General features: G+C 67.4%; 55 protein-coding genes (2 of these 55 cut by a window edge). 21 read left to right on the forward strand and 34 right to left on the reverse strand.

All coding sequences use genetic code 11. The annotated features are described in order from the left end of the window. Positions 1–894 carry the 5' portion of a phosphoketolase gene (locus ACIQCM_RS11255; RefSeq protein ID WP_400607738.1) on the reverse strand. Its footprint begins 1479 nt before the window's first position, so 894 of the gene's 2373 nt are visible here — the first part of the coding sequence; the start codon lies at positions 892–894; the stop codon falls past the left edge of the window. Between the two features lie 118 nt (positions 895–1012). Here ACIQCM_RS11255 and ACIQCM_RS11260 point away from each other — a divergent pair, with 118 nt between their 5' ends. Next, complete coding sequence (locus tag ACIQCM_RS11260; protein ID WP_400607741.1) at positions 1013–1612, forward strand: hypothetical protein; 600 nt, start codon at positions 1013–1015, stop codon at positions 1610–1612. 10 nt (positions 1613–1622) lie between these two features. Here ACIQCM_RS11260 and ACIQCM_RS11265 read toward each other — a convergent pair whose 3' ends face one another. The 4 genes from ACIQCM_RS11265 to serS form a co-directional block, all read right to left on the reverse strand. Then, positions 1623–2207, reverse strand: a complete 585-nt coding sequence (locus ACIQCM_RS11265; protein WP_400607744.1) for a histidine phosphatase family protein — start codon at positions 2205–2207, stop codon at positions 1623–1625. 31 nt (positions 2208–2238) lie between these two features. Next, the gene (gene treS, locus ACIQCM_RS11270) at positions 2239–4488 is read right to left on the reverse strand and encodes a maltose alpha-D-glucosyltransferase (protein WP_400607895.1); all 2250 of its coding nucleotides are present in this window, start codon (positions 4486–4488) and stop codon (positions 2239–2241) included. Between the two features lie 209 nt (positions 4489–4697). Next, complete coding sequence (locus ACIQCM_RS11275; protein WP_400607746.1) at positions 4698–5558, reverse strand: HAD family hydrolase; 861 nt, start codon at positions 5556–5558, stop codon at positions 4698–4700. 179 nt (positions 5559–5737) lie between these two features. Continuing rightward, on the reverse strand, positions 5738–7018 hold the full coding sequence (gene serS, locus ACIQCM_RS11280) for a serine--tRNA ligase (RefSeq protein WP_400607749.1): 1281 nt from the start codon (positions 7016–7018) through the stop codon (positions 5738–5740). 91 nt (positions 7019–7109) lie between these two features. Between serS and ACIQCM_RS11285 the strand changes: the two genes are divergently transcribed. Beyond that, positions 7110–8165, forward strand: coding sequence for a diacylglycerol/lipid kinase family protein (locus tag ACIQCM_RS11285; RefSeq protein ID WP_400607752.1), 1056 nt, complete (start codon positions 7110–7112; stop codon positions 8163–8165). A 10-nt stretch (positions 8166–8175) separates the two neighbouring features. Here ACIQCM_RS11285 and ACIQCM_RS11290 read toward each other — a convergent pair whose 3' ends face one another. From ACIQCM_RS11290 to ACIQCM_RS11300, 3 genes are all read right to left on the reverse strand, one after another. Beyond that, positions 8176–8379, reverse strand: coding sequence for a hypothetical protein (locus tag ACIQCM_RS11290; RefSeq protein WP_400607754.1), 204 nt, complete (start codon positions 8377–8379; stop codon positions 8176–8178). Positions 8380–8473: 94 nt separating this feature from the next. Then, positions 8474–9451 (reverse strand): prephenate dehydratase, encoded by a 978-nt coding sequence (pheA, locus tag ACIQCM_RS11295; RefSeq protein WP_400607757.1) that lies wholly within the window; start codon positions 9449–9451, stop codon positions 8474–8476. Further along, positions 9451–9777: a rhodanese-like domain-containing protein gene (locus tag ACIQCM_RS11300; RefSeq protein ID WP_400607758.1), complete on the reverse strand. Its 327-nt coding sequence runs from the start codon at positions 9775–9777 to the stop codon at positions 9451–9453. Before ACIQCM_RS11300 ends, pheA begins: the two co-directional genes overlap by 1 nt. Before the next feature lie 111 nt (positions 9778–9888). Here ACIQCM_RS11300 and ACIQCM_RS11305 point away from each other — a divergent pair, with 111 nt between their 5' ends. Then, positions 9889–11292 carry an amidase gene (locus ACIQCM_RS11305; RefSeq protein WP_400607760.1) on the forward strand — a complete coding sequence of 468 codons (1404 nt, stop codon included), beginning with the start codon at positions 9889–9891 and terminating at the stop codon, positions 11290–11292. On the opposite strand, the gene ACIQCM_RS11310 is transcribed toward ACIQCM_RS11305, so the two are convergent. Together ACIQCM_RS11310 and ACIQCM_RS11315 are read right to left on the reverse strand one after the other, a co-directional pair. Next, positions 11289–11657: a DUF4190 domain-containing protein gene (locus ACIQCM_RS11310; protein WP_400607763.1), complete on the reverse strand. Its 369-nt coding sequence runs from the start codon at positions 11655–11657 to the stop codon at positions 11289–11291. The two genes, ACIQCM_RS11305 and ACIQCM_RS11310, sit on opposite strands and share 4 nt — an antisense overlap. 49 nt (positions 11658–11706) lie before the next feature. Further along, positions 11707–12483: a nuclease-related domain-containing protein gene (locus tag ACIQCM_RS11315; RefSeq protein ID WP_400607765.1), complete on the reverse strand. Its 777-nt coding sequence runs from the start codon at positions 12481–12483 to the stop codon at positions 11707–11709. 234 nt (positions 12484–12717) lie between these two features. On the opposite strand from ACIQCM_RS11315, the gene pgm reads away from it, so the two are divergent. Then, complete coding sequence (pgm, locus tag ACIQCM_RS11320) at positions 12718–14400, forward strand: phosphoglucomutase (alpha-D-glucose-1,6-bisphosphate-dependent) (protein ID WP_400607767.1); 1683 nt, start codon at positions 12718–12720, stop codon at positions 14398–14400. Here pgm and ACIQCM_RS11325 read toward each other — a convergent pair. Then, positions 14397–14915 (reverse strand): 2'-5' RNA ligase family protein, encoded by a 519-nt coding sequence (locus ACIQCM_RS11325; RefSeq protein ID WP_400607770.1) that lies wholly within the window; start codon positions 14913–14915, stop codon positions 14397–14399. The genes pgm and ACIQCM_RS11325 overlap by 4 nt on opposite strands. A 279-nt stretch (positions 14916–15194) precedes the next feature. Between ACIQCM_RS11325 and ACIQCM_RS11330 the strand changes: the two genes are divergently transcribed. After that, the gene (locus tag ACIQCM_RS11330) at positions 15195–16523 is read left to right on the forward strand and encodes a uracil-xanthine permease family protein (RefSeq protein WP_400607772.1); all 1329 of its coding nucleotides are present in this window, start codon (positions 15195–15197) and stop codon (positions 16521–16523) included. Here the strand turns inward: ACIQCM_RS11330 and ACIQCM_RS11335 are convergent. Continuing rightward, entirely contained in the window at positions 16486–17124 is a 639-nt protein-coding gene (locus ACIQCM_RS11335) for a GAF domain-containing protein (RefSeq protein WP_400607774.1), read from the reverse strand. The genes ACIQCM_RS11330 and ACIQCM_RS11335 overlap by 38 nt on opposite strands. 117 nt (positions 17125–17241) lie before the next feature. Further along, complete coding sequence (locus ACIQCM_RS11340) at positions 17242–17634, reverse strand: hypothetical protein (RefSeq protein ID WP_400607777.1); 393 nt, start codon at positions 17632–17634, stop codon at positions 17242–17244. A 179-nt stretch (positions 17635–17813) separates the two neighbouring features. Between ACIQCM_RS11340 and ACIQCM_RS11345 the strand changes: the two genes are divergently transcribed. The 3 genes from ACIQCM_RS11345 to ACIQCM_RS11355 are packed head-to-tail and all read left to right on the forward strand — an operon-like array spanning position 17814 to position 19353. After that, complete coding sequence (locus ACIQCM_RS11345; protein WP_400607779.1) at positions 17814–18335, forward strand: DUF6328 family protein; 522 nt, start codon at positions 17814–17816, stop codon at positions 18333–18335. Positions 18336–18337: 2 nt separating this feature from the next. Beyond that, entirely contained in the window at positions 18338–19000 is a 663-nt protein-coding gene (locus tag ACIQCM_RS11350; protein ID WP_400607781.1) for a DUF6766 family protein, read from the forward strand. 2 nt (positions 19001–19002) lie between these two features. Continuing rightward, positions 19003–19353, forward strand: coding sequence for a LuxR family transcriptional regulator (locus ACIQCM_RS11355; RefSeq protein ID WP_400607783.1), 351 nt, complete (start codon positions 19003–19005; stop codon positions 19351–19353). Positions 19354–19365: 12 nt separating this feature from the next. Here the strand turns inward: ACIQCM_RS11355 and ACIQCM_RS11360 are convergent, their stop codons facing one another. The 5 genes from ACIQCM_RS11360 to ACIQCM_RS11380 form a co-directional block, all read right to left on the reverse strand. Beyond that, positions 19366–20490, reverse strand: coding sequence for a glycerate kinase (locus ACIQCM_RS11360; RefSeq protein ID WP_400607785.1), 1125 nt, complete (start codon positions 20488–20490; stop codon positions 19366–19368). 27 nt (positions 20491–20517) lie between these two features. Further along, positions 20518–21327: an SDR family oxidoreductase gene (locus ACIQCM_RS11365; RefSeq protein WP_400607787.1), complete on the reverse strand. Its 810-nt coding sequence runs from the start codon at positions 21325–21327 to the stop codon at positions 20518–20520. Between the two features lie 44 nt (positions 21328–21371). Then, positions 21372–21800, reverse strand: coding sequence for a hypothetical protein (locus tag ACIQCM_RS11370; protein ID WP_400607790.1), 429 nt, complete (start codon positions 21798–21800; stop codon positions 21372–21374). 118 nt (positions 21801–21918) lie between these two features. Continuing rightward, entirely contained in the window at positions 21919–22713 is a 795-nt protein-coding gene (locus ACIQCM_RS11375) for a class I SAM-dependent methyltransferase (protein WP_400607793.1), read from the reverse strand. Between the two features lie 8 nt (positions 22714–22721). Then, positions 22722–23102, reverse strand: a complete 381-nt coding sequence (locus ACIQCM_RS11380) for an STAS/SEC14 domain-containing protein (protein ID WP_400607794.1) — start codon at positions 23100–23102, stop codon at positions 22722–22724. Between the two features lie 92 nt (positions 23103–23194). On the opposite strand from ACIQCM_RS11380, the gene ACIQCM_RS11385 reads away from it, so the two are divergent. From ACIQCM_RS11385 to ACIQCM_RS11400, 4 genes are all read left to right on the forward strand, one after another. Then, on the forward strand, positions 23195–24835 hold the full coding sequence (locus ACIQCM_RS11385; RefSeq protein ID WP_400607795.1) for an ATP-binding protein: 1641 nt from the start codon (positions 23195–23197) through the stop codon (positions 24833–24835). Positions 24836–24856: 21 nt separating this feature from the next. Continuing rightward, positions 24857–26392: a putative bifunctional diguanylate cyclase/phosphodiesterase gene (locus ACIQCM_RS11390; protein WP_400607796.1), complete on the forward strand. Its 1536-nt coding sequence runs from the start codon at positions 24857–24859 to the stop codon at positions 26390–26392. Between the two features lie 165 nt (positions 26393–26557). Continuing rightward, the gene (locus tag ACIQCM_RS11395; RefSeq protein ID WP_400607797.1) at positions 26558–27613 is read left to right on the forward strand and encodes an EAL domain-containing protein; all 1056 of its coding nucleotides are present in this window, start codon (positions 26558–26560) and stop codon (positions 27611–27613) included. A gap of 128 nt (positions 27614–27741) precedes the next feature. Then, complete coding sequence (locus ACIQCM_RS11400; protein WP_400607800.1) at positions 27742–28191, forward strand: hypothetical protein; 450 nt, start codon at positions 27742–27744, stop codon at positions 28189–28191. On the opposite strand, the gene ACIQCM_RS11405 is transcribed toward ACIQCM_RS11400, so the two are convergent. The 11 genes from ACIQCM_RS11405 to ACIQCM_RS11455 all read right to left on the reverse strand — a co-directional run bounded on the left by ACIQCM_RS11405 (position 28164) and on the right by ACIQCM_RS11455 (position 38920). After that, complete coding sequence (locus tag ACIQCM_RS11405; RefSeq protein ID WP_400607802.1) at positions 28164–28955, reverse strand: glycerophosphodiester phosphodiesterase family protein; 792 nt, start codon at positions 28953–28955, stop codon at positions 28164–28166. The two genes, ACIQCM_RS11400 and ACIQCM_RS11405, sit on opposite strands and share 28 nt — an antisense overlap. Positions 28956–28975: 20 nt before the next feature. Further along, positions 28976–29224 (reverse strand): hypothetical protein, encoded by a 249-nt coding sequence (locus ACIQCM_RS11410; protein ID WP_400607898.1) that lies wholly within the window; start codon positions 29222–29224, stop codon positions 28976–28978. Positions 29225–29314: 90 nt separating this feature from the next. After that, positions 29315–30130: an HAD family hydrolase gene (locus ACIQCM_RS11415; RefSeq protein ID WP_400607804.1), complete on the reverse strand. Its 816-nt coding sequence runs from the start codon at positions 30128–30130 to the stop codon at positions 29315–29317. A gap of 19 nt (positions 30131–30149) precedes the next feature. Beyond that, positions 30150–31712, reverse strand: coding sequence for a multicopper oxidase family protein (locus tag ACIQCM_RS11420; protein WP_400607807.1), 1563 nt, complete (start codon positions 31710–31712; stop codon positions 30150–30152). A gap of 157 nt (positions 31713–31869) precedes the next feature. Continuing rightward, positions 31870–33480, reverse strand: coding sequence for an APC family permease (locus ACIQCM_RS11425; protein WP_400607809.1), 1611 nt, complete (start codon positions 33478–33480; stop codon positions 31870–31872). Positions 33481–33590: 110 nt separating this feature from the next. Continuing rightward, positions 33591–35159 (reverse strand): aldehyde dehydrogenase family protein, encoded by a 1569-nt coding sequence (locus tag ACIQCM_RS11430; RefSeq protein WP_400607811.1) that lies wholly within the window; start codon positions 35157–35159, stop codon positions 33591–33593. Positions 35160–35190: 31 nt separating this feature from the next. After that, positions 35191–36903, reverse strand: a complete 1713-nt coding sequence (gene betA, locus ACIQCM_RS11435; protein WP_400607813.1) for a choline dehydrogenase — start codon at positions 36901–36903, stop codon at positions 35191–35193. Positions 36904–37055: 152 nt separating this feature from the next. After that, the gene (locus ACIQCM_RS11440; RefSeq protein ID WP_400607815.1) at positions 37056–37640 is read right to left on the reverse strand and encodes a TetR/AcrR family transcriptional regulator; all 585 of its coding nucleotides are present in this window, start codon (positions 37638–37640) and stop codon (positions 37056–37058) included. Positions 37641–37701: 61 nt separating this feature from the next. Continuing rightward, positions 37702–38031 carry a DMT family transporter gene (locus ACIQCM_RS11445; protein WP_400607818.1) on the reverse strand — a complete coding sequence of 110 codons (330 nt, stop codon included), beginning with the start codon at positions 38029–38031 and terminating at the stop codon, positions 37702–37704. Beyond that, a complete protein-coding gene (locus ACIQCM_RS11450) occupies positions 38028–38381 on the reverse strand; it encodes a DMT family transporter (RefSeq protein WP_400607820.1) in 354 nt (117 codons plus the stop codon). Before ACIQCM_RS11450 ends, ACIQCM_RS11445 begins: the two co-directional genes overlap by 4 nt. Continuing rightward, positions 38378–38920 (reverse strand): TetR/AcrR family transcriptional regulator, encoded by a 543-nt coding sequence (locus ACIQCM_RS11455; protein WP_400607822.1) that lies wholly within the window; start codon positions 38918–38920, stop codon positions 38378–38380. The genes ACIQCM_RS11450 and ACIQCM_RS11455 overlap by 4 nt, the downstream gene beginning before the upstream one ends. A gap of 76 nt (positions 38921–38996) precedes the next feature. Here ACIQCM_RS11455 and ACIQCM_RS11460 point away from each other — a divergent pair, with 76 nt between their 5' ends. Beyond that, positions 38997–39863 (forward strand): F510_1955 family glycosylhydrolase, encoded by an 867-nt coding sequence (locus ACIQCM_RS11460; protein WP_400607824.1) that lies wholly within the window; start codon positions 38997–38999, stop codon positions 39861–39863. A gap of 3 nt (positions 39864–39866) precedes the next feature. On the opposite strand, the gene ACIQCM_RS11465 is transcribed toward ACIQCM_RS11460, so the two are convergent. Further along, entirely contained in the window at positions 39867–40805 is a 939-nt protein-coding gene (locus ACIQCM_RS11465) for a carbohydrate kinase (RefSeq protein WP_400607826.1), read from the reverse strand. Between the two features lie 33 nt (positions 40806–40838). Continuing rightward, entirely contained in the window at positions 40839–41645 is an 807-nt protein-coding gene (locus ACIQCM_RS11470) for an alpha/beta hydrolase (RefSeq protein WP_400607901.1), read from the reverse strand. A gap of 227 nt (positions 41646–41872) precedes the next feature. Between ACIQCM_RS11470 and ACIQCM_RS11475 the strand changes: the two genes are divergently transcribed. Beyond that, positions 41873–43441, forward strand: a complete 1569-nt coding sequence (locus ACIQCM_RS11475; RefSeq protein WP_400607828.1) for an APC family permease — start codon at positions 41873–41875, stop codon at positions 43439–43441. Positions 43442–43507: 66 nt separating this feature from the next. Here the strand turns inward: ACIQCM_RS11475 and ACIQCM_RS11480 are convergent, their stop codons facing one another. Then, positions 43508–44911 carry a flavin monoamine oxidase family protein gene (locus ACIQCM_RS11480; RefSeq protein WP_400607830.1) on the reverse strand — a complete coding sequence of 468 codons (1404 nt, stop codon included), beginning with the start codon at positions 44909–44911 and terminating at the stop codon, positions 43508–43510. Between the two features lie 147 nt (positions 44912–45058). On the opposite strand from ACIQCM_RS11480, the gene ACIQCM_RS11485 reads away from it, so the two are divergent. From ACIQCM_RS11485 to ACIQCM_RS11500, 4 genes are all read left to right on the forward strand, one after another. Further along, the gene (locus tag ACIQCM_RS11485; protein ID WP_400607833.1) at positions 45059–45748 is read left to right on the forward strand and encodes a TetR/AcrR family transcriptional regulator; all 690 of its coding nucleotides are present in this window, start codon (positions 45059–45061) and stop codon (positions 45746–45748) included. Between the two features lie 138 nt (positions 45749–45886). Next, positions 45887–46939, forward strand: coding sequence for an agmatine/peptidylarginine deiminase (locus ACIQCM_RS11490; RefSeq protein WP_400607835.1), 1053 nt, complete (start codon positions 45887–45889; stop codon positions 46937–46939). Then, positions 46936–48681: an amidase gene (locus ACIQCM_RS11495; protein ID WP_400607838.1), complete on the forward strand. Its 1746-nt coding sequence runs from the start codon at positions 46936–46938 to the stop codon at positions 48679–48681. Before ACIQCM_RS11490 ends, ACIQCM_RS11495 begins: the two co-directional genes overlap by 4 nt. 18 nt (positions 48682–48699) lie before the next feature. Further along, complete coding sequence (locus ACIQCM_RS11500; RefSeq protein WP_400607841.1) at positions 48700–49362, forward strand: cyclodeaminase/cyclohydrolase family protein; 663 nt, start codon at positions 48700–48702, stop codon at positions 49360–49362. A 13-nt stretch (positions 49363–49375) separates the two neighbouring features. Here the strand turns inward: ACIQCM_RS11500 and ACIQCM_RS11505 are convergent, their stop codons facing one another. Further along, on the reverse strand, positions 49376–50233 hold the full coding sequence (locus ACIQCM_RS11505; RefSeq protein WP_400607904.1) for a PhzF family phenazine biosynthesis protein: 858 nt from the start codon (positions 50231–50233) through the stop codon (positions 49376–49378). Positions 50234–50320: 87 nt separating this feature from the next. Between ACIQCM_RS11505 and ACIQCM_RS11510 the strand changes: the two genes are divergently transcribed. The 3 genes from ACIQCM_RS11510 (at position 50321) to ppsA (ending at position 54862) form a co-directional block, all read left to right on the forward strand. Beyond that, positions 50321–51427, forward strand: coding sequence for a GTP pyrophosphokinase family protein (locus tag ACIQCM_RS11510; RefSeq protein WP_377216436.1), 1107 nt, complete (start codon positions 50321–50323; stop codon positions 51425–51427). A gap of 52 nt (positions 51428–51479) precedes the next feature. Next, a complete protein-coding gene (locus ACIQCM_RS11515; RefSeq protein WP_377216435.1) occupies positions 51480–52298 on the forward strand; it encodes a pyruvate, water dikinase regulatory protein in 819 nt (272 codons plus the stop codon). Between the two features lie 149 nt (positions 52299–52447). Continuing rightward, positions 52448–54862, forward strand: a complete 2415-nt coding sequence (gene ppsA / locus ACIQCM_RS11520) for a phosphoenolpyruvate synthase (protein WP_400607844.1) — start codon at positions 52448–52450, stop codon at positions 54860–54862. A 129-nt stretch (positions 54863–54991) separates the two neighbouring features. On the opposite strand, the gene ACIQCM_RS11525 is transcribed toward ppsA, so the two are convergent. Further along, on the reverse strand, positions 54992–55136 hold the 3' end of the coding sequence (locus ACIQCM_RS11525; protein ID WP_400607846.1) for an esterase/lipase family protein. The gene runs 704 nt beyond the window's last position; 145 of the gene's 849 nt are visible here — the last part of the coding sequence; its start codon lies off the right edge, out of view; the stop codon is at positions 54992–54994.

Raw genomic sequence — 55136 nt, forward strand, 5'->3', positions numbered from 1 at the left:
CACCATGCGCGGACCTGTCCAGCCCTTCGGCGAACGCAGCACGATCATGGGCCAGCGCCGCGCGCCCTCGCCGTCTGCGGAACCCTTCCGGTGGGCGTCCTGGATGGCACGGATGTCTGCCATGCAGTGATCCAGCACGCCGGCGAAGTCGCGGTGCGCCTTCTCCGTGGCGTCCGGGTCTTCCACGTCCACGAAGTACGGCTCGTGCCCGTACCCGCGCAGCAGCTGCTCCAGCTGGGTCCGGGGCATGCGCGCCAGGACGGTGGGGTTGGCGATTTTGTACCCGTTCAGGTGCAGGATGGGCAGCACGGCCCCGTCCGCCACCGGGTCCAGGAAGGTGTGCGAGTGCCAGCTGGCCGCCAGCGGGCCGGTCTCCGCCTCGCCGTCACCGATCACGACGGCGGCCACCAGGCCGGGATTGTCCAGCACCGCCCCGTACGCGTGGGCCAGCGAATAGCCCAGTTCGCCGCCCTCGCTGATGGATCCGGGCGTCTCCGGGGCGGCGTGGCTGGGAATTCCACCGGGATAGGAGAACTGCCGGAACAGCTCCGCCAGACCTTCCTCGTCCTGGCCGACGTGCCCGTAGATCTCCGAGTAGGTGCCCTCCAACCAGGCGTTGGCGACGACGGCGGGACCCCCATGGCCCGGACCTGCCACGAAGAGCATCGCGGCTGAGTCGCGGCGGATGATGCGGTTAAGGTGGGCGTAAACGAAGTTCAGGCCGGGGGTGGTGCCCCAGTGGCCCAGCAGGCGGGACTTGGTGTGCTCCGGCTGGAGCGGTTCACGAAGCAGGGGGTTGGCGCGGAGGTAGATCTGCCCCACCGAAAGGTAGTTGGCCGCTCGCCACCAGCGGTCCACGAGTTCCAGTTCGTCCTGCCCCATGCTGCCGGCCATAACCATCCTCACGTTGCGTCCGCCGCTGTCGGCGGCACTCCCCCATCGCACCAGATGCCAAGGTCAGGGGCAACCCTGCTTGCCTTCCTTTGCCTGCCTGCAGGTAGTCTTTGGTGCAATGTTCACCTTGACCATCAACCAGACGGACAGCAGGCGCGACGGCGACCTCGTCCCCCAGCTGTTGAAGGACCTGCGGCACATTCCGGCGCGCCTGGACTTCGACCGCTCCGTCGAGGATGAGGTCCAGGGAATTGTGGACTGCCCGCACCAGGCGGTGGACGCAGCACTGATCGCCCTGCGCTGTGGGTCCTGGTACGTGGGAATCGGCGTCGGCCCGGTAAATGAGCCGCTGCCCAACCTGATCCGGGACGCCACGGGACACGGCCTGGTGTATGCCCGCCGTGCCGTGGACCGGCTGCGCAGCACCCGGGAACGGATTCCGGTGGCCGTTGAAGGCCCGCTGGCGGACATCTCCCACGAGGCCGAGGCCGTGCTTCGCCTGCTGGGCCACATCGTCCACGACCGGTCCACGGCCGAATGGCGGGTCCTGGACCTGCTGACTCCGGGGGTCCGCGGGCAGCAAAAGGCCGTGGCGCAGGAGTTGGGCATCACCACACAGGCCGTCAGCAAGGCCCTGGCCCGGGCGCAGTGGCATGAGGAGCACGCGGCACGGCCCGCGGCGGCACGGTTGCTGGGACTGATCCTGGAAGTCCGCTAAAGCAGCCTGGCTAGCTTCCGGTGGTTGCCAGCACCGGTTCGCCGTTGAAGTATTCCAGCCGCCAGCCCTCGATTTTGTGGTGGTGCGCCAGGTTGAGCACCGCGTTGTCCACGCTGGCCAGCGTTCGGCCGGTAGCCCGGCTGAGGCTCACGCGGAGCAGCGTTCCGTGCGTAACCACCAGGAGGCGCCTGCCGCGGAACTCCTCCGCCAGCTCCTCCAGCGCACCCAGGCCGCGCGCCGCGGCGTCGTCCTCGCTTTCGGCGCCCCGGAACCCGCCGGGCACTCGGAGCGCCTCCAGCTCGGGACCTGCCTGCATGCCCTCGGCCGGACCGAAGCTGCGCTCCGTCAGCTCCGGAACGCGCCGCGCCACGGTGAGCCCCAGGCCTTCCGCGATCAGGTCCGCCGTCTCTGCCGCGCGGCTCAGCGGCGACGAGACGACGGCGTCCCAGCGGTACGGCGCAAGGGTGGCGACGGCGTCGCGCGCCTGCCCGCGCCCGACGTCGTTCAGGGGAATGTCCGTCGATCCCTGCAGCCGCCGTTCGGCGTTCCAGTCGGTCTGGCCGTGGCGGATGAGGGCGAAGGTGGTGTGGGTCATGGCTAACATTCTGCCCTGCGCGGGCCGTGGACTACGAAGCGGAGTCCGCCTCCGTTTCCTCTTCGGGCGCGGCGTCCTTCAGTACCAGGGCCGTGCCGCCGTAGGCGGGAAGTTCCAGGAAGAAGCTGTGCAGGTCATCCACCTGGCCCACCTGTTCCCCGGTGAAGAGGTCATGGACCGTGGATCCCGGCACCAGGTGCGCGGACTGGATGCTGCCGGAGATGTCCTGTCCGGAGAAGTTCAGCACCGTGGCCTGGAGCGTGCCGTCCTGGAGCTGGTTGACCAGAACCAGGAGGGCGCGGTTGGACACGTCCGGCACGTCCAGCAGCGTGCTCGTGGCCACTCCGGACTGCTCCCGCACGGCCAGGATCTTCTGCAGGCGCCGGGCAAAGGAGTCCGGGTTGCCGAGCTGTTCGGGCACCGGACCGTACAGGCTGCGCGCGCGGGGCATGCCGGCGGAGGACGCCTCGGCCTCGGGGCTGGTGCCCATGAGGTCGTGGGCACCACGGTTGATCCACCGGGTGTCGCCCTGGGCGGTGAGCTCGCGGACCTTTTCCCGGTCCAGCGCCGTGATGCCGGTGAGGTCCCAGCCGGACAGCGCGAAAACACCGGGCTGGAGCGCGTTATACATGGACAGCAGGATGTGGATGTCCATAACCTGGGTTTCCTGCTCCGGGCTCAGGGCGTCCGGGTCTTCGATGCCCAGGGCTGCCATGATGAAGCTGACAGTGGTGCAGGCAATCCCGTTGGTGGTGAACAGCGCGTTGTATGGCGTGGCTTCCCCGGTGAGGCGCTCCCGCAGGGTCTGCTGGACGTGCTCGGCCACCTCGGCGCCGGTGAGTTCCTCGCCGTGTAGTTCGAACACGTCATCCTTGTGCCCGGCGGCGAAGTGCACCAGTTCGTAGGTGAGCTCGTCGTGGTTCTGCAGGGCATGCACCAGCGAGGCCTGGTCCACGCCGATTTCCATGGACAGTTTCAGTGTGAGGCGGAGGAACTCAGTGTCCGCGGTGACCAGGGCGAAGTGGTACGCGGGCCGGGTGATGAAGTCGTACGAGAGGTCCGGGCCGCTCTCGGAGGTGGCCTTGATGTCGTCAATGGTCAGGTTCAGTTCCTGGAAGGAGAACCCGCCCACCTTGCGGATCATGGACCCGATCAGCTGGTTTGCCGCCTCGGACAGCGGGTGGCCCTCGGACCAGCCCGGCTCCTCCTCGGCGCTCTTCTCCACGCCCAGGAACCCGTTGGCGTCCAGTCGCAGCGCACCGGTTCCCAGGTCCAGCAGGGAATGCAGTGCGTCACCGACCACCAGGCGCATGCCGGCGAACGTGGGGTCCAGCCAGTTTATGGAGGGCTGCCCTGCCTTGAAGTAGTGCAGGTAGACCCAGCGCCGGGTCTTTCCGTCCGTGCCCACGATGGGCCGGGTGGCGCTCCAGTTGGTTTCCTTGACCCCGGGCTCGTAGAAGATCACCCGCTGCAGCCGGCCGATGATGTAGCCCGCCTTCTGCAGGGCTTTCTCCGCCTCGGGGCTGATGTTCACCGAGTCCTGGCCCTCGGGCACGTCCGGCAGCAGGTTCCAGTCCTCCTGCGGGATGTCGATCATGTGGTAGATCCCCGGGTAGTCCCGGAAGTTCATCTCGGCAAGCCGGAAGTCTGCGCCCTTGCCCGTGTGGCCGGGCACAATATCGTCAATCACTGTGCCCTCGTGGTCCGCCGCCACCTCGCACATGCGCCGGAACTCGTCCTCGGTGCCGAACACGGGATCGATTGCCATGCTGATCCGGTCGAAGTGCCCGTCCACGCTGGGGGTCTGCGCCCAGCCCTGGATGCCGCCGGCCAGCTTGACCGGTCCGGTGTGCAGGCCGCGGATGCCGATCTCGCGGAACGCCTCCCACAGCTCCGGGTCCCCCAGCGCCGCCAGGAAGGACTGCCCGGGGCGGGTGATGAAGGACAGCGGGTAGGCGGTGAACCAGACGGGCGCGCGCTCGACGGCGGCCCTCGGATTGGGGTGCGCGTAGGAGTTCTGCCACATGCTGGCCTGGCCGGAGAGCTGCCGGGCCATCACGTTCGCGTCGCCCAGCATGGCCTGGTTCCGCAGCCATTCCACGTAGGCGGCGTTGCGGCCGTCGAATTCCAGCGAAGGCCGGTCGGCAAAGAATTGGCGGCGGCGCGCCACCGGCCGCAGTGCCTTGGGGCGGGCCGGATAGAACTGCTCGTCGTACGTGATATCCCCGGCCTCGGCCGCTGCCGGCTCCAGTCCGCCGGGCTCAACGGCAATGCTTTCGATCGAAAGGTCTTCTTCGGAACTTGATTGCCGCACAGACGTCTCCTTCGCAGGGTGTTCCGCCTTCCGGCGCAACCTCCCGGGTGTGTTGTTCAAGTGGTCCCGTACCCCGGCATCGCCGAAGTACTCGCACCGATCTTTCCCAACGTATGGGGATTGCCTGCATCTATCAAGCGTCCGCGCCCCGGGGCGCCGGCTGCCGTACCCCGACGCTAGACGAGGCTGCGCAGCACGTGGGCGGCGCCGTCGTCGTACACGGAGTGGGTGACCTCGTCAGCGGCGGCGAGCACTTCCTCCGGCGCCTGGCCCATGGCCACGCCCCGGCCTGCCCAGCCGAGCATCTCGATGTCGTTGCGGCCGTCGCCGACGGCCACCGTCAGGTGCTGCTCCACACCGAGGCGCACACGGAGCTCCTCGAGGGCGCTGGCCTTGGTGACCCCGGCGGCGGCGATGTCCAGCCACGCGGTCCAGCCCACGGAGTAGGTGACGCCGGCCAGGCCGATCTGCCGGATGGCCTCGTTGAACTCCTCCGGCGTGTTTTCGGTGCTGAAGACCACCACGCGCACGGCGGTGGCCTCAAGCATCGTGTGGAAGTCCACGCCGACGGCCTCCACGCCGAAGCTCGCGTCCTGGAATCGCTCGGTGGAGAGGAAGTTGCCGTCCTCATCCTCCAGCGCGTATTTGGCCGAGGGCAGCCGCTCGCGGAGGGCGCGCAGGGCGGGTGCGGGATCGAAAGTGGCTTTGTGAATGACCTCGTAGCCGCCGTCCAGCTCAGGGTGCAGCCGGAGGGTCACACCGCCGTTGCAGCAGACGGCATAGCCGCGGTCGATCCCGATTTTCTCGATGATGGGCAGGGTGGCGTTCAGGGACCGGCCCGTGGCCACCAGCACCTCATGCCCGGCAGCCACTACCGCCTGCGCTGCTTCCCGGACGCCCTGGGACATGTGGCCGTCGTGGTCCACCAGGGTACCGTCCACGTCCAGGGCCACCATAAGCCTGCTGCCGTTAAGGTTGTTCGTGTTCGAGCGCCGGTCTTCGTTGCCGGCGACTGAAGCTTCAGTCACTGTTGTCATTCAACCAGTAGAGCAGACGCCCCTGACAGCCGCTAGGACGCGGAACACACCGGGGCTGAACAGCCGGTAAATACGCAGGGGTTATCCCCGGTGTGAGTGTTAACCTTTCCCGCCGTCTTCATCGAAGCGTGTTCGCGGATCCGGGCCTTTGAGGCTTGGATCCGCGAACACGGCCGGGACTAGAGGACGGGCAGGACTTCGAGGCCGCCCAGGTACTTCTGCAGCGCCTTCGGCACGTTGACGGAGCCGTCGGCGTTCTGGTGGTGCTCCAGCAGCGCCACAATCCAGCGGGTGGTGGCAAGGGTGCCGTTCAGCGTGGCCACGGCGCGGGTGCCCTTGGCTACGCCCTCGGAATTCACCGCACGCTCACGGATGTTCAGGCGGCGGGCCTGGAACGTGGTGCAGTTCGAGGTGGAGGTCAGCTCGCGGTAGGCGTTCTGGGTGGGGACCCAAGCCTCGCAGTCGTACTTTCGGGCCGCGGACATGCCGAGGTCTCCCGCAGCGGTGTCGATGACCCGGTAGGGCAACTCGCACTTGGCCAGCATCTCCTCTTCCCAGGCCAGCAACCGCAGGTGCTCGGCGGCGGCTTCCTCGACCGTGGTGTAGATGAACATCTCCACCTTGTTGAACTGGTGCACGCGGATGATGCCGCGGGTGTCCTTGCCGTGGGAGCCGGCCTCGCGGCGGTAGCAGGAGCTTTGTCCGGCGTACCGGATGGGACCGGCGGACAGGTCCAGGATCTCGTCCGCATGGTATCCGGCAAGCGCCACTTCGGAGGTACCCACCAGGTAAAGGTCGTCCTCGGCGAGACGGTAGATCTCGGCGTCGTGCTTGACGTCGAAGCCGGTGCCCTGCATGGTCTCCGGACGCACCAGGGTGGGGGTGATCATGGGGACGAACCCGTTCTCGATGGCCTGGTCCATGGCCATCTGCAGCAGCGCCATCTCCAGCCGCGCACCCACGCCGCGGAGGAAGTAGAAGCGGGCACCGGATACCTTGGCGCCGCGTTCCATGTCGATCGCGCCGATCAGCTCGCCGATTTCCAGGTGGTCCCTCGGCTCGAAGTCGGAGAATTCGCGCGGCGTGCCAACGGTCTTGGTGACCACGTAGTCGTCCTCGCCACCGGCCGGAACGCCGTCCTCCACCAGGTTGGGTACGGTCCGCAGGAGCTCCTCCTGCTTGGCCTGCGCGGCGTCGGCCTCTGCGGAGGCGGCCTTGACCGAGTTAGCCAGTTCCTTGACCTCGGCCAACAGCGCCTGCTTTTCCTCGCCCTTGGCCTGGGCCACCTTCTTGCCGAAGGCGTTCTGCCCGGCACGCAGGTTTTCGAACCGGATCAGCGCTGCCCTGCGGGCGGAATCGGCGGCGATGATCGCGTCCACCACTGATTCGTCGGCGCCGCGGGCGCGCTGGCTTGCACGGAATTTGTCCGGGTTTTCGCTGAGGTCTTTTACGTCGATCACCCCCTAAGGGTATCCAATTGAACGCACGACGGCTGGAGGGGCCTTTGCGCCCGGAACGCGGCGCCTTCCGCCGGGCTACTGTTGAAGCACCATGAGTGACTGGATCCTTTACCTGCTGATCGGGATGGCGCTTGCCTTCGCCATCTCAAGCTGGTGGGGCGTGCGGCGGCTTCGGGCTCTGCATATCCGGAGCACGGTGGGCGGGGATGCCATAGAACCCGGGCTCAGCAAGCAGCGGGTTGCCGTGATCCTTAATCCCGCGAAGCCGCGCGCCGCCGAGGCCCGGGCAACCATCCAGCGCGCCTGCCTCGCGGCGGGCTGGGAAGACCCGCAGTTTTTCGAAACCACCGTCGAAGACCCGGGCTTCAGCCAGGTGCAGGCGGCGCTGGCAGGAAAGCCCGACGTCGTCCTGGTGGGTGGCGGAGACGGCACGGTCCGCGTGGTGGCTGAGTCCGTGGTCCGTACCGGAGTGGCCATGGGACTGATTCCGCTGGGCACGGGCAACCTGCTGGCCCGGAACCTGGAGCTGGACGTGGGCGACCTGCACTCCAGCGTGAACACGGCACTCTTCGGGAGGCAGCGGTACATCGACACCGCCCGCATGGGGATCGAGAATTCCCGGACCGGCCACCAGTCCGAACACGTGTTCCTGGTCATGTCCGGCATCGGCATGGACGCTGAGGTTCTGGCGGATACAAGTGATGGCCTGAAAAGGGCTGTGGGGTGGCTGGCCTACACGGAGGCCGGCGTCCGGCATCTTCCCGGCCGCCGGAAGAAGGTCAGCATCTCCCTGGACGGCAGTCCTGCGCAGGTCAGGAATATCCGCAGTGTCCTGTTCGCAAACTGCGGCCTTGTACCGGGCGGCATCGATTTCATCCCGCAGGCCATGATCGACGATGGAATGCTGGACGTGGTGGTCATGAGTCCGCGAAGCGCCTTCGGCTGGCTGTTGATGTACGTCAAGGTCATGTCCAAGCACCGCGGAAAACTGCCGATCATGACCGTTTACCGGTCCCGGAAGATCATCATCGAGTGCCCTGAGCCAATGCCCACCCAGCTGGATGGGGACACGGCCGGGGAGGCAACCCGCGTCACGGTACAGGTGGAGCCCAGGTCACTGCTGGTCAGGGTCAAGGGACGGGACTAAGACTCCCCGGTCAGGCGCTGGCTGCCTTATGGTCATGCCCCGCGGCCTTGGCCGCTGCGCGGGCTTCGGACTGCTCGCGGATCATGGCTTGTTCCTCTTCGAAACGCAGGCGGTCCGCCCGGTCAGCTTCGTCGCCGTCCCAGTCCTGGTTGTCCCCGGCCGGCTTGGGGTTGACGATCATTCCCTGACCGTCATTTGTGTTGCTGGTTGTCATGACCCGCTCCCTTCGTTAGGGGCCATCCCCCGTATGGATCAAGTAAGCATACGCATTGTCCACAGCCCGGGGAAGTACTTCGAAGGGCATTTATCTACGCTGTGGGCGAAGTGCGCACAGCGCTCCCACCTGCGGCGTTGTCCGGATCGAGGATGGCTGCCACCCAGGAACGGGCAGCATTGAACGCCCCGTCCGACATATGCGGCTCAACGGCAGTTTTCTCCATATCCGCGCGGGCATATGAGCCGAGGAAGCGCGTGGCCGGGCTGATCCGGTGAAGCCCGGCGAGCGCATCTGCCACCCGGGCGTCGCGGACGTGGCCGTCGGCGTCGATGCTGAAGAAGTAATGCCCCAGGAACTGTCCCGTGGGCCGGGATTCGATCCTGCTCAGGTTCACGCCACGGCTGGCGAACTGATCCAGGATTTCCATGAGGGCACCCGGGCGGTCTTCCGGAAGGGGGACCACGACGGTGGTCTTGTCCGCGCCGGTCCGTTCCGGCAGCAGTCCAGGGCGGCTCACCAGGATGAACCGGGTAACGGCGCCGGAGTTATCGCCAATGTTCTCGGCCAGGGCCGAGAGTCCCGGCTGATTCTGCGCCACCAGCGGCGAGCAGATGGCAGCGTCGTAGTGGCAGTCGTCCTCGAGGAGGCCCATTGCCGCGGCGGCTGTGGAGGAGCCGGGCACATATTCGGCTGCAGGAATGTTCGCGTCCACCCACAACCGGCACTGCGCCCAGGCGTGCCCGTGGGTGGAGACCCGGCGCACGTTGCCCAGGCTGACGCCCTCCCTCGCCACGAGGACAAAGCTGACAGGCACCAGCACTTCGCGGACGATACGCAGTTCCGTGCCGCTGGCGATGGCATCCAGCGTCGCCGTGACGCCGCCCTCCACCGAGTTCTCGATGGGTACCATCGCAGCGTCCGCAAGGCCTTCGCGGACCTGGTCCAGGGCGGCATTAACGTTCGACGCCGGCACCCGGTTCGCCTGCAGCGCCGCCGGAACCTGCAGGAGTGCCGCCTCGGTGAACGTACCCTCGGGTCCCAGGAAAGCGTAGGTGGCTGGGCCGGGCATCAGAGGATGATCGGTTTCAGGCCGTTGTCCGAGACCAGCGGCCGGCCGGCTTCAAGCCACTGGTCCATGCCGCCGGCCACGTTGATGGCGGTGTACCCCTGGCCGGTGAGCCACTGCGCTGCGCGGAAGGACCGTCCGCCCGTGCGGCAGATGACATAGAGGTCCTGGTCCGGATCCAGCTCCCCGAGCCGGGCGGGAAGCTGGTCCATGGGGATGTGCAGGGCACCCTCTGCGTGGCCTGCCACCCATTCGTAGTCCTCGCGCACGTCCAGCAGGACGGCACCATCAGGGAGGTCGTTGACGGGGACGGTATCGAAGTCGCTCATGGGAATCCTGTCTCGCAGCCGATGGGAGCTGCTTTAAGCGTAGTCCCAACCGGGCCGTGGGGACCGGCCGGCGTCAGGCTAGGCTTTCGGGAGACCCGAAGGAGGACCCCCTTGGCCGAGCTTCACGACCTTTCCGCGGTGCGCCTCCGGGACGCGCTGCGGCACGGTGAGGTGTCGGCATTGGAGGCGGTGGACCACTTCCTGTCCCGGATTGAACAGCGCAACCCCCTGCTGGGCGCCTTCATAACGGTGACGGCGGAACAGGCACGCAAGGACGCGCGGGCCGCCGATACCCTTCGCCGCACAGGGTCCGGCAGCCTTCCTGCGCTGCTCGGCATGCCCCTGGCGTTCAAGGACCTGACGGATGTGGCCGGCGTGGTTACCACGCACGGGAGCGCGGCCCTGGACCAGAAACCGGCGGCCGCGGACGGCGCCCTTGTGGCCCTCCTCAAGGGTGCCGGAGCCATTTCGCTGGGCAAGACGCAGGTGCCTGAGTTCGGGCTGACAGCCTACAGCGAAAACCGCATCGCGCCGCCGTCGCGCAACCCGCACGCGCCCAGCCGCAGTTCCGGCGGGTCCTCGGGGGGAAGCGCTGCCGCGGTGGCCTCTGGCCTTGTGCCGTTTGCGCCGGGGTCCGACGGCGGCGGTTCGGTCCGCATTCCCGCGGCAGCGTGCGGCCTGGTGGGGTTAAAGCCTGGACGCGGGCTGGTTCCCGCAGGCGAAAACCAGGGTGACCCCGCGCGGCTGGTGACCTCCGGCCCACTGGCCCGGACCGCGGCCGACGCAGCCCTCATGATGGACGCGCTGGTCCCGGGGGCAACTTATCTGGACAGCCTGGGCCGCGGCCCGGTGCGCCTGCGGATCGGGTCCACGCTGGACAGCCCCTGGGCCGGTTCATTTCCTTTCACGCCGGACCAGGAAGCCCTGGATGCGCTGCAGGCGGGCCGGGAGCTGCTGGAACATGCCGGGCACGTGGTGGACGAGTCGGTGGTCCGCTATGACAACCGCTACCCGGAGGCGTTTACGAACGCCTGGACGGCCGGGGTGGGCAGTGCCCGGATCAGCCCCCACCGCGAACCCCTGCTGGCACCCCTGACCCGCACTTTCCGGCGGCGGGCACAGCAGCGCAGCCCTGCGAAACTGCAGGAGTCGCTGGCGCTCCTGCGGCAGTTCCAGCACGACACGGTGACCCAGTACGCCCAGTGGGACCTGATGCTCACCCCTGCACTGGCCCAGACCCCCCGTCCGGTGGGCTGGTTTACCGGCACCGCACACGGCGGCGAGCGCTGGCCCTCCGCACAGTGGCCGGGAGATGCCGACGAGGACTATCGGAAGCAGTGTGAATACGCGCCCTGGTCCTCGATGGTGAACGTGGCAGGCCTGCCGGCCATCACAATTCCCGTCCACTGGACCGGGGGCGCGGCCGGACAGGGACTCCCCATGGGCATCCAGCTGGTGGGCCCCACGGGGTCCGAAGGGCTCCTGCTTCAGGTAGCGCACCAGTTGGGCTTCTAGGCCGAGTAGTAGGTTTCTGCCCGGAAGACGGCCAGTCCGATGAGGAGCAGCAGCCACAGGGCACCATATCCCAGGAGGAAGAGGTAGCCCATGATCAGGCCCGCGATGGACAGTCCACGCCCGCCAGGCTCGCGCCTCAGGCCAAGGTGTCCGGTAATGATGGCGGCCACCTGGGGCACCAGGAGCCAGCCCATGATGACCGAGGCAATGCCGCAGACCAGGCTTGCAATGCTCAGGGGCTTCGGTTGATCCGCCATGGCGTAGTAATGCTGCTCGCCATAAGCCCCGGGATAACGCTGGTACGCGGGCGGCTGCTGGTACGCGGGCGGCTGCTGGCCGGGCCATGGCGGCGGCTGGTTGGACAAGGTCTTTCCCCCTCAAATGGTGGCTACAGCCTACCGGCGGCGTGACCGGCTAAAGGCCCCAAGGCGGCAGGAAGAATACCGCGAAAACCACAAGGGCGGCCAGCAGGGCGGCTTTGGCTGCAGCCGCTGCCCCGAAGCGCGGTCCGGCGGTGCGGCCGGGGTGGGCCACAGCGGGCCGTCCCAACCGGGAGGGATCCCATTCCGTTTGGGGAATATAACCGCCGCCGGTGCCAGGCGCACGTGGCGCCTTACTCCTCCCGGAGGCCCCCGGCAGCCGGGGGAATCCCGTGATTCCCGGCTGCTGGTCACCGTTCAGCACCCGGCCAAGCGACTTACATATGCCCGCAACAGCGTCCTGGTCCAGAACCCGGGGCAACAATCCGACGGCACGCACCACCTGAGCCGGTCCCGCCACTGCCACATCCGTCGCCGTAATTCCGAAGAGGTCGTGCTGTGCGGTCATGCAGATCAGCGGCCGCACCAGCCTGCGGTACTGCGGCGCCACCACCGAGGTGAGGGCAGCGCACTGGGCGAGGGCCCCTTCCACCGCCTGCGGCCGCGCGTAACGGTCCTGCCAGAGGGCCCCGGCCACCACGCGCACCTCGCCGGCCCAGTCCTTGGTGTCCACCACCACGATCCCGCCCGGCCCCACCAGGACGTGGTCCAGGCTCGCCTGCGGCCGTCCGGGCCAATTGGTCCCGTGAAACTGTTGCCAACCACGGGGAACGAGCTCGGCCAACGCTTCATCGAGGGTGCCCGCGGCGCCGGGGCCGCGGGCGGCCGCGCCACCGGTCCCGCCGGCTGCTCCCGCGCCTGTTGCCCCCATGGCCGCCCCTGCCCCCTGCCGGAGACCCCGGTGGCGGCAGGGCGCCGTCGTCCGTTGTTCTCCGGGTCTTTCGCTGGATTTCTTCGAACTTAACAAAGCCCGCAGCCCGCGCAACATAAGTACTTTGCGGCCCCGGTACTCAGGTGCACTACTTGCATGACATTCCGCCGTCACAGGAGGCCGGATGCTGGACTGTCCGTTTTGGCGCGGGCGCGTCTCTGGCATGCTGGTCCCATGGCTAGCCGCGCGGGTACAGTTGCCCTCCCCCAGGACCTTGTTGACATCACTGCGCTCCTTGACGCGTACTACGACATCACCCCGGATCTTTCAGACCCGGGCCAGCGGGTGGCGTTCGGAACGTCGGGCCACCGCGGTTCCAGCCTCAAGGCGTCGTTCAACGAACGGCACATCGTGGCCATCACCCAGGCCATCGTTGAGTACCGCGCCGGCCAAGGCATCACCGGTCCCCTGTTCCTGGCCAAGGACACCCATGCGCTGAGCGAACCCGCGCAGAACTCGGCACTGGAGGTGCTCGCAGCCAACGGTGTCCACGTCCTCATCGACGCGCGGCACGGCTACACCCCCACTCCGGCGCTCAGCCACGCCATCCTTACCTACAACCGGAAGGCCGGGGCAGGCGCTCCGCAGGCAGACGGCATCGTAGTCACCCCAAGCCACAATCCGCCCGCCGACGGCGGCTTCAAGTACAACCCCCCGCATGGCGGCCCCGCGGACTCCGACGCCACCGGCTGGATCGCCAACCGGGCCAACGAGCTGCTCGAGAGTGACCTCCGCGGCGTCAGGCGCATTCCCGTGGCGGAAGCGCTGGCCGCGGACAGCACCGGCAAGTTCGACTTCCTCAGCAGTTACGTGGACGACCTCCCGTCCGTGCTGGACCTGGACGCCATCCGGGACGCTGGGGTACGGATCGGTGCGGACCCCATGGGCGGCGCGTCCGTAGATTACTGGGGCGAAATCGGCGAGCGCCACCACCTGAACCTGACCGTAGTGAACCCCACCGTTGATCCGCAGTGGGCGTTCATGACACTGGACTGGGACGAGAAGATCCGCATGGACTGCTCCTCCCCGTCCGCCATGGCGTCGCTGATCAAGCGGATGTCCGACGGCGGCACGGCCACCGCGGGCGGTTCGGCCTTCGACATCGCCACCGGAAACGACGCCGACGCCGACCGGCATGGCATCGTGACGCCGGTGGTTGACGGGGTGGGCGGGCTGATGAACCCGAACCACTACCTCGCCGTGGCCATCGACTACCTCTACCGCAACCGCCGTGGCTGGAACCCCGACTCGGTGGTGGGCAAGACCCTGGTCTCCTCCTCGATCATCGACCGCGTGGCCCATAGCCTGGGCCGGAAGCTGGTGGAGGTTCCGGTGGGCTTCAAGTGGTTCGTGCCCGGCCTCCTGTCCGGCGAGGGCGCGTTCGGCGGCGAGGAATCGGCAGGCGCCTCCTTCAATAAGAAGGACGGCAGCGTCTGGACGACGGACAAGGACGGCATCCTGCTGGCGCTGCTGGCCTCCGAGATCACGGCCGTCACCGGCAAGACACCGTCGCAGCTGTACAAGGGGCTGACGGACCAGTTCGGCGCACCTGTCTATGCCCGGATCGACGCCGCCGCCACGCGGGAGCAGAAGTCGGCACTCGGCAGGCTCTCGCCGTCGGACGTCACCGCGACGGAACTGGCGGGCGAGGCGATCACCGCGAAGCTCACCGAGGCCCCCGGCAACGGTGCGCCGATCGGCGGGCTGAAGGTGGTGACGGAAAACGCCTGGTTCGCTGCGCGCCCGTCCGGCACCGAGGACGTCTACAAGATCTATGCCGAGTCCTTCAAGGGCGAGGAGCACCTCAAGCAGGTGCAGGCCGAGGCCAAGGCGCTGGTGGACAGCGTCATCGCCTAACGCCAAAGGCGCAGGATGCGCCGGATGGTGCGGTCACCGCCGGGGGCCATGTCCACCAGGGCAATGCGGCCAAGCACGACGGCGTCTCCCGGGCGGAGGCGCTTTGTGTCCGGCGTCGTGCCGCGGTGGGAGACGTGCGGCCGGTAGCCGGAAAGCGTGTGGTACGGCGTGAGGATCCGGCCGCCTTGGCCGGATACGGCGCGGACCAGCTCCTCATGCAAGGTCTGGAGTTGCGGCTGGGCTTCGACGAGGCTGACGGAGACCGAGCCGTCACGGCCGAAGCCCGCGTCCTCCCCTATCCGTAGCATGGTTCCGAGGGCTGCACGGGCAGGCGCATCGGCAGCCGCCGCCACCGCTGCGGCGGGGTCGCCGCCCGTGGAGGCATCGGCGTCGAACCTCACCAGCGTGATGTGCAGCGGCCAGTCCGTCCGGAGGAAGACCTGTTCCTCCGCGACTTCTTCCACAAACGCCACAAAAATGAGGTTCCGCAGGGGTTTCGTGTTCCGCGCAGGCATAGCCCCAGTCTCCCATCCCCCCAGGACGCTCTCTCACTTAATGCGCCTTAAAACCGGACGCTCTCTCACTGTGAACTGTTGTCCCTGCGTCGAGTGAGAGAGCGTCGGGGGGAAACCCGCATTAAGTGAGAGAGCGTCGGGGGGAACTTGCCCGGTTCGTAAATGGCACGGGCCTGGTCCCCGGCCGTGTCCTCCGTCCCGTCCGGGCTTCACTGTATTCTGGTCCAGATCCCCCTCCGCCCCGCGGCACCCCTCTGCAAGCCCCGAAAGGCCACCCCCATGAGCATGCTCGGAATCAAATGGAAGCTGCACGGCACCGGCAAGTCCATTAAGCCCGGCCACGTGGTGGCCCCGGACGAGCGGCTCGCCTGGCCCCTGACCATCGGCGTGGGCATGCAGCACGTGGTGGCCATGTTTGGTGCCACCTTCCTGGTGCCGATCATCACGGGCATGCCGCCGGCCACCACGCTGTTCTTCTCCGGCATCGGCACCCTGCTGTTCCTGCTGATCACCAAGGGCCGGGTCCCCAGCTACCTGGGTTCGAGCTTCGCCTTCATCGCCCCCATCATGGCCTCGCAGCAGCAGTTCGGCGTAGCGGGCGCGCTGGGCGGCGTAGTCCTGGCCGGCGCCGCGCTGGCCCTCGTGGGCGCCATTGTGCAGAAGTTCGGCGCCGAATGGATCAACCGCCTGATGCCGCCCATCGTCACCGGCGCCATAGTGGCCCTCATCGGCCTGAACCTGGCCCCGGCTGCCAAGCAAAACTTCGACGCGGCCCCGATCACCGCAGTCATCACGCTGGCCACCATCATCCTGGTCAGTGTCCTGTTCCGGGGCATTGTCGGCCGGCTCAGCATCTTGGTGGGCGTGGTGGTGGGCTACCTCGTGGCCATGCTCCGCGGCGAGGTCAGCTACGACAAGATGGACGCCGCCGCCTGGATCGGCCTGCCCCAGTTCCAGACGCCCGAATTCCACTTCGGCGTCCTGGGCCTGTTCGTGCCCGTCGTCCTGGTGCTGGTGGCGGAGAACATAGGCCACGTGAAGTCCGTTGCCGCGATGACGGGCCAGAACCTGGACGGCGTCTCCGGCCGCGCCCTCATGGCCGACGGCGCTGCCACCGTCCTGGCCGGCTTCGGCGGCGGCTCCGGCACCACCACGTACGCGGAAAACATCGGCGTCATGGCGGCCACGAAGGTCTATTCGACGGCGGCCTACTGGGTAGCAGGCATTTTTGCCATCATCCTGAGCTTCTCCCCCAAGTTCGGCGAACTCATTGCCACCGTTCCCCCGGGCGTCCTGGGCGGCGCGGCCACCATGCTGTACGGCATGATCGGCATCCTGGGTGTGAAGATCTGGGTCCAGAACAAGGTGAATTTCGCCAACCCGGTCAACCTCACCACCGCGGCCGTGGCCCTGATCATCGGCATTGCGGACTACACCTGGACCATCGGCGAACTGACCTTCACGGGCATCGCACTTGGTTCAGCCGCGGCGCTGGTCATCTACCACGGCATGAAAGCCATCGCGAAGGCCCGCGGCACCGTGGCCGAGCCCGAGACCGACCCGGTCCCCGTCACCGGCGGCCCGAAGCGCGCTCCGAAGAACCGCTGAGCGAGGCCCGGTCCAGTCCCAGGTCCACAAGCACCAAAGAGCCATGGACGACGGCGGCACCCGCCGCCGCTTCGGCACGCTCGGCAATGCGGACCACCACCCGCAGCGCCCGGGCCACATGGCGCACATAGCCGGCAGCGCTCATCAGGTCGTCGCTGGTGAACGCGTGAGGTGACGGCGCGTACAGGTTGATGGCGGCACTGGCGGACTTCTCGGATACCAGGGGCACCGACAGCAGCGACTGCACCCCATGGGCGGAGGCGGCGCTGGCGTACCCCGGCCAGCGCCGGTCCCGGCCCAGGTCCGAGACCAACACGAACGCGTTGTTGCGCAGCGCCTCCATGACCGGCCCGTCGGCGAAGGAGCATTGCTCACGGTCCGCCTGGCGCGCCTGGTCCGTGCTGGCGGCAATAGTGCTGGAAGTGCCCAGCCGGAAGAGGGTGGCCGCCCAGCCGATGCCGCGGCGGTCCCCGTTGATGTCCCGCATGAAGTCGCAGGTTTCTTCCTGGAGGTAGTCCTCAACATCCTTGCTGTCGAAGACCGGCTCCGCGGGTACTGGAAGCGGTCCCCAGCCAACCTGCCCCGTAGGTTCAGCGGCCATGTTCCAGCCTTGGTGGTAGCGCCCAGGCCCACTGCAAAACCCTGTACTAAGGATACGTCCGGCGGCCGCCTTTCGGGGAGGTTTGATTTTGGCCCCGGTCTCGCCCGGTCGCGGTGATTAACCGGCGTCGAAGCTCTCGCCGTCGTCGTCCTTGGGCGTTTCCTCCTGCGGAAGGTCACTGCCGCTGCCGTCCGGAAGCCCGGCCGCTTCCTCCCCCGACTCCGAGGAGACCGGCGCCGAGCCCTTTGAATCGTCGTTGGATTCGTCTATTTCCGCAGCGCTCGAAGGAAGGTCCGCCCCGCCGGAAGAACCTGTATCCGCCCTGCTGTCCGCGTCCCCGCCCAGCGGCGCGGCCGGGTCCCTGGGCACGGGCTGCACGCCGGGTTCCACCTGGGGCGCATTGGTGTCCACTGCCCCCGATTCCTGGCTGCCGCCCAGTTCCTGCTCCGCCGTGGGCGTGCCGTAGCCGCCGGCAGCCTCCGGGTCAACGTTCTGGTTTTCCTGCGTCATGGTTCCTCCTGGTGTGCGTTTGCGGATGGAGTTCCTGGGCCGGTCCGCGGAACTCCGCGGCCCGCCAGCAGTAATCAGTAAACTTACCAAACCTGGACACAGGCGCAATGCCGGCTTGTTTCTGGGTAAGTGGGGAGTAGAACTGAACTAGCGGAGCACCGCATGGAGAGGAGAAACGGATGCCAGAGGTGGAAAATCATCGGGACGCGACAGGCAGGAACGAGACCCGCGAAGAACGCATGGACCGCAACTGGGGCGAGCTTCTCCAGGAACTGCGCGTGCTGCAGACCGGCGTCCAGATCCTCGCGGGCTTCCTGCTGACCCTGCCCTTCCAGGAGCGCTTCAGGACGCTGGACGACTACCAGGTGACGCTCTACCTGGCCAACGTCGTGGTCGCATCGCTGACCACGGCCTTCATTCTGCTGCCCGTCAGCGTCCATCGGCGGCTCTTCCGGAAACGGCTCAAGGAGACCCTGGTGAACAGCGCGGACGCCATCGCCAAGATCGCCCTGGCCGGCGTTGGCCTGCTGAGCGTGGGCACCGCCTCACTGGTCTTTGATGTCACCGCTGGCCGGGAAGCCGGACTCACCGCAGGTGGCGTACTCCTGGCGCTGCTGCTGGTGCTGCTGGTGTACATTCCTCTGCACTTGAACAGGAACGCTGAGGAGAATTCCGCGCCGACCGCCAAAACCGAGGAGTGAGCATGGGCAAATGGGCCAAAGAACACGGGCTCCTCATCGCAAACACAGTCCTGTTCCTGGTGTTCTTCGGAGGGATGATCCTCTCCGGGGCGGCATCATACAGCGAGGAGCAGCAGGCGCACGGTGAAGCCGCCGTCTCCGTCCTTCAGTTCCTGGGCACCGGTGAATTCATGGAGGCCACCTTTGAGAACTGGGAATCAGAGTTCCTTCAGATGGCCATGTACGTGGTGCTGACTGTCTTCCTGTTCCAAAAGGGTTCCTCAGAGTCCAAGCCGATGGGCAAGGACGCGCCCCAGGACGAAGACCCGCGGCAGGCCGCGATCAAGAAGACCACCCCGTGGCCGGTGAAGCGCGGCGGCGCAGTGCTGAAGCTTTACGAGCACTCACTGTCCATCCTGCTTTTCGTGCTGTTCCTGGCGTCCTTCAGCTTCCACGCAGTCGGCGGCGCCGAGGCCTACAGCCAGGACCAGCAAAGCCACGGCGAACCGGCCGTGACCGTCCTGCAGTACATCGGCACCAGCCGGTTCTGGTTCGAATCGTTCCAGAACTGGCAAAGCGAATTCCTGGCGGTGGCCGTCCTGGTGGGCGCTTCCGTCTATCTCCGTGAAAAGGGATCGCCGGAATCCAAGCCGGTGGCCGAACCGCACTACGAAACAGGAGCCTGACCATGCGCAACATCCTCCGTCCCGTCCTGCTGGCACTGGTCCTTGCCGCAGTTCCCGCCCTGGCCGCAGGAACTGCGCACGCTTCTCCGGGGTCCGCTGCCGTTTCGGTGGCAGCCGACGCCGGCCGGGCCGGCACGGCCGGAACCCTGGTACCGCTGGCCGGTTACACGCCCACTCCTTCCCCGGGCGACACGGCATCCACCGGCCCGGCAAACCCGGGGACAGGAGAGTCTGCGCAGAAGGAGGACAGCAGGCTGGACTTCGCCCCATGGGTCATCGGAGCAATTGCCCTGGCCACCCTGGTCGTGGTGCTGGTCTGGTGGCGCCGCCGCGGCAAAACCACCATCGTTTAGGGCCGGTAGGCGCTAGGCGCCCTCGAGCACCTGTGCGGTGGCACGCACCAGGTGCCGGGCGGCGTTGGCGACCGCATCCTCGGGACCTTCGGCAACATCCAGCAGCTGGGCGGCCGCCACTATGCCGTGTTGAGCCAGATCCTCCGCACTGACGAGGATCCGGCCGGCAACCACCACCGCGGGAATGCCCCGCTCCCGGGCCGCATGGGCGAGAGCAATCGGGGCCTTGCCGGTCAGCGACTGCGAATCCATGGAGCCTTCGCCGGTGATCACAAGGTCCGCTTCGGCGAGTTGGCGGGCGAGCCCGGTCAGACCGGCCACCAGCGCAAAGCCGCCTTCCAGCACGGCGTCGGTAAATGCAAGGAACGACGCCGGGAAGCCACCGGCGGCGCCTGCCCCCGGGACGTTGACGTCCCGGCCCGTGGCTTCCCGGAGGACCGACGCCCAGTTGCGGAGCCCGGCGTCGAGCATTTCCACAGCGTCCGGGTCCGCCCCCTTTTGGGGCCCAAAAACGTGGGCGGCGCCGGAGGTGCCGTAGAGCGGGTTGCGGACATCGACGGCGATGCGGAACCGCGTGGCGGCCAGACGCGGATCCAGTTCGGAGACGTCCAGGGCGGCCACGTCAGCAAGCGACCCGCCGCCCAGCGGCACGATGTTGCCAGCGGCGTCGAGGGGCTTCAGGCCGAGGGCGCGGAGGGCGCCGCTGCCGCCGTCGGTCATGGCGGACCCGCCCAGGCCGAGGACGATTTCCGTGGCACCGGCCTCCAGGGCAGCGGCAATGAGCTGGCCGCAGCCGTAGCTGTGCGCGCGCAGTGCGTTCTGCGGTGTGGGTTCCATTTCCGCCAGGCCCGAGGCCTGCGCTGTCTCGATGACCGCGCTGACGGCGCCTTCCGGGGTCCGGCGGATTGCCCAGGCCGCACCCGTGGGCGCCAGGATGGGGCCGACTACGGCGTGCAGCCGTTCCTCGTACCCCGCGGCCACGGCCGCTTCCAGGGTTCCTTCCCCGCCGTCCGCGATGGGGAACTGGGTGGTCACTGCGTCGGGATAGACGCGGAGGGCACCTTCGGCGATGGCCGCGGCAGCCTCAGCCGCTGTGAGGGAACCCTTGAATTTGTCCGGGGCGATCAAAATGCGCATGCGCACCATCATGCCAGTCCGGCAGGATCAGCCGTCCCGCCACTCGTGGCTGCTGATGTGCGATCCGGCCTGCGGTCCCATCTGCAGCATGCCGCCGTCCACCGGCCAGGATGCCCCCGTAACGTAACTGGCGGCGGGCGAGGCGAGGAAAGCAATCACCGCTGCCACCTCCCGGGCATCCCCCGGCCGGCCGAGCGGCACACCCGGGCGGTCCTTCGCCGTCGGGTCCTCATCCTCCTGCCCTGTCATGGGGGTGGCGATTTCGCCGGGCGCCACGTTGTTTGCGGTGATCCCGTATTTTGCCAGTTCGAGGGCGATGGTCTTCATGAGCCCGGCCAGGCCGTGTTTTGAGGCATCGTACGCGGCGGCCCCGACGCGCGGCTGGAACTCGTGGACGCTTGTGACGGCGATGAGCCTGCCGCCCCGGCCGGCTTTGACCATCCGGCGCGCTGCGGCCTGCAGGCAAACGAACGCGCCGCCGAGGTTGGTGTCCACTGTCTGCTGCCAGGTTTCCACGTCCAGGTCCAGGAACTGCGTTCCGTCCCCGGTTCCGGCGTTGTTGACAAAGACGTCCACACCGCCGAGCTCGTCCGCCAGCGCGTCGATGACACCGGCTGCCGCCCGGAGGTCGGTGGTGTCCAGTCGGCGCACCGCCGCTTTCCGCCCGAGCGAACGGACTTCGGCGGCAGTGTCCTCGGCGCCGGCCTGGTCCGAGTGCCAGGTCACGCCCACGTCCAGCCCGGCGGCGGCGAGGGCCACGGCGGTGGCTTTGCCGATGCCGGAGTCGGACCCGGTGACGATGGCAGTGGCAGGGGAGAATTCCGTGGTTGACTGCATGGTTGCCTTTCCTTGGAGGGCGGTGCCGCTGGCGCCGGGGCTGTTCAGGCGGGGCGGCGGAGTTGTGGGCCGGCTTCTTCTGCCGGTGCGGACATCAGCGGGACGGCAAACGTGACTGCGGGGCGGCCTCCGGCGTCGTCTGCCGCCTTGACCGTCAGGCTCCTGACACCGGCCGGCAGGGACGGGCTGAACACCTGGAGGTTACGCGAACCCAGCGTGACCGACTTCCGCAGGGTGTACTCCGTGCCGAAGTGGTCCTGCAGGGTGATCCGGGCCTCCGGCGCCACGTCCGAGGCCAGCTGCACGTTCACCACCAGCCCTGAGGACCACACCTCGACCGAGAGGACCGTGAAGGCCGTCGTCTCCGTGACGTGGCTGCCGTAGGTGGGCGGGAGAAGTATCGCCAGGAGGGCGCCGGCGGGGACGAAGTCGCGCGCTGTTGCCCGGACGGCTCCTGATCTGTCCTGCACCATAGCTTCATCCCTTCCCCAGAGGCTGGATAATAAGTTTACTTGCCATAGGGTTTCGACGCTTGGGTTGACGGCAAATTTGCGGGAAAACTGCGGGGCCGCAGCAGTGGCAAGGCGTCCGCTACCTCAGCCTCAGCACCGCGTAGTATCCCGGCACCTCGTTCCGGCCCTCGTGCCCCGTCAGGGGATGGGTTTCAATGACCGCCGGACCGTCTTCGAGCAGCTCCCACACTGCGGGGGAAAGGACCCGCGCGCGTTCCTCCGGGCCAAAGTGGCCCGGCATGGGGAGCCCGCGGATGGCCCGCTCCAGGGGAGCAGGGATGCCGCGGGCGGTGGCACCCAAGTGGGACGCATACGAGACCGGGCCGCCCCGGAAGTTCGTTTCCACCAAAAACACAGCACCCCGGGAACCAGCCAGGATCCGCAGGTTTTCCACCAATGCCGCCTGGTCGTCACGGCGGAGCACATGAAGCACTCCGCGGATGAAGACGTTGGCGCCTGCCGCCTCAACCAGGCCAGCGCCCGCACCGGGCACTGTCATGTCGCGGACCTCGTAGGCGATGCTGCCTGAGCGCTCGTCCGGCGAAGCCTGCTCCGCCCGGGCGCGCTCCACAGCGTGGCGCGAAATGTCCACGCCGACAACTTCCGGAAACAACCCTGCCAGGGCCCGGGTGAAGCTGCCGTGCCCGCACCCCACGTCCACCACCGGGAGTTCGGGGTCGAAGTGCCGGAGCAGCACATCCTTGTAACCCAGGAATTCACGGTCCGTCCCGGAATCCCACAACACCTCGCCACCGCCCCCGGCCCCCGTGATCCCGGCCCAGTAGCGCTCCCAAGCCAGCGGCCGGTTCTTCGGGGCTGAGCTCGCCAGCCGTACCAGCCTGGGAGCCATCAGGTATTTCCGAACAGTGGACATAAACGGATTCATGCGGGTTCACCGTCCGCTTTCAGCCACGCCATGGCGTCCTCACGGGACGTGAAGAAGCGCGTGGGACAGGGCCGGTTCCCCAGGCCGAGGGCAAAATTCGCCATGATTTTGTCCACAGGCGACGATCCCAAGAGCGCGATCCGGGAAGCCTGGCACGGGCGCCCGAAGACCGCCCGGGCGCCGCGGCTCACCTTTTCCGTCGTGGCCATATCGACGAGCATGGGGTGCCGGTCCTGGCCGCAAAGCCGGTTGACGCGATCCATGGCCGCCTCGGCATCGTCTTCCGTAATGGTCGCATTCCGGGGCCACCGCAGCTGCAGGACACCGCCGTCGTCGAGGAAGAGAACCGGTTTTCCGCGATCTGTCCCTGGTTGCATCACTGCCCCTCCCCGCTCTTTCATGGAGCCTGAACGCGGCATCCCCCTACAATGTACTCAACTGGGAGGGAAGGGGGATCGTGGGGCCTGACATGCCTTCGGATGCACGGACGCCCCGCGCCGCTGTGGTGGCAGACCTTGACGCTGCCCGGTTGGCCATGCTCGTCCAGGCACTCCGCCGGGCGGGCTACACGGTCCGGACCGCCGGAGACGCAGGCGCCCTGGCAGCGCTGCTGGCCGCCGAGGTCCCCGACGTCGCCGTGGTGGATGCGCCGCTGGCCGGTTTTGACGCCGACGTCCCCGTCCTGGTCCTGGTCGACCTGGACAGCCATGAAGAGAGGGCCGCCCTTGAGCGCCCTGGCGTCCGGGACGGCATCGTTAAGCCGCCGTCGCCCAAGGAGCTGGTGCACCGCGCCGATGCGCTGGTCGGAATGTTGGCGCGCCGCCGGGCCGCGCGGCAGGAAACCGAAGCGTTGCGTGAGCGGCTGCGCGAGGTGTCGGCAGCTGTCCGGGGAACCAATGATCCGCAGGAGATCGCCGACCACGTGGTTGCCGGCTTCGGCGGCACCTTCCAGGCTGACCACGTCAGGCTGGCAACCTTCGAGGACCCGCGGGTTCCGCAGCTCACCGTGGACTGGACCCGGCCCGGCCTGGACCCCGTTCCGGATTCGATGTTTCCGGAGGAAGGCGAGGCCCGGCAGATTGCGGACCAGCTCTGGGCCGGAGCGGAGACGCTGCCGGCGTCCGGCCTTGTCCCGGGGGCCGCGGAAACCGCGGACGACGAGGCCCGGACAGCGCCGGCCGGTGCTGTCTCAACGCTGGCCGTTCCGCTGGGTGAGGGCAGTTCGTCACTGGGCATCGTCTGGATTACAGTGCTCGGCTGCCCGCGTTCCTGGTCCAGCACCGAACTCGGGCTGATCCAGCACGTGGCCGGAAACGCTGCCCACGGCCTCATCCAGAGCCACCTGATCAGCAGCCAGCAGCAGGTGGTCCGGCAGCTGCGCGAGCTGGACAAGGCCAAGACCGATTTCCTGGCCACCGTCAACCACGAACTGCGCACGCCGCTGACCTCGATCATCGCTTACCTGGACATGATCCAGGAAAGCGCCGAGGAGCCGGTGTCCGCCGAGGTGCACCAGATGCTGGACATCGTGGTCCGGAACACCGAACGGCTGCGGGCCCTGATGGAGGACATGCTGAGCGTCTCCCGCAACGGCCTGGACGACACTCTCATGCACCTGACCCCTGTGCGCCTGGGCCAGACCCTGGACCTCGTGGCCGCCGCACTCCGGCCCCTGGCCCAGCAGCAGAACGTCACCATCGCCCTGGAACCGGTCCCCGAAGACCCGGAGATCCTGGGGGACGAAGTCCAGCTCCAGCAGGTGTTCACCAACCTGGTCTCAAACGCCATCAAATTCACCCCCAGCGGCGGGCGGATCGAAGTGGGCAGCGAATCGCATGCCGCGCCGGACGGCACCCGCTGGGCAACCGTCAGCGTTGCTGACACCGGTATCGGGATTTCCAGCGAGGAGATCGACCACGTGTTCACCCGTTTCTACCGGGCATCCAACGCCATGGCCGGAGCCATCCCCGGCACCGGCCTGGGCCTGGCCATCACCAAGGACATCGTCGCCCGGCACGGCGGGCGCATCGACGTCGCCTCCACACTCGGCGCCGGCACCACCGTGACGGTGAGCCTGCCGCTGGATGCTGCCCGCAACCAGGCCAACTGAGAGGGCGGGAGGAGGAACCAGATGTTTGCCGACAACGACCCGCGGCTCTCCCATCTCCTGGAAGGCATCGTCAGGCTGGCCTCCGGGGACCTCAGCTCGCGCATCGAGGTTTCACCGGCGCGCGACGACCTCGACGCCATCATCATGGGCACGAATCTACTGGCCGAAGACCTCCAGATCATCTACGAGGAGCTGGAACAACGAGTCCAGGTGCGCACCCAGATGCTCCACGAGGCGCACCTGGAGATGCAAAAAATGGCCATGCAGGACCCGCTGACAGGGCTGGCCAACCGATCCGCCCTCCTCGAGGCACTCCGCTCCGCCATTGATGCGGACGCACCCGACGGCGAGGGGCCGGTGCTGCTCCTGATGGACCTTGACGGGTTCAAGGCCATCAACGACAGCCTGGGGCACAGTGCCGGAGACCAGGTCCTTGTGGCCGTGGGGGAACGGATGCGCACCGCCGTGCGCACCTCGGACGTGGTGGCGCGGCTGGGCGGGGACGAGTTCGCCATCGTCATGCCTGCAGCGTCCCCGGACCAGGCGGACATCGTGGCCCACCGGGTCCTCGCGGACGTGGGCGAACCCATCCAGGTCCCGGGGCGCGCCATCAGGTGCGGGGCAAGTATCGGCCTCAGCATCGGGGGCTCCGGCCAAAGCCCCGAGGACATGCTCATGGAGGCGGACGTGGCCATGTACGCCTCCAAGGCAGAGGGCCAGAACCGGCTCCATCGCTTCGAACCAGGAATGCTGCTTGTCCGGAGGCTCCGCAGCCAGCTCGTTGAGGACCTGCGAAACGCCATCCGGAATAACGGCCTGGAGCTGGTCTACCAGCCGGTGGTGGAGCTCAGCACCGGGCGGATCGAGGGCATGGAGGCCCTGGTCCGGTGGCACCACCCCGAGCGGGGAATGGTCATGCCGGACCAGTTCATTCCCGTGGCCGAAGAGGCGGGCCTCATTTCCGAGCTCGGCCTCTGGGTACTCCGGACTGCCGTGCACCAGCTTCGAAAATGGCAGGTGGCGTCGGTAGTGGACAGCCGTTTTTCCGTGCGGATCAACATCTCCGCCACGGACCTGCAGAGCCTGCAGTTTATCGAGGACGTCCGGGAGGTCCTGAAGGAAACCGGCGTGCTGCCCCGCCAGGTGGTCCTGGAGCTCACTGAGGCAGCGATTGTTCGCGGCAATGAGCTGGACCGCTACTCCCTCGGCGGGCTCCGGGGCCTGGGTGTCGGCCTGGAAATCGATGACTTCGGTACCGGCTACTCATCCATCAGCTACCTCCGCCGGCTCCCCGTGGACCGGGTCAAAGTGGACCGTTCACTGCTCGCCGGGCTCGGAAGCGACCCCACCCAGCCCGCCTTGGTGGGCGCGGTCCTGCAACTGGTTCGGGCCTGCGGGCTGGAAGCCGTGTGGGAAGGGGTGGAGACGGCCGAACAGGCCGGCATGCTCCGCGAACTCGGGTGCCTCAGCGCTCAGGGCTATTTCTTCAGCCGGCCGGTCCCGCCGGAACAGGTTCCCCAAGTGCTGGCGAGCCTGACGGAACGCGCCAACCAATAAAGCGAAGGCTACTGCGCTTTTAGCTGCGCCGATATACCATCAACTAACGGTGTCCGCTTTTATGGCCGCTAAATCAAGGCGTTTGCGGCACCATTTTTACAAAGGCGTTTACTTGGGAATCAAACGGCCACTGGGTCATTACTTCGTCAACTGGGGGCGTAGCTAATGTCGGTTCGGGTACAGGCATGGGGAATCATTGCCGGAGTCTTGGCGGATACTGATCCGTCCGGCGCCGGTGTGCGCCAGCGCCTCAGCAGAAGCCTCGAAGAGAACCCTGGAGTTCCCGAACGGGCGCTCCTGGAGTACCTCATGGAATCGCGCCGCGACGAACCGCGGTCCCGCCATGCGCCGGAGGTCGGCACAGCGCATCGAGCCCTTCCCGTCATTCCGCCCAAGCTGGCCGAACAGATGGACGCCATCCGGAGCATGTCCCGGATCAGCGCACTGCTGCAAAGCCGGATGCTGATGACGGCCTTCCAGCCGATTTACGGACTCAATGACAAATCCGTCGTGGGCGCCGAAGCCCTCTCCCGGTTTGTCAGCGACGACGGCGCGGCCGCGGAATTGTGGTTTGCCGAGGCGGCTTCCGTTGGGCTCGGGGCCAATCTTGAGTTCGCCGCACTGGGTTCGGCTGCCGCTGCGGCAAGGGACCTGCCCGAGCACCTGTACGTTTCCCTGAACATTTCCCCCATGTCTTGCATCGACCCGCGGCTGCCCGAATTGTTCGAGCACATCGACCTGCCGGTTAATCGGGTAGTGCTCGAATTGACCGAAGACATTTCGGACGCGGAATACCTGCAGTTCATGACGGCCATTAACCCTTTCCGCGAGAGGGGCCTGCGGATCGCCATCGATGACACCCAGCCCAGCGCCGGCGCGCTCAGCCGAATGATCCATTTGCAGCCCGACTTCCTGAAGGTGGGGCGCAACGTCATCAGCGGCGTGGACACGGATGAAGTCCAGCGCGCCCTTGCAGCCTGCCTGGTTGACTTCGCTGCGCAAGTGGGAACGTCCCTGGTGGCTGAAGGCATCGAAACGCCGGGCGAACTCAAGGCCCTGACCGAGCTGGGAATTCACGCCGGGCAGGGGTACCTCCTGGGCAGGCCGTCCGTGCGGCCGCAGGACTGGGCCGGCTGGAATACCCGGTTGGATCCGGACGGGCTGAAACGGCAGCTCGCGGCCGACGGATCCGGGATGAGGCCCGCCGGCGGAACTTCCTGAAAACCGGGGTGTCGGCGCCCGCCGTCCAGGCAGTCTTGCACTGGACTAAATGTAAGCCTGCTGATAATTCTGGAACTGCAAGGCAGTGCCACCGATGGTGGCCCCGCACGATGTCAGGAGGAACAGTCATGGGAATCGGCGACAACATCGGCAAGGCGGCGGAGAACGCGATGGAAGACCTCGCAGGGACATCGGACCCGGTGGAAAAGTCCAACGTTCCGGAGCCTACTGATCCTAACGATGACGTTGAAGTCCACTCCTCCATCAGCGAAGGTTCCAACGCCCTGGAGGCGGAGAAGCAAAAAGCACCGGGCCTGAAGACGGGCGCGGCGCCCGGTCCGGTCTCGGCGAGCCCGCAGGACCTGGACGCGGAAAGATCCGGCTCCGAACCGACTGAAGCCAGTGCGGAGGACGGGACCGGCGGCACCGGCGCGGCTGCGCCGGGCCCGGGACGCGTTGCGGGCCCAGGCGGCCTGCCCGAAGGCGATCCTGACGAGTTGCGTGCGGATCCTTCCGAGGGCGGTCAGGACCCGTCGGCCACCGCAACCGATTACCGCACCGGACCATCCGGCCATTGATTCCGCTCCATCAGCACGTCCCGCAGCAGGTCCGCCCGGTCGGTGACGATTCCGTCCACGCCGAGGTCCAGCAGCCGCCGCATCTCGCCCGGGTCGTTGATGGTCCAGCAGTGGACCACCAGGCCCAGGGAGTGCGCCCGGCGGATGAAACCGGGCGTGGCCACACGGACCGGACCGTACCGGACGGGAACCTGGAGGGCATGGACGTCGTGCAGGATCCGCGGCATCACCCGGCGGAACACCGGCGCGGGAAGTGCAGGCCCCAGCAGCGTAAAGACGGCGCTCAGCCCTAACCCGGCAGACGAGGCGACCGGCCGGCTCAGGCGTTTCAGGACCGCCCTGCGCCGGCGGTCCGAGAAGCTGGTGACCAGGACCCGGTGGTGCGCCTGGCGGCGTTCGATGACTGCCGCTACTGCCACGACGGAATTCCAGTCCTTCACGTCCAGGTTAAGCAAGGCCTCCGGCAGCTCCAGAAGAAGGGCGTCCAGCCGCGGAACCTGCTCCGTGCCGCCAATCCGGGCCTCCGCCACCTGTTCCGCAGTCAGGCCGGAGATCCTGCCCGGGCTGCCGGTCACGCGCTCGAGGGTGCTGTCGTGGAAAAGGTGCGGGACGCCGTCGGACGTGGTGTGCACGTCCGTTTCCAGGTAGCGGTAGCCGAGTTCGACGGCGGCGCGGAACGCGGCCATGGAGTTTTCCAGCCCTTCGCGCGAGAACCCTCGGTGCGCCAGGGCGGCCGGATGGTCCTCAAAAAATGGCAGGCTCACCCCGTGAGCGTACCGGAGTTTCAGGCGTCGCCGGGACGGATGTCCACGCTGTCGCTGCAGTGCAGAAGCGTGCGGCCCGCACCGTCGTCCAGGTTGACCCAGACGGCCTCGTGGTTCGCCGTCACTGCGTCCACGATTCCGCCGGTTTCGAAGCCCGGAGCGAGCTCCACACGGACCCGGTCGCCCTGCCGGAGCTTTTTCCAGTGCGGCGCCGGCGATACCTTCCGCACGGGCCCGTCCACCATGTGGCGTTTTGCGGTTCTGCCCATCATTACCCCCTCATCGGTTTCCCTACTCCAAAGTAGGGAGCCAAGATGAACGCCGGGTGAGCGCCAGCTGACAGCCGGCTTATAGCGGGCCTATAGCCGGACGCCCAGGGCTGCGAGCCGTTCCTCGAGGACCTGGGCGACGCCGTCCTGATCGAAGTGCGGTGCCTGCCGGCCCGCGGCTCGGATCGCCGCGGGGTGGCCGCTGGCCATGGCATACCCGTGGCCGGCCCAGCGGAGCATCTCGATGTCGTTGGGCATGTCGCCGAAAGCCACCACGTCGGCTGCCCCGATCCCCAGGGACGCTGCGTACCCGGCCAGCGTGACCGCCTTGTTGACGCCGGGGACGGCCAGCTCCAGCATCGCCAGGTTGGGGGCGGAATGGGTGGCGGACGCCAGATGCGCGACGGCGGGGCGAACCTGCGCCAGGAAGTCATCGGCGGTGCCCTCCCGGACAATGGCCAGGAACTTGGCCACGGCTTCGCCGGCGGCGAGCGTCGCGGCAAGCGGGGCGGGTGTGAACTCGCCCAGCAGTTCGCTGGAGCCGTTCTCGATGAAGCCGGGCTCCAGGTGGAAGCCGTCCAGGGTTTCCGCGGCGAACAGGGCTGCGGGCCGTAGCTGCTTGATGATCCGGCGCAGTTCCAGCACGGCGTCGGTGGTCAGGGTGCGGGCGGAGACGAGCTTGTCCGCTTCCAGGTCCCATACCACGGCTCCGTTGGAACAGATCACCCTGCCGGTATGGCCCAGCTGCTCCTCGAGCGGGTGGAGCCAGCGCGGCGGCCTGCCGGTGACGAAGACGAGCTCGATGCCCGCATCCCGGCAGGCGTGGAACGCGCGGACGGTGCGGGCGCTGATTTTCCCGTCGTGACCCAGGATTGTTCCGTCGATATCGCTTGCTACCAGCCGCATCCTGCCAGTCTACGGGGCGTCAGCGGACGTAGCTGAGGACTCCCATCATCCCGCTGGCCGCGTGGTAGGCGTTGTGGCAGTGGTACAGCCACTGGCCGGGGTTGTCGGCGTCGAACAGCACGGACACCGCGCTCCCGGGCCGCACGATCACGGTGTCCTTCCGGGCGCCCGACTCCCCGATCTGGAAGGTGTGCCCGTGCAGGTGCATGGGGTGCCACATCATGCTTGGGTTGATGAAGTCCAGCTGCACGCGGTCCCCCTGCCGGACGGCGAGCGCACCGTCGTAGGGGGAGTCCAGAGCGAAGCGGCGGCCGTTGATCCCCCAGTTGTAGCCCATCATCGAACCGGTCAGGCGCACGGCGTGGCGCACGGTCACGGGTTTGCGCGGCAGGCGGACGGACGGCGCGGAGGTGAGGCGGCCGCCGTCGAACACTTCCCCGTTGATCCGGGAGGGCAGGGCGGCGGGAACCGGCTCCTGGCCGGTTCCGGCGCGGATGCGCCCCAGCGCCAGGCCGGTCTTGCCCTCGGGGAGGGCCATCAGCGGGGTCCAGCCGGCGGGGACGGTCAGGAGGGCGTCGATCCGCTCGCCCATGCCGAGCACGACGGCGTCCGCTTCCTTGGGCTCCACGGGGAAGCCATCGGTGTGGGTCACCGTCAGCCGGACGCCCGGGGCGCCTACCCGGTAGGCGGTGTCTCCGGCGGCGTTGATGATCCGCAGGCGGACCCGGTCCCCGGGCTTTGCGGCAAGGATGTCCGGATCCGCAGGGGCCCGGCCGTTGAACAGGTGGAGCGGATACCGCACATCTCCGGCGTCGCCGCCGAGGAACGGGCTCGCCGGGCCCATGGCCATGTGCCCGCCCTGCATCATGGAGCCCCTGCCCTGGCTGAGCTCGGCGAGGACCTCTTCGGGGGTGCCGGTGACGCCGTCCAGCCAATCGTCCAGGAGGATGACCCACTCATGGTCGTAGTCCTTGGCCTCGTCCGGATCGTCCACGATGAGGGCGCCGTAGAGGGCGCGTTCGCGCTGGAGTTCCATGTGGGAGTGGTACCAGTAGGTTCCCGGGTGGGCGAGGCGGAAGCCATAGTTAAAGCTGGAGCCCGCGGCCGTGGCCTCCTGGGTGAGCTTCTCCACGCCGTCCTGGCTGTTGGCCAGGGCCAGGCCGTGCCAGTGGACGCTGGTGGGTTCGGGCAGGCGGTTGCGCAGGGTCACTTCCAGGCGGTCGCCCACGGAGCCGCGCAGCAGCGGGCCGTTCATGGCGCCGTCGTAGCCCCAGGTGGATAGCTTCCCGCCGCCCAATACTGCCGCGCCCAGGTCCGCAGTGAATGGGGCGGCGGTGAGCGTGCCCTTGACCGTCCGGCCGCTGGACGGGCGCGCGTCCTCCGCGGCGCGGGCCGCTGCGTCGTCGGCGAGGATGCGCTGGCCGCCGGACCGGCCGGAGGGCGTGCACCCTGCAAGGAGCGCGGCGGAGGCGGCTGCGATGGAGAGTCCCAGGAAGTCCCGGCGCTGGAGGACGACCGGCGATGTGCAGGCGTTCATGGCACTTACATCGTCGGTGGTTTCCGGTTCCCGGGGCAGTGCCATTGGTCCCGAACGCGCGCTTCGACGGCAGGCTCCGGACCGGCAAGGACGGCAGCAGCACCCTCCAACTGAACGGCAGCTGAACGCAGACGGACGGGCATCCCTTCGCCGTTGGGATTTGCGAGGGATGCCCGTGCCTGGGTGCCGCCGAAACCGGATCCTATGAGCCGGCGCGTACCCCTGACGCAGCACCATGTTCTGCCAGCGGGTCGCGGTACTCATTGGCCACGTCCGCGGTGAACGGTGTGGCGGCTGCGGCGGCATGCCCGTCGAGGACGCCCGTCCGGTGCCGAAGCTTCAGGCGGTACATCAGGACGCCGGCCACGGTAACAGCGGTGACAAACAGGACGCCGCCCCACTGCAGGTACCACTCAAACGGCGGCACTGAGTTGTAGATCTCCGGGCGCGGCCAGATGAGGTTCAGTGTCATGGCCCCGCCCCACGCGACGGCGAGGATATTCACGGGCAGGCCCCACTTGCCCATGCTGAAACCGGCCTCCGCGCCGTCGCGCAGCGGCCACTTCCCTGCCAGGCGGTTGCGGAGCAGGGGGACGGTGACCAGCAGGTAGGAGAGGTAGATCAGCACGATGCTGATGCTCGAGAGAATGGTGAAGATCGCGGGCTGGGAAACGTTGACGATCAGGGGGGTGATGGCGATGATGCCGATCACGATGGCGGCAACGGTGGGAGTCTTTCGGACCGGATGGACCTTGCCCAGCTGCCGGCTGAACGGCAGGTTGTTGTCCCGTGCCATGGCGAACATCATCCGGATGGCGGCGGCATGCACGGCCAGCGTGCAAACCATGATGGCCACTACGATGCACACAAGGAATGCCTTGCCGAAGGGGCCGCCCAGCACGGAGAGCACGATGTACTGCAGGCCGCCGTCGGCCGAGCCAAGCTTGGGGTCGGACAGGTCGGGAGCCGCGAGGAGGCCGGTGAGCAGGATCAGCCCGCCCAGCACGAAGGACGCGGTGACGGCCCGCAGGATTGCCCTGGGTGCCGTGCGCTTGGGATCCTTCGTCTCCTCGCCAAGGGAGCTCGCGGTATCAAAGCCGTACATCACGTAACCGGATGCCATGGCGCCGATGATGAACACTCCGAAGAAGCCCAGCGGATGGTCCTCTCCGAAGCCCGTGGTTTCAAAGAGGACGCCGGGCCCGCGAAGCATGTGCCAGCCGAGGGCGAGGATGAGCAACACGGCGGCAGCGAGCTCCACGAACACGCCCACACTGTTGATTTTGGTCATGAGTTTCACGCCGAAGGCGTTGATGAGGGTGGAGACGGCGATCATGATGCTTGCCAGCAGGACACCGTTGAGCGCGTAATCATAGGTTCCGGTGCCGTCCCCGATGATCTGGAAACCGGACCAGATCTGCGGCAGGGTCAGCTGCAGCGCAAGCGCCACGGCCCCCAGCGCGACGATGGAGGAAATCAGCAGCAACCACCCCGCGAGCCAGGCGAAGGTGCCGGAGGAGAGCCTTTTGGCCCAGTTGTACACCGATCCGGCCACAGGGTAGCGGCCTGCCAGCTCTGCGAAGCACAAGGCAACCATCAGCTGCCCGGCGAAGACCAGCGGCCACGACCAGGCATAGGCGGGGCCGGCCATGGCGTAGCCGAAGTAGAACAGCTGGAAGACGCCGGTGAGGATGGAGATGTAACTGACCCCGGCTGCGAAGCTGGCGAACTTGCCGATGCTCCGGTCCAGGGTCTGGGCATAGCCGAACTCGGCCATGCCGCTTGAATCAGTACTCTTGCTGGGTGCCAACATCCGAACTCCTAAGTCTAAAAAGCACGATGGTGATGACCCGCGGCCGCCATTGGACGCGGGTTGTGTAGCTGGCCGGCTGCTGCAGTGCGCGGCACGGCCTGTTCCCCCGGTTAGATTGCCTCGTTGGCTGCGCCCTCCCCCGTTTCCCCCGGGGCCGGAGCCGCGCCGAACCAGCCGCTGGGCGCGGGCCGGATGTTCTGCCAGATGTGTTTCGCCTCGCGGTACTCGTTGAGGCCCGCGCTGCCGAGCTCCCGGCCGATGCCGGACTTCCCGAAGCCGCCCCATTCCGCCTGCGGGACGTACGGGTGATAGTCGTTGATCCATACTGTTCCGTGCCGCAGGGCACCCGCAACACGCTGCGCCTTGGACGCATCCGACGTCCAGACAGCGCCCGCCAGCCCGTACTCCGTGTCGTTGGCGATGGCCACGGCCTCGTCCTCGGACCGGAACGTCTCGACCGTCAGCACCGGGCCGAAGGACTCCTCCCGCAGCACACTCATGCCTGAGCGGCAGTTGCCGAGCACCGTGGGCGGGTAGAAGAAGCCGTCCGCGAGCGGTCCGTCGTCCGGGATATAACCGCCGCACAACAGCTCGGCGCCCTCCGCGATGCCGGCCTGGACATAGGCGTGGACCTGGTCCCGGTGCCTGGCGGAGATGAGCGGGCCCGTCTCGGCGTCGGGATCGAAGGGGCCGCCCATCCGGATCTTTTGCGCCCGCTCCACAACCTCGGCCACGAACCGCTCTGCGATCGACTCTTCGACGACGAGCCGAGCCCCTGCCGAGCAGACCTGGCCGGAGTGCAGGAAGACGGCGGTCAGGGCGTTGTCGACGGCGGCGTCCCAGTCCGCGTCCGCGAAGACGACGTTGGGGTTCTTTCCGCCGAGCTCGAAGGCGACGCGCTTCACCGTCTCCGCGGCGGCGGCCATAATGGTCTGGCCGGTGGCCAGGCTGCCGGTCAGGGAGACGAGGTCGACGCGCGGGTCGGAGCTGAGCGGGCCGCCCACCTTCGACCCGCTTCCGGTCACCAGGTTTGCGGTGCCGGCGGGAACCCCGGCTTCCGCAAGGGTCTCCATGAGCAGGATGGCGGTGGACGGCGTGAGCTCGCTGGGCTTGAGCACGAACGAGTTTCCCGCGACGAGCGCCGGGGCCACCTTCCAGGCGGCCTGCAGGAGCGGGTAGTTCCAGGGTGCGATGAGGGCACAGACGCCCAGCGGCTCGTACACCACACGGCTGATGGCGTTCGGGCGGCCGGTGTCGATCACCCGGCCGGCGTCGAGGCCGGCAACCTTTCCGTAATAGCGGAAGCAGGCGGCGATGTCGTCGATGTCGTATTCGGCTTCGACAAGGCGCTTGCCGGTGTCGAGCGCCTCGGCCCGGGCATAGGCGGCCTTGTCCCGCTCCAGCAGTTCGGCCACGCGAAGCATGACCGCCCCGCGTTCAAGGTCGGTGAGCCGCCGCCAGGGCCCGCCGTCGAACGCTGCACGTGCACTGGCGATGGCCCGCTCCGCGTCCTCCGGCGTCGACTTGGCGACTACTGCCACCCCGCTGCCGTCCGCGGGACAGCGCACAACTGTTGTGCCGCCGTCGGACGCCTGCTGCCAGGCGCCGTCGATGTACAGGCCTTTCACAGTGTCCTGCTCCTGCCCGGCGTGGTGTGCCTGCTCAATCGTGGCGGTCACGGTTGCTCCTTCTTCTGTGCGTCAGTCATCGTCAGGCCCGTGCCGCCGCGGCTGTTCCGCTGCCTGCGGCAGGGCGCTCCAGCGGGCTGATGCCGTGCCGGTAGAACTCCGCGTGCTGCGGCGCCAGGGGTGCCTTGCCGGCGATCAGGTCGGCGGCCTTTTCGGCGAGCATCATCACGGGGGCGTAGATGTTGCCGTTGGTGACGTAGGGCATGGCCGAGGCGTCCACCACGCGGAGGCCGCGGGTGCCGTGCACGGTCATGTCCAGGGGGTTCACCACGGCCATCGGGTCGGAGTCCGGGCCCATCTTGGCGGTGCAGGACGGGTGCAGCGCCGTCTCGGCATCGCGGGCAACCCAGTCCAGGATCTCGGCGTCGGTCTGCACCGCACGGCCGGGCGAGAGCTCGCCGCCGTTGAAGGGGCTCATGGCGGACTGGCCCAGGATGTCGCGGGCCACGTGGATGGCCTCGACCCATTCACGGCGGTCCTGGTCGGTGGACAGGTAGTTGAACACCATGGACGGGTGCACGGTGGGGTCGGTGGACTTGATCTTGAGCGTGCCGCGGGCATCCGAGTACATAGGGCCGATGTGCACCTGGTAGCCGTGCTTCGCGTCCGCCTTCTGCCCGTCGTAGCGGACCGCCACCGGGAGGAAGTGGAACATCAGGTTCGGGTACGCCACGTCCTCGTTGGAGCGGACGAAGCCGCCGCCCTCGAAGTGGTTGGTGGCGGCCGGACCCTTCCGCCCAAGCAGCCACTGCATGCCGATCCAGGGCATGCGCCACACGTCCAGGGCCGGCTGCATGGACACCGGCCGGGTGCAGGCGTGCTGGATGTAGACCTCCAGGTGGTCCTGCAGGTTTTGTCCAACGCCGGGCAGGTTGGCCACGGAGTTGATGCCCAGGGAGTTCAGGTGGGCTGCGTCGCCGACGCCGGAGAGCTGGAGCAGCTGCGGGGTGTTGATGGCGCCGCCGGCCAGGATCACCTCCCCCGCGTTCACCTGGTGGGTCTTGCCGTTGCGGCGGTAGGTGACGCCGGTGGCCACGTTGCCCGTGAAGTTGATCTTGGTGGCCAGTGCCCGGGTCAGGACGGTCAGGTTGTTCCGGCCGAAATTGGGCCGCAGGTGGGCGCGCGACGCCGAGAGCCGCTGCCCCTTGTGCACGTTGCGGTCAAAGGCCGCGAAGCCTTCCTGGCGGTAGCCGTTGACGTCGTCCGTCAGCGGGTAGCCGGCTTCCTGCGCGGCTTTGAAGAACGCCTGGAAGAGCGGGTTCGCGGCCGGGCCGCGTTCCAGGACCAGCGGGCCGTCATGCCCGCGGAGTTCATCGTCCGGGTCGGCGGCGAGCGCGTTTTCCATCCGGTTGAAGTACGGCAGGCAGTGCGCGAAGTCCCAGGTTTCCATGCCGGGATCGGCACCCCAGCGCTCGTAATCGAGGGGGTTGCCGCGCTGGAAGATCATGCCGTTGATGGAGCTCGAGCCGCCCAGGACCTTGCCGCGCGCATGTGCCACGCGGCGGCCGCCCATGTGGGGCTCGGGGTCCGACTCGTAGCGCCAGTCGTAGAGCGGGTTGCCGCTGGGGAACGTGAGCGCGGCGGGCATCTGGATGAAGAGGTCCCAAGGGTAGTCGCTCCGCCCGGCCTCGAGGACCAGGACGCTGGCCCGGCCGCCGTCGCTCAGCCGGTTGGCGAGCACGGAACCCGCGCTTCCGCCGCCGACGATGACGTAGTCGTAGCTGGTTTTTGTCATGCTCCGGAACTGTGTGGCGTAGGTCATACCGATGGACAGTAGTCCACCTTGAACAAGTGTTCAATAGCTGGACTGAACGAGCGTTCAAAGTTTTTCTTTATTACCCCAAACGGTGCTGTGAGGCTTCTGCCGGCACTCCCCTGCGCACCCGGCTATTCGGCGAAGGCGATTTCCTCGGTCCGGGCGATGCTCCTCTGGATTGACGCCTGATCCACGCCAAGCAGCGCTGTGAGCCACATTCCGTTCTGCACCACCACGATGTCGGCCGCGCGCTCCCGGCAGTCGTCGCCGGACAGCATGGGCTTCGCATGACCAATCAGGGCCGCCAGTCCCGCCAGGTAACGGTCGAACGCCTCAGCGTTGATCAGGGCAAAGTCCTCATGCGCCTGGGCGAGCGCCCACAGATGCAGGCGCAGGGAGAGGTGCTGCGTGGTGAGGAACTGCGGATCCGCAACGCTCCGGAGCGCCCTTCGCAGCTGCTCATCGGGCGGCGATGCGGGGTCGGGGGCGACCAGCCTGAAGTCGCGCTCGTCGATCTGCCGCAGGGCGGCCTTGATCAGGCTCGACTTGTCTTCGAAGTAGTAATTCACCAGTCCCAGCGCCACCCCGGCCTCGCGGGCCACGGCGCGCATGCTTACGCCTGAGATGCCGTGGCGGGACAGCAGGTCCAGCGCGGCTTCGAGTATGCGGGCCTGCCGGTCAAGCTGTTCTCCGGAGTTCACTGTCGTTGTGTCCACCCGGCCAGACTATGGGCAAACCCTGCGGGGTGCACCTTGGGGCGCCGGCCGGATGGTGCTTCTAGTGCACCTGGCCGGCACCGGCCTCTACAACCAGCACACCGGCCGAAATGAGCAGGATGCCGCCGGCCATCACGGGCGTCAGGGGCTCCTTGAACAAGATCCGGCTGGCCACCGCCGTCAGGGCCACACCGCAGGCCACCCAGATGCCGTAGCCCACGCCAAGCGGCATCCCGGCGGCAAGCGCAAGGCTCAGGAAAGTGAAGGCCCCGAGGTATCCGGAGAGAATGGGAATGAGCCAGAGTTTCTTTTTCAAACCCTCGGAAGCACGCAGCGACATAGTGGCCGCAACTTCGGTGAGGATGGCAAGGCCGAGAAAGACCCATGTCATGCCGGGCCCTCCCGTTCCGCCGCCCTGCGGGCCCTCTGCGAGCCGGCCTCGACGGTGATTACGCCAGCCAGGATGAGGGCTATGCCGAACCCCATGAGCCCGGTGAGCGGCTCGTCGAAAATGCCTGCCGAGAGCAGGGCGGTGGCGGCGACTCCACCGGCGCCCCACGCACCGTACGCCACGCTGATGGTCATGCCAAGGCGCAGGCAGACAGCCAGCAGGGAGAAGGCCGCGGCGTATCCGGCCACCACCAGGACATACCAGGCAGGCGCTTCCAGGGCTGCCTTCAGTGCAAGGGTGGCGCTGACCTCAGTGATGATTGCGCCGCCGAGGCTGAGCCATTGCCTCACTCCGCACCCGCTTCCCCGACCAGGCCGAGGATGTGGCCGAGGATGGCCGCGCGGTCAGCTTCGTCTGGCGCGGCCACACCACTTGCCTGGGCGGCCCATAATCCGTCCGCCGCCAGCCGGGCTGTCATGAGGCGGGCCCGCAGGCCAGGCGGAGTGCCCTCGGGAATCGACAGCCATGGGTCCAGGTGCCGGGCCCAGGCTTCCTGCAGCTCGGGCCTGTACGCCGAGTGGAACCACAGCGCCCACTCCGCGCGCATGTTCTGCCCTTCGGCTGCGGCGTGGATGTAGGAACGGTACCGCTGCTTGACGGTCGCATCGCCCCCGCCAAGCAGCGCGGCCATCCTGCGCTCCAGCTGGCAGGCGGCGTATTGCACGAGGGCGGCCATCAGTGCGTCCCGGTTTGGGAAGTGGTACATCAGCCCGGGCTTGGTCACCCCTGCCTCCGAGGCCACAGCGTCCAAAGTGATGGCGGCCCCCTGGCTTCGGGCGGCCACCCGCAAACCTGCTTCGAGGATCTGGGGCCGCTGGTTCTCACGCACCTCCAAACTTTACCATCCGGAAGGTAAAGTTTTCCTGGCGGGGCAGGTCGGATCGCGCGCCGATAAGCTGATACCCATGCCCCACCCCAGCTTTCGCCTGCGCGCCGCCGGTAGCGCGGCAGCCGCCGTCGTCCTTGCCGTCTCCCTCGCCGCCTGCGCTCCCGGGGCCGCGCCCGGGAGCGCAACAACGTCCGCTGCGCAGTCCGCGCTGCCCAGTGCGCACGTCCACGGGCTGGGCGTGGGCGCGGACGGCAAGGTCCTGCTGGCCACACACGATGGCCTGTTCGATGTCACGAAAGATCCGGCAGTGAAGGTTGGCCCCACCATCGACCTCATGGGGTTCACCGCCGCCAAGGACCAGGACACCTTTTATGCGTCCGGCCATCCCGGCCACGGGTCCACGCTTCCCAACCCGGTGGGGCTGATCCGCAGCACAGACGGCGGCGCCACCTGGGAGGAAGTCTCGCGGCAAGGCGAGTCAGATTTCCACACGTTGACCACCACCAAGTCCGGGATCGTCGCCTTCGACGGCACGCTCCGGACCAGCAGGGACGGCGTCACCTGGGACACGGTGGCCGCGGCATTTGCGCCCGCAGCCCTGGCCGGGCACCCCGAGTCCGACACCGTCCTGGCCACCACGGAAGAAGGCGTTCAGCGTTCCACGGACGGCGGCAGGACCTGGGCGCTGGAGGAGGGCGGACCAGTGGTCCAGTTCGCCTCGTTCGCCGGCCCCCTGGACGCCGTGGGGGTGGAGCCCTCCGGCGCCGTGCACATCTCGTCCGACGGCGGCGCCACCTGGACACCCAAGGGACAGTTGGAGGGGCGCACCATGGCTGTCGCCGCCACGGGTTCCGGCGACAGCCTGCGCATCTGGGCTGCGACGTCGGCCGGGGTTTTCGTATCGGACGACGGCGGCAGCTCCTTCCGGCCCCACGGCGGGTAGGCGCTACTCCACCGGGGCGGCGTTCATCTCCTCGCGCGTGGGCGGGTTGGCGCCAGGCCGGGAGACGGTGACGGCGGCGGCGCGGGCGGCGTGGGCGAGCAGTTCGGCGAGAGTCTCAGCAGGCATTTCGCGCAGGTCCTCACGGTTCTGGGCGCCGTCCAGCCCGCGGTCCACCAGCCCGGACAGCAGCGCCGCCATGAACGAATCCCCCGCGCCCACGGTGTCCGCCACCTGCACCCGCGGCGCCGCAGCGTGCGCTTCCCCTGCCGCGGTGATGCCCCACGGGCCTGCGGCTCCGCGCGTCACCACCACCATGGCCGGCCCTTCCGAGCCACCCAGCTTCAGCCAGCGGCGGGCAGATTCCAGCGGATCCTGGCCCGGGTACAGCCACTCCAGGTCCTCGTCCGAGGCTTTCACCACGTCCGCCAGGGTGACGAACTTTTCCGCCTGCCGCCGCGCATAGTCCACATCCGTGATGATGCTGGGCCGGCAGTTCGGGTCAAAGCTTATGGTGGCGTGCGGATGGGCATATTCGACGGCGGCAAGCACCTCTTTGGCGCCCGGCGCCAGCATCGTCGCGATGGATCCGGTGTGCAGCAGGGTGGTGCCCTGCAGCATGAAGGCGAGCCGCTCGGGAAGGCCGGGAAGCTCCCAGGTGAGGTCGAACGTGTAGGTGGCGGCGCCGTCGTCATCGATCAGGGCAGTGGCCACGCTGGTAGGAAGGTCATCGGCGCCCAGCGGAAGCATCACGGAGCTGGAGCGCAGGTGCGCGGCAACGGAATCGCCGTACGCGTCCCGGCCGTATCGGCCAATGAACTGCACGGGGTGGTCCAGACGGGCCAGGCCGACGGCAACATTGAGCGGGCTGCCGCCCACGTGGGCTTCGATTCCGGACGCGCGCTGGACCACGTCAACAAGGCCTTCGCCGATAACTGTGAGCATGGACATACTCTGCCAGAATTCCGTTTCCGGGGCTTAGGTTAAGAGCTCCCGGACCAGCTCCCGGCACGTCCGGTAAGCCTCCGCCGAAGGGTCGATCAGCGCGAAGTGGTCCCCCGGGACGGTAACCAGCCGCGCGGGGACGCCGGCTGCTCCGCTCGCGGCGACGTAGGTGGCAGACAGCGCGGGCGGCACGTCGGCGTCGTCCTCCGCATGGACGGCAACCACGGGGATGTCCAACGGCAGCGCCGCCATGGGGTCGGCGCTGCGGTGCCGCTCCGGAACGGCCGACGACGGCCCGCCCAGCAGGTTGGCCACGGCACCGTCGCTGAGGTTCAGTTCCTCGGCGAGGGCCAGGTTGAGCACGCCGGACTGGCTGACCACCCCGGTGAGGCGGACGCCGCCGGACGCCTGCTGCCCGGCCGCCCACACGGCGAGGTGCCCTCCGGCGGAGTGGCCCAGCGCCACCACCCGGCTCAGGTCCAGCACATGCTTCTCCGCGAGGTCCCGGAGCTTGCCGATGCCCGCCAGGATGTCCTGGAACGTGGCGGGCCAGCCGCCACCGTTGCCCGCGCGCCGGTATTCCAGGTTCCACGCGGTGATACCGCTGCGGGCCAAATCCAGTGCGAGCGGTTCGCCGAGCTCCGCGCCGTAGCGGGAGCGCCAGTAGCCGCCGTGGATGACGACGGCGACACCCCCGGGGCGCGGGCCGCTGTCCTCGGCCAGCCCGGGCAGGAAGAGTTCGCCCCATTGGCTGGGATCAGCACCGTAGCTGTACCGGTGGCGCTGGACTGGGGTTGCGGTGATGGGGTCCTCCCTGGCTAAGTGACAGAGCCCCTCCATTCCATCACCGAGGGCAGGACGGGTGGCGGCGGCCAACCGGCCTGTCTCAAATGAACTTTATTCATTTTGAGCTTGCCTCGTGCTGCCGCTCGGTTGATACTAAATGAACGTCCTTCATTTAGTGACGGCCGTCTCATGCAACATTCGCGACGGTTGCGTCCCACGGCACCCCTTGGCAGCAAACTGCTGTTTCATGGAGCTGTGCCGATACCCAGAAAGGGAGCGACATGACCCAAAGCATCCGCACCAACTCCGGCGGCAACGGAGCCGCCGTGGCCGCAGCGCCGCACGGCATTAGTCCGAAAGGACTGAAAGGCGGGCAACTCGGCCTTCTAGCCGTCGTCGTCATTGGAATCTCCACGATCGCCCCGGCGTATACGCTGACGAGCGCGCTGGGCCCCACCATCAATGAAGCCGGACTCCAACTGCCCGTCATCTTCCTCATCGGGTTCATCCCGATGATCCTGGTATCCCTGGCCTACCGCGAGCTCAATGCCGACTCGCCGGACAGCGGCACCACCTTCACCTGGGTCACCAAGGCGTTCGGTCCGTGGGTGGGATGGATGGGCGGGTGGGGCCTGCTCGCCGCGAACATCATTGTGCTGTCCAATCTTGCAGCGGTGGCCGTGGACTTCTTCTATCTCTTCCTGGCCCAACTCACGGGCGCACCGGGGCTGGCGGACCTTGCGGCAAACAAGCCCCTCAACATCGCCACGTGCTTCGTCTTCGTGGCGCTGGCCGCCTGGGTGAGCTACCGGGGGCTGCACGCCACCAAGGTGGTGCAGTACGGACTTGTGGGCTTCCAGTTGCTGGCGCTCGGGATGTTCGTCGCCATGGCTTTCGCCAACTGGTCCTCGTCCGCGACATCGATCCCGTTCAGCTGGGAATGGTTCGACGTTACAAGGATCGAGACGTTCGGCCAGGTCGCCGCCGGCATCTCGCTGTCCATCTTCGTGTACTGGGGCTGGGACGTGTGCCTGACCGTAAATGAGGAAACCGCCAACGGGAAGAAGACGGCCGGCATCGCCGGAACCCTTACCGCCGTCGTTGTCCTCGGCATCTATCTGCTGGTCAGCATCGCCACCATGATGTTCGCCGGCGTGGGCACCGAGGGCCTGGGCCTGAACAACGAGGAAAACCACGCGAATATCTTCACGGCGCTGGCGTCGCCCATCATGGGTCCGTTCGCCATCCTGATGTCCCTGGCCGTATTGTCCAGTTCGGCCGCCTCCCTGCAGTCCACGTTCACCTCTCCGTCCCGCAGCCTGCTCGCCATGGCGCACTACGGCGCCCTGCCCGCGCCGTTCAACCGCCTTAGCAGGTTCGCGACGCCGGGCTTCGCCACCGTCGCGGCCGGCCTCCTTTCCGCCGGCTTCTACGCCGTGATGCATGTGGTCAGCGAAAACGTCCTCAATGACACAATCCTTGCCCTCGGCCTGATGATCTGCTTCTACTACGGCCTCACGGCATTCGCCTGCGCCTGGTACTTCCGCAACAGCGTTTTCAGCAGCATCCGCAACTTCGTGTTCCGGCTGGCATGCCCGTTGCTGGGCGGTACCGGCCTGCTGGTGGTATTCCTGCAGACGGCGGTGGACAGCCTTGCGCCGGAATTCGGCAGCGGATCGGAACTGTTCGGTGTCGGGCTCGTCTTCGTCCTGGGCGTCGGCATCCTGGTCCTCGGAGCCGTCTTCATGGTCATCATGTCCCGGCTGCGGCCCGGATTCTTCAGCGGCGAGACCCTGCGGCAGGACACTCCCGCCCTGGTGGTTCCGGAGTGGACCAGACCCACGGCATAAAACGGGCCCCGTCCGGAGATTTTCCGGACGGGGCCCGTTTGCCGTTCAGGTACAGCCGGAATCCGGCTAGATGCCTGCCGAAACTGCCGCCATCGCGTCAGCCGAAGCTCCTGCAACAGCGGAAATCCTTGCGGCGGTCAGCGTGCCCATCCGGATGGCGCCGTCCACGTGCTGGTAGCCCTCGGCGGCAAGGTCCGAGGAACACCAATAGATGGGACCCACCGGTGCCAGCTGGTCCTTGCCATACCGGTGGAGACCACCCAGGTCGTAACTGGATGCGTAGGCTCCCCGCGTCCATTCCTCGGAGGCCCAGTCCGATTCGTAGTACACCTCCGGGTCAAGGGCCCTCGGGCCCAGGAAGGCCGCAATGGACTCAAGGATGGCCCGCTTGCGGCCTTCGGCATCCAACTCGAAGACGGCGTCGGCCTTTTCATCCGAAACGAAACCCACCAGCGTTCCGCGCGGATCCCCCTGGTTGGTGTTGTCGTACACCTCCTGGACCAGCGATCCGGCGCCGAAGCAGGTACCGGAAAGTCCAGCCTCCCGCCAGAACGGCGTGCCGTAGACCGCATGCACCTTGATCACCAGACCGAGCGACTGGTGCTGGTGCATCTGGTGCTGGCGGCGCGGCAGCGGCGGGTCGAAGGATACGCGGGAGTACAGGTTCGGCGGCACGGCCATGATGACAAAGCGCGCATTGACGGTGGCGCGGTCGGACATGACGGTGACGCCGGCGCCGGCACTCCCACCCCACTTGATGGTGCGGACGGGACTGTCGAGGACGACGTCGTCCCCCAACTCCTCGGCCTGCAGCAGCGAGACCTGCTGCATCCCGCCCACCACGCGCCGGTCCAGGATGAAATCCTCGTCCGTGAGGTGGCTGAATGAGCCCGCCGACGCGGCCATGAGCACGGCCTGCAGGGCGGAGAAGGAGTGCGCCGGTTTGGTCAGCATGCCGCCGGCAACGAAAAGGCCGATGTTGTTGCACGCCTCCTCGCTGTCCGATTGCGCACGCAGCCACTGGTGGAAGGAGATGGTGTCCAGTTCGCGGGCTTTGGGATGGGCCCATGGCTCTGCCGCGCCAATTTCGGCGGCCAGGGCATCCAGCAGCCCGGTCAGCCGTGCCATTTCGACGGCGGTGGCCGGGTCCACGGGGAAGGTATCACCGGAATAGCGCACGGGGATTCCATCCGCGCCGATGTACACCGATTCACCTTGGCGGTAACGGGGATAGGTTTCCAGCCCCAGTTCCTGAAGAAGCTCCAGGAGCGCCGTCTGGTCCGGCGAAACCCACTGGCCGCCGATTTCCAGCACTGCTCCGTCCACGGTGTCGGTCCAGGTCCGGCCCCCGACGCGGTCGCGCGCCTCCAGCACGGCGACCGTAAGGCCGGCCCGCCTCAGCTGGCGCGCGGCTGTCAGCCCCGACGGCCCCGCTCCGACGACCACGACGTCTCGGTTCAGGTTCAGCATGATGTCCTCTCTGCAGCCCACACAGCGTGGGGTCCAAGTCGATGAACGACTAAATGAATGACGTTCATTATTTAGCCTAGCCGCTTCCTGGCCCGGCGGGAAGGCAGCGGATGGAATAATGCAGGAACCACCACAGAAAGGGCCGTGATGCCTGCAGTACCCGCTGCCCAAGGACGCTCAACCGCCGGCCCGGGCGTCGGAAGACGGCGCGCCGGACGGCCCTCTGCGGCAGTCCTGGGCAAAGCCGGAATTACGGCGGCAGCACTGAAACTCGTCAAGCGCAAGGGATACGACGGACTCACCATGGCCGCCTTGGCCAGGGAACTGGACGTGGCCCCGTCCGCCCTCTACAACCACGTGGCCGCCAAACGTGACGTCCTCCTTCTCGTCGAGGACCACCTCGCGTCACTGGTGGATGTTTCCCGGTTCGGCGCGGCGCCCTGGGATGAAGCCGTGCGCCACTGGGCCTGGAGCTACCGCAATGTTTTTGCGGAGCACACCCCGTTGATTCCGGTGATCGCAGTCCTGCCCGTCACCGACGCGCCGCAGACGCTGGCCATGTACGAAACCGTCACCAGGGGATTCACCGAAGCAGGGTTCCCCGAGGAGAGGATCGTGCCGTCGATCGTTGCCCTGGAGTCCTTTATATTCGGCTCCGCGTATGACGCGACCGCCCCGGAAGACATCTTCGATTCGGGCTCCATGGCCGAATCCACCCCGCACTTCACCTCGGCGGTACGCAGCGCTGCCCGGTCAGGCGGGAAGCCTGCGGACGCCGCCTTCACCCTGGGTCTTGAGTCGCTGATCTCCGGGCTGGCGGCCCTCCTGCCGGAATAGCCGGCACGTCAAGGCCAACCGGCCCCGCCCAAGGAAGACCTTGCATCCCGCGCGTTCTTGCCGCACTATAAATGAACGTCATTCATTTATAGTGCGGCAAGAAGGCTGCGCCATTCCGATACGAGGACCTTCCGACCCATGAACCCCATTTCCTCCGCAGCGCCCCTGATGCCCGCCGAATGGCATCCTCACACCCGGACCTGGATGGCATTTCCGCCAGCCAACCCCACGTTCGGTGCCGCCGGCAGCAGCACGCTGGCAAGAGCCCGCAACGCCTGGGGAACCGCAGCCAGGACCATTGCCCAGTATGAGCCGGTCACTGTCCTTGCACGCCCGGCCGACGCCGGGATCGCGCGCACCGAACTCGGCGGCGACGTCGCCGTCGTCGAATCACCCCTCGATGACGCGTGGCTCCGTGACTCCGGCCCCACTTTCGTGCACACGAAGGAAGGAGGCGTTGCGGCCGTCGACTGGACATTCAACGGGTGGGGCGGCCAGGACTGGGCCGCATGGGAGAGTGACCGGCACCTGGGGTCATTTGTCGCCGGCCGGGCCGGCGCCGTGGTGCGAAGCAGCAGCCTGGTCAATGAAGGTGGCGGCTTCCACGTGGACGGCGAAGGTACAGTCCTGCTGACAGAAACCGTGCAGCTGGACCCTGGCCGCAACCCAGGCGCCACCAAAGCAACAGTTGAGGCGGAGATCCACGCGCAGCTCGGCACCACCAAGGCCATATGGCTGCCCCGTGGGCTCACCCGCGACTACGACCAGTTCGGCACGCGTGGACACGTCGACATCGTGGCCGCGTTCGCAGCACCCGGCACCGTCCTGCTGCACCGGCAGGAGGATCCGCGCCACCCCGACCATCGGGTCACCCGGGAGCTCCGCAGCATCCTGGAAGATGCTGTGGACGCTGGCGGCCGGCACCTGCGCATCATTGACGTTCCTGCCCCGACAGTCCTGGACGACGGAAGCGGTTTCGTCGACTGGTCCTACATCAACCATTACGTCGCCAACGGCGTGGTGGTGCTCTGCGCCTTTGACGACCCTAATGACAAGGTGGCCGCGGACATCCTGGCCGAGGCCTATCCGGGGCGCACGGTGGAACTCGTGGACGCCCGCGATATCTTCGCCTTCGGCGGGGGCATCCACTGCATCACGCAGCAGCAGCCCGCCCGGAAGGGCGCCCGATGAGCCACTTCGACGTCGTAGAGTCCTCGATTGCGGAGCTCCGCAACGCCATGGAAGCCGGGCTGGTGAGCAGTGAGGACCTGGTCCGCCAATACCTGGCCCGCATCGCGGCGTATGACCAGGGCGGCATCCGGCTGAACGCGTTGGTGGCCATGAACCCCGAAGCCCTCGCCGAAGCCCGGGCGTCAGATGAACGCCGCGCCGCCGGAGCGCTGCTGGGACCGATGGACGGGATTCCATACACGGCCAAGGACAGCTTCAAGGTGCGTGGCCTGACGGTCGCGGCGGGTTCTCCTGCCTTCGAACATCTGGTGGCGCGAACGGATGCGTTCACCATCGAGCGGCTCCGGGCAGGCGGGGCGGTGCTGATCGGATTGACCAACATGCCGCCCATGGCCAACGGCGGCATGCAGCGCGGACTGTACGGGCGGGCGGAGAGCCCCTACAACGCAAGGTACCTGACGGCGGCCTTCGCCTCGGGCTCGTCAAACGGTTCCGGGACCGCGACGGCGGCCAGCTTCGCCGCATTTGGTCTGGCCGAGGAAACCTGGTCATCCGGCCGGGCACCCGCGTCCAACAATGCCCTCTGCGCGTACACACCGTCCCGGGGGGTCATCTCCGTCCGCGGGAACTGGCCACTGGTACCCACGATGGACGTGGTGGTGCCACATACCCGCAGCATGCCGGACCTCCTTGAGGTCCTGGACGTCATCGTCGCCGACGACGCCCAGCCCCGCGGTGACTTCTGGCGCACCCAGCCCTGGGTGAAGATCCCGACGGCGGACAGCGTTCGGCCTGCTGACTATGCTTCCCTTGCGGTCGCGGACAGGGAGTCGGCCGAACGCGCCCTCGACGGGCGGCGCTTCGGAGTTCCCCGGATGTACATCAATGCCGATCCCGGTGCCGGAACGAACCCGGCCCCGGGTTTTGGCGGCCCCACCGGGAAGAAAATCCTTACCAGGCCCTCAGTGCTGGAGCTGTGGCAGCGCCTGAGGGCTGACCTGGAGGCCGCAGGCGCCCAGGTGGTCGAGGTGGATTTTCCCGTGGTCAGCAATTACGAGGGAGACCGCCCCGGTGCACCCACCATCGCCACCCGCGGACTCGTCAGCCCGGCATACCTCGAACGCGAGCTCTGGGATCTGTCCATGTGGTCCTGGAACGACTTCCTCGACGCCAACGGCGACCCGTCCCTGAACCGCCTTGCCGACGTCGACGGGCCCAGCATCTTTCCTCATCCGGACGGGGCACTGCCGGACCGCTACGCCGAACTGGATTTCGACCCTGCCGGGTACGTGGAGCGGGCACGCGAATGCGGGATCCCGGCCCTGGAGGACATTCCGCATCTGGCCCAAGGCCTGCGCGGGCTGGAGGAGACCCGGCGGATCGACCTCGAGGATTGGATGGACCGGCACGGCCTGGACGCCGTCGTCTTTCCGGCGGCGGCCGATGTTGGACCTGCGGACGCCGACACAAACGAGGCTTCGGCAGAGCTGGCATGGCGCAACGGCGTATGGGTTGCAAACGGCAACCTGGCCCTCCGGCACCTGGGCATTCCCACCGTCACGGTTCCCATGGGGACCATGGCCGACACTGGCATGCCGGTGGGGCTGACCATCGCCGGACGGGCCTACACCGACAGCACCCTGCTGCACCTGGCCTCGGCCATCGAGGCCACCCGCCAGCGGCGCACCGTTCCGCCCCGGACGCCGCCACTCGGTGGGAATACCACGCTGCCGCCCCGGTGAGCGGGCACACTGGATGCCATGGATGATTCTGCTGCCGTGACCACCCAAGGCTCCACCGTTGAGGACTGGACCCGCGCGCTGGCCGAGTCCACCGGCTCTCCCGGCGGCGGCGCCGGGACCGGCCTGATGCTGGCGGTGGCGGCGTCGCTCACCTCCATGGTGGCGGGCTATTCAGAGGCCGACGGCGAGGCAGGCGGCGAGGTGGAGCGCATCCGGGCGCGCGCCCGGGACCTTCGGGCCGAGGCGCTGCGCCTGGCTGATGAGGACGCGACGGCGTCGCAGGCTTTCGGGGCCGCCTTCCGGCTGGATCCGGGCCCGGAGCGCGACGAGGCTATCCGGGCCGCCTCGGTGGAAGCCGCGAAGGCGTCCGCGGTGCTGGGCGACCGCGCCATCGCCGCCGTGGACGACCTCGCCTGGCTGGCAGGCAACGGCAACCGCGCCCTGGTTGCCGACGTCGTGGTGGCCTTCGGTGCTCTGCGCGCGGCGGTGGCCGGTGCGCGCACCAACGTCAGCTTCGACCTTGGCGCGCTCCGTTCTGCCGGAAGCACGCTTGAGGACGTCCGCCGGCAGCATCCCGCGTTGTGGTCCACCGTGGAACGGCTCACCGGCGCACTGGAGCGGATCGATGGGCTGGCCGCCGGGATTGATGACCGGGCCGCGCCGACGGACGCTGGCGGTTAGATGGCTACCTGACCTACATGGTGACCTGGCCGCTGACCACGGTCCGGCAGGCGCCGCCCACCCACGTGGTGTCCGCTTCATTCGTGATGCTGATACGGCCGCCGCGGCCCAGCACCGTGCCCTGCTGGACCGTGTAGTTCTCCGGCGCGTTGCCTTCCCGCCGCATCCACTGGGCCAGGCCCGCGTTGACACTTCCCGTTACGGGGTCCTCCGGCACGGCGAGGCTCGGAACGAACGCCCGGACCTCGTAATCCGCCGGGCCGCCCGCGCCATAGGCGCCAATGACGCCAAGGTTCAAGGAGCCCATGGCCGCAAAGTCCGGGCGCAGGCCCAAGACGGTTTCCGCGGAGTCCAGCCTGATGCCCATCCAGCCCGGACCGTTGTCCACCCAGTTGCTGCCCAGGACCCGTACGGGGTCAACGCCCAGGCTCGCCACCGCCTGTTCCAGCGTGGCCTGCTCCACCGGACCGGACCGCCGCAGTGGCGGGGCGGCAAACGCATATTCTGCGGCCCCTGACTGGCCGCCAGCGCGGACGCGCACGAGGCCGGCGCCGCACTCCTGCACCAGCTCCCCCTTGTCCCGGGGCTGTCCGCCCGCGGTGAGCCAGGCGTGTGCCGTGCCCAGGGTGGGATGGCCGGCGAAGGGCAGTTCGTCCGCGGGGGTGAAGATCCGCACGCGGTAGTCCGCTTCCGGAGCGTTGGGTTCCAGCAGGAATGTGGTTTCCGAGAGGTTGGTCCAGTTGGCGAACCGCTGCATCTGACCGGTGGTCAGGGCGTCCGCGCCGTGCACTACGGCCACCGGATTTCCGGGCAGCGGGCCGGGGGCAAAGACGTCCACTTGGGAGAACGGAAATTCGGCGTAGGAAGGCATGGCAGGGCTTTCGGTCCGGCGGGCTGGTTCCTTTACCTTAGGCACGCGGTCCCGCCATGTGTCACACCCCCGCCGTAAGCTGGAGCCATGCCGAGTAACTGGGACAGCCTGGACGCAACTCTTCGCGAATCCGTGCAGCACAACGTGGAGATCTACGAGCGCGTCCGCCCTGCCCTGAAGCTGGTCACCCGGGACGTCCTCACGCTCACCCGGGACATGCTCAAGGACACCGAGGTCACCCCACTGTTCGTCACGGGCCGGACCAAGACCGTTGAGTCCTTCCGCGAGAAGATCTCCCGCGTGGAAGAACCGCTGGAGCCGGGCGGGCCGCCGGTGCTGAAGTTCCCGGACCCGTTCCGCACCTTGAATGACATGGTGGGCATCCGGGTCATCACCAAGCTGCCGGCCGAGAACGCGGTGGTGGCCAACATCATCAAGCGCCAGCGCCAGCTCTTCGACTGCCGCGGGGACCGGGAAAAGGACATCGGCTCGATCGAGTCGGGCACCTACGGCTATTCCAGCCGGCACCTGATCCTGCGGACCCTCCAGAACGAGGCGGTCAAGGAGTATCAGCAGGTCTTCAACCCGGATATTCCGCCCAACGGCAGTTACTTCTTCGAGTGCCAGATCCGCACGATTTTCGCGCACGCCTGGAGCGAGATCGAGCACGACATCCGCTTCAAGGCCGAGGATCCGCGTGCCTGGACGCCGCACTTCGACCGCCAGTTCACGGCGACTGCAGCCATGCTGGAAACCGTGGAGACCGCCTTCGCCGACCTGCACGAGCGCTATGAGGAGGTCCGCAGTTTCTGGGACATGGACGGCGAGGGCGCGGCGCCGCTGACGCCCAACCGCATCCGCGATGTGTGGCGCACCCTCCTTCCGCACGTGGACCGCAAGGTGGATGACGACTGGGGCTGGGCCGCCGAGCTCCTGGCCGCCCACGGCCTCAACCAGACCATGCAGCTGGCCGGGCTGCTCAGCGCCAACCGCATCACCGAGGTGCGCAAGGCCCTGGACCACCGCTACTCCCCCGGCCCGGACCGCCTGCTGGACGATCTCCTCCTGTGGCAGTACGGCACCAAGCACATCGACCTCACTGCGGAAGCGCCCGACGCCGTCCCGCACCCGCGGCGCGACAGCCTCCTGCGGCGATTACGGCAGATCGAACGGTACAGGCTGACCAAGAAATAGGGCGGCGGGATGCCGAATGGCCCGGCGCCCCGTCCTGATGAACAATGAGGGCATGACCAACAACGACGTTCGGCCTGTCTACTTCCTCTCGGACAGCACGGGAATCACCGCCGAGACCCTCGGAAACACCCTCCTGACCCAGTTTCCAGGCAACCGCTTTGACCGCATCACCGTCCCGTTCATTACGTCCGTGGAGCAGGCGCGCAAGGTGGTGGACGGCATTGACAAGCTGGCTGCCCACGGGCTGCGGCCCATCGTCTTTTCCACCGCGGTCAGCAGCGACATCCGCGAGGCCGTGGGCAAATGCAAGGGAACCATCGTCGACCTGATCGGCACGCATGTGGGGCAGCTCGAGCACGCCCTGGGCGCCCCGGCGAGCGGCGAACCGGGCCGGGCGCACGGCGTGGGGAACGCCGAGCTCTACCAAAAGCGGATGGCGGCGGTGGAGTACGCCATGGAGCACGACGACGGCCAGAGCCTCCGCGCGCTGGAAAAGGCCCAGGTGATCCTGGTGGCGCCGTCCCGCTGCGGCAAGACCCCCACCACGATGTACCTGGCCCTGCAGCACGGGATCTTCGCCGCGAACTTCCCGCTGGTGGACGAGGACTTTGGCCGGGAAGGCCTCCCCAAACCGCTGCGCCCGTACGTTGCGAAGTGTTTCGGCCTCTCCTCCAACCCGCTGCGCCTGAGCCAGATCCGCACGGAACGCCGCCGCGGTTCCTCCTACGCGTCGCTGCGGCAGTGCGGATTTGAGCTCCGCAGCGCCGAGCAGTTGTATGTTTCGCATAGGATTCCGTACCTGAACTCGGCCACCGTCTCCGTAGAGGAAATGGCTGCGACCATCCTCCAGCGGATGAACCTCAAGCATTAGGGAAAGTTTTCACAAACTCCGTGTGGCAGACGTCATATGGAAAGACCGCCACAGACCTGTCACTGTGGACGGACTTGCGCCCTGTCCCCCGGCCATCGCCGGAGGAGGACGCATCTAGGCATGCCATTACCTGCGAAGGAGCAGTAAGAATGACAACAGAGATCCTGTGGTTCTCGGAATTGGGACTCAAGGACCTGGACCGGGTAGGCGGGAAGAACGCCTCCCTCGGTGAGATGGTGCAGAACCTGACCTCCGCCGGGGTCCAGGTCCCGGATGGTTTCGCTACGACCGCGGATGCCTACCGGAACTTCCTGGCCGGCTCCGGCCTGGACCAGAAGATCGCCGACCGGCTGGTGGGGCTCGACACCGATGACGTCACCGCCCTGGCCGCTGCCGGCAAGGAAATCCGCAGCCTAATCCGCAACACCCCGTTCCTGCCCAACCTCGAATCGCAGATCCGCGACGCCTACCAGCAGCTGGTGGACAAGCACGGCGGCCACGAGGACCTCTCCTGGGCTGTCCGCTCCAGTGCAACGGCCGAGGACCTGCCGGACGCGTCCTTCGCCGGTCAGCAGGAAACGTTCCTGAATGTCCGCGGCATCGACAACATCCTGCTGGCGATCAAGGACGTATTCGCCTCCCTCTACAACGACCGCGCCATCGCCTACCGGGTGCATCACAAGTTCGAGCACGCTGAAGTGGCACTCTCGGCGGGCATCCAGCGCATGGTCCGCTCCGACGTCGGCGCGTCCGGCGTCATGTTCACCATGGACACCGAGTCCGGGTTCCAGGACGCCGTGTTCGTCACGTCCTCCTACGGCCTGGGCGAGGCCGTAGTCCAGGGTGCCGTGAACCCGGACGAGTTCTACGTCTATAAGCCGGCGCTGCGTGCTGGCCGGCCCGCGATCCTCAAGCGCGGTCTGGGCGAGAAGGCCCTGCAGATGACCTACACCGCCAACCAGGAAATCGGGCGCACCATCGACCTGGTCCCGGTTGCCGCCGACCAGCGGAACCGGTTCAGCCTCAGCGATGAAGATGTCGAGCAGCTCGCCCGGCACGCCATCGCCATCGAAAACCACTACGGCCGGCCCATGGACATCGAGTGGGGCAAGGACGGGATCGACGGCGGCCTGTACATCCTGCAGGCACGCCCGGAAACCGTGCAGTCCCGGCGCGCCGCAGGGAACCTGAGCCGTTTCCGCCTCAACGGCACCGGCCCGGTCTTGGCCGAAGGCCGTGCGATCGGCCAGCGGATCGGCGCCGGCGGCGTCCGTATCCTCACCGCCATCGACCAGATGGCCAGCTTCAAGACCGGCGACGTGCTGGTGGCGGACATGACGGACCCGGACTGGGAACCGATCATGAAGCGTGCCGCCGCGATCGTGACCAACCGCGGCGGACGTACCTGCCACGCAGCGATCATCGCCCGCGAATTGGGGATCCCCGCCGTGGTCGGAACCGGCGACGCCACCGAAACGCTCCGCGACGGCCAGGAAGTCACCGTTTCCTGCGCCGACGGCGAGACGGGCCTGATCTACGAAGGCCTGCTGGACTTCAGCGTGGACGAGACCGAGGTTGACCAGCTGCCCGAAGTTCCGGTCAAGGTCATGATGAACGTGGGCACCCCCGAGCAGGCGTTCACCTTCGCCCAGCTGCCCAACCACGGCGTGGGCCTGGCCCGGCTCGAGTTCATCATCAACCGCCAGATCGGCATCCACCCGAAGGCCCTCCTGAACCTCGAGGACCAGCCGGCCGATGTTGCCGCGGAAATCCGCGAACGGATCGCGGCCTACGAAGGTCCGCGCGATTACTACATCAAGCGGCTGGCGGAGGGCGTGGCCACCATTGCGGCTGCCTTTGCGCCGGAACCGGTGATCGTCAGGATGTCCGACTTCAAGTCCAACGAGTACGCGAACCTCATCGGCGGGCCTGCCTACGAACCGCACGAAGAGAACCCGATGATTGGTTTCCGCGGCGCGTCCCGCTACCTGGAGCCGTCCTTCCGGGACTGCTTCGACCTGGAGTGCGAGGCACTGTCCTTCGTCCGGAACGAGATGGGCCTGACCAACGTCAAACTCATGATCCCGTTCGTGCGGACCCTGGACGAGGCCAGCGGCGTCATCGACCTGCTGGCTGAGAACGGCCTCAAGCGCGGCGAAAACGGCCTCGAAGTCATCATGATGTGCGAGCTGCCGTCCAACGCCCTGCTCGCGGACGAGTTCCTGGAGTACTTCGACGGATTCTCCATCGGCTCCAACGACATGACCCAGCTGGCGCTGGGCCTGGACCGGGACTCGGCCCTCGTCTCAGGCGGCTTCGACGAGCGCAACCCCGCGGTCAAGAAGCTGCTGTCCATGGCCATCAAGGCCTGCAAGGCCCGCGGCAAGTACGTGGGCATCTGCGGCCAGGGCCCGAGCGACCACAGCGATTTCGCCGAGTGGCTCGCCGGCCAGGGCATCGACTCCGTCTCCCTGAACCCTGACACCGTGGTGGACACCTGGCTCCGCCTCGCAGGCCAGGGCGAGGACTCGGGCGCCAGGGAACAGGTAGGCGCCGGGCTGTAACCGGGCCGGCAAAGCCGGTCAAACCAAAGAGGCGGCATCCGCAAGGGTGCCGCCTCTTTGTGCTTCGGGGACTTACCGGGCCATCAACGGTTCCTGGCTGCGGCGCAGGCGTCTCCCGCCGGGCGGGGGCTAGATACAGCTCGGCTGGAACGTCGGGTCAGCCGGGCCGGGTGACGCCAAGGCGTGCGAGACCAGCCGGTGGACCACGGGATCGTTCGGAGCCTGGTCATGTTCAACCAGGTCGAGGGGGCATTTGTCCTGGATGGTGATGTTG

This window comes from Pseudarthrobacter sp. NPDC092439 (genome assembly GCF_044754945.1).
Taxonomy (GTDB): Bacteria; Actinomycetota; Actinomycetes; order Actinomycetales; family Micrococcaceae; genus Arthrobacter.

Bases quoted from the DNA above. Each gene is read 5' to 3' on its own strand.
- ACIQCM_RS11515 (WP_377216435.1), top strand. From the start codon at position 51,480: ATGACCAACAACGACGTTCGGCCTGTCTACTTCCTCTCGGACAGCACG.
- ACIQCM_RS11420 (WP_400607807.1), bottom strand. From the start codon at position 31,712: ATGGCACTGCCCCGGGAACCGGAAACCACCGACGATGTAAGTGCCATG.
- ACIQCM_RS11385 (WP_400607795.1), top strand. From the start codon at position 23,195: ATGCCTTCGGATGCACGGACGCCCCGCGCCGCTGTGGTGGCAGACCTT.
- ACIQCM_RS11325 (WP_400607770.1), bottom strand. From the start codon at position 14,915: ATGCCTGCGCGGAACACGAAACCCCTGCGGAACCTCATTTTTGTGGCG.
- ACIQCM_RS11505 (WP_400607904.1), bottom strand. From the start codon at position 50,233: ATGCCTTCCTACGCCGAATTTCCGTTCTCCCAAGTGGACGTCTTTGCC.
- ACIQCM_RS11390 (WP_400607796.1), top strand. From the start codon at position 24,857: ATGTTTGCCGACAACGACCCGCGGCTCTCCCATCTCCTGGAAGGCATC.
- ACIQCM_RS11290 (WP_400607754.1), bottom strand. From the start codon at position 8,379: ATGACAACCAGCAACACAAATGACGGTCAGGGAATGATCGTCAACCCC.
- ACIQCM_RS11345 (WP_400607779.1), top strand. From the start codon at position 17,814: ATGCCAGAGGTGGAAAATCATCGGGACGCGACAGGCAGGAACGAGACC.
- ACIQCM_RS11285 (WP_400607752.1), top strand. From the start codon at position 7,110: ATGAGTGACTGGATCCTTTACCTGCTGATCGGGATGGCGCTTGCCTTC.
- ACIQCM_RS11490 (WP_400607835.1), top strand. From the start codon at position 45,887: ATGAACCCCATTTCCTCCGCAGCGCCCCTGATGCCCGCCGAATGGCAT.
- ACIQCM_RS11375 (WP_400607793.1), bottom strand. From the start codon at position 22,713: ATGTCCACTGTTCGGAAATACCTGATGGCTCCCAGGCTGGTACGGCTG.
- pheA (WP_400607757.1), bottom strand. From the start codon at position 9,451: ATGCCCGGCCCAGCCACCTACGCTTTCCTGGGACCCGAGGGTACGTTC.
- ACIQCM_RS11275 (WP_400607746.1), bottom strand. From the start codon at position 5,558: ATGACAACAGTGACTGAAGCTTCAGTCGCCGGCAACGAAGACCGGCGC.
- ACIQCM_RS11485 (WP_400607833.1), top strand. From the start codon at position 45,059: ATGCCTGCAGTACCCGCTGCCCAAGGACGCTCAACCGCCGGCCCGGGC.
- ACIQCM_RS11380 (WP_400607794.1), bottom strand. From the start codon at position 23,102: ATGCAACCAGGGACAGATCGCGGAAAACCGGTTCTCTTCCTCGACGAC.
- ACIQCM_RS11400 (WP_400607800.1), top strand. From the start codon at position 27,742: ATGGGAATCGGCGACAACATCGGCAAGGCGGCGGAGAACGCGATGGAA.
- ACIQCM_RS11495 (WP_400607838.1), top strand. From the start codon at position 46,936: ATGAGCCACTTCGACGTCGTAGAGTCCTCGATTGCGGAGCTCCGCAAC.
- ACIQCM_RS11370 (WP_400607790.1), bottom strand. From the start codon at position 21,800: ATGGTGCAGGACAGATCAGGAGCCGTCCGGGCAACAGCGCGCGACTTC.
- ACIQCM_RS11265 (WP_400607744.1), bottom strand. From the start codon at position 2,207: ATGACCCACACCACCTTCGCCCTCATCCGCCACGGCCAGACCGACTGG.
- ACIQCM_RS11470 (WP_400607901.1), bottom strand. From the start codon at position 41,645: ATGGAGGGGCTCTGTCACTTAGCCAGGGAGGACCCCATCACCGCAACC.
- pgm (WP_400607767.1), top strand. From the start codon at position 12,718: ATGGCTAGCCGCGCGGGTACAGTTGCCCTCCCCCAGGACCTTGTTGAC.
- ACIQCM_RS11315 (WP_400607765.1), bottom strand. From the start codon at position 12,483: ATGGGGGCAACAGGCGCGGGAGCAGCCGGCGGGACCGGTGGCGCGGCC.
- ACIQCM_RS11410 (WP_400607898.1), bottom strand. From the start codon at position 29,224: ATGGGCAGAACCGCAAAACGCCACATGGTGGACGGGCCCGTGCGGAAG.
- ACIQCM_RS11480 (WP_400607830.1), bottom strand. From the start codon at position 44,911: ATGCTGAACCTGAACCGAGACGTCGTGGTCGTCGGAGCGGGGCCGTCG.
- ACIQCM_RS11360 (WP_400607785.1), bottom strand. From the start codon at position 20,490: ATGCGCATTTTGATCGCCCCGGACAAATTCAAGGGTTCCCTCACAGCG.
- ACIQCM_RS11300 (WP_400607758.1), bottom strand. From the start codon at position 9,777: ATGAGCGACTTCGATACCGTCCCCGTCAACGACCTCCCTGATGGTGCC.
- ACIQCM_RS11260 (WP_400607741.1), top strand. From the start codon at position 1,013: ATGTTCACCTTGACCATCAACCAGACGGACAGCAGGCGCGACGGCGAC.
- ACIQCM_RS11445 (WP_400607818.1), bottom strand. From the start codon at position 38,031: ATGACATGGGTCTTTCTCGGCCTTGCCATCCTCACCGAAGTTGCGGCC.
- betA (WP_400607813.1), bottom strand. From the start codon at position 36,903: ATGACAAAAACCAGCTACGACTACGTCATCGTCGGCGGCGGAAGCGCG.
- ACIQCM_RS11340 (WP_400607777.1), bottom strand. From the start codon at position 17,634: ATGACGCAGGAAAACCAGAACGTTGACCCGGAGGCTGCCGGCGGCTAC.
- ACIQCM_RS11330 (WP_400607772.1), top strand. From the start codon at position 15,195: ATGAGCATGCTCGGAATCAAATGGAAGCTGCACGGCACCGGCAAGTCC.
- ACIQCM_RS11350 (WP_400607781.1), top strand. From the start codon at position 18,338: ATGGGCAAATGGGCCAAAGAACACGGGCTCCTCATCGCAAACACAGTC.
- ACIQCM_RS11395 (WP_400607797.1), top strand. From the start codon at position 26,558: ATGTCGGTTCGGGTACAGGCATGGGGAATCATTGCCGGAGTCTTGGCG.
- ACIQCM_RS11475 (WP_400607828.1), top strand. From the start codon at position 41,873: ATGACCCAAAGCATCCGCACCAACTCCGGCGGCAACGGAGCCGCCGTG.
- ACIQCM_RS11415 (WP_400607804.1), bottom strand. From the start codon at position 30,130: ATGCGGCTGGTAGCAAGCGATATCGACGGAACAATCCTGGGTCACGAC.
- ACIQCM_RS11510 (WP_377216436.1), top strand. From the start codon at position 50,321: ATGCCGAGTAACTGGGACAGCCTGGACGCAACTCTTCGCGAATCCGTG.
- ppsA (WP_400607844.1), top strand. From the start codon at position 52,448: ATGACAACAGAGATCCTGTGGTTCTCGGAATTGGGACTCAAGGACCTG.
- ACIQCM_RS11500 (WP_400607841.1), top strand. From the start codon at position 48,700: ATGGATGATTCTGCTGCCGTGACCACCCAAGGCTCCACCGTTGAGGAC.
- ACIQCM_RS11460 (WP_400607824.1), top strand. From the start codon at position 38,997: ATGCCCCACCCCAGCTTTCGCCTGCGCGCCGCCGGTAGCGCGGCAGCC.
- ACIQCM_RS11335 (WP_400607774.1), bottom strand. From the start codon at position 17,124: ATGGCCGCTGAACCTACGGGGCAGGTTGGCTGGGGACCGCTTCCAGTA.
- ACIQCM_RS11465 (WP_400607826.1), bottom strand. From the start codon at position 40,805: ATGCTCACAGTTATCGGCGAAGGCCTTGTTGACGTGGTCCAGCGCGCG.
- ACIQCM_RS11365 (WP_400607787.1), bottom strand. From the start codon at position 21,327: ATGCAGTCAACCACGGAATTCTCCCCTGCCACTGCCATCGTCACCGGG.
- ACIQCM_RS11425 (WP_400607809.1), bottom strand. From the start codon at position 33,480: ATGTTGGCACCCAGCAAGAGTACTGATTCAAGCGGCATGGCCGAGTTC.
- ACIQCM_RS11355 (WP_400607783.1), top strand. From the start codon at position 19,003: ATGCGCAACATCCTCCGTCCCGTCCTGCTGGCACTGGTCCTTGCCGCA.